A 55517-nucleotide genomic window follows, 5' to 3' on the forward strand; every position below is an offset into this window, starting at 1 on the left:
GGCGGTACCACTCACCACCTCGCCGGGGTTCAGCGCCAGACAACCCTCTTCATGAAACGTCAGCCACGGACCTGTGCCTACCTCCCACTACCGCGTCAGCGGTTTAGTACAAAATCGATGAGATGACGGAGTGCAGCGCGATCTCCAGGGTAAGGTTGCACATGTCGGGCGCGATAGCGCAAATGCCGTGTCGCCTGGTCGTAGCAGATGTCCTTTACGCTGACACCTGTCTGCTTAAGCCATCGACTAAAGCATGCGGCGATATGTACCTGCTGCTTCATGGACTGTGCGCTATATCCCTGGGCGCTGATCGCATCCGCAAACGATACCAAATGTGCTGCAAGCGGCCCTTCTGGCGTCTGAGAGAGCGTGACGTGATCATGAACGGTGTACTTCACGATGACCTCCTTCCCCGGCATGGGGAGCGGGTGGAAGGAGTAAAGATTATCTCTATCCGGCGTCGGCCGTTTGACCTGAAAAGCGCGCCGTCGCGCGAATACAAGACATAATTCGGAAGGGAACATAGTGCCTCACCACGTGCGGAGATATTCGGCACTTCAGCAGTTCGGGAAACTGTCGCGATGCCATCTCGACCGCGAGGTTCAGGCGTTCGGTAAACCCGACACGCGTGAGCGTCCCACCTGAGCGACCTGGAAAGAGCGGATCATGAGGACTCCGTGGATATTGCTTCAGCCACCGCTTCAGCTCCCTGGCTGGGTCCGGCCACAATGGTACAGAACGATCTTTCCGCTCATGCAAATATTTGCATGAACGCAAGGCACGCTGTACGCCTTTGCGTCCAGACGTCGTCGCAATTCTCAAGGAATGGTTCGAGGAACAACGCGGTACGCCTGATGATCCGCTGTTTCCCGCTCTGACCGGCAATCGCCTCAGCGCCGACGCTCTCCAAAGGCTCGTTGCGCGTCATGTCGCGACCGCAGAGCAGATCTGTCCTTCGCTGAAGCTCAAGAACGTCACGCCACACACGCTACGCCACGCCGCTGCAATGACATTGTTAAGACGAGGTGTGGACTTGAGTGTCATCGCACTTTGGCTCGGCCACGAATCTACCGAGTCAACACAGATTTACCTGCACGCTGACATGGAACTCAAGGAACGTGCTCTGTCTCATGTGTCGCAATCCGGGCAAGTCCCCGGTCGATATCAGCCGCCGGACTCACTGCTTGCATTCCTCGAGGGGCTTTGATTATGCCGCTCGTCAAGCGTTCGATCCGAGCGCCGCCGGCATCTGCAGTGAGGCAATCCAGTGCGCGCGGCATAATTCGACCGACGGCATTATCCCTGCGGAAATTCCATTCGACCGTTTGTCGTCGCACGCAAAAGCTTCCTGTTTGCCGATGCCGTTGCTGGCGCACATGCGAGTGCGAATCTTTATTCGCTGGTCGAGTCAGCAAAAGCCAACGGCATCGACCCGTACTGCTACCTCACCTGGCTGTTCCAGCACCTCCCACTGGCGAAGACCGTTGACGACTACGACGCGCTGTTGCCGTGGAAGATGCCCGCCGATCTCCGCTGACCCGTCTCCTTACCACACAATTTACGCGTCAGAGCACCTCTGAGTAGCGTCGTTCGTGGACCGCTTACGTTCATTCGTGGGACGTTGCCTAGGAGCATTGACGGCGGTTTGTTGCAAAAGAGGTGGCAACGTGCGTGGTGCGGCAGCGCGCGCTCTGTCTCGCGGCACTCCACGACGTGCTGCAGTTCCTGACATGCTGCATCTCGTTGCCGACGACATGCATTCATCACGTCAGGCAACTGTCTACAGGCCTGTCGTTTCCATTTTTTCGCAATGATGCCTGGTCCGTATGACGTCGGAGATAGCGAAATCCTGCTATCTTGGAGCAAGGATATGCCACGCGTTCGACGACAAAGCGTAGTGCGCCCCAGTACGAGTGAATGACCCGATTGAGCGCGCGTTATCGGGCAGCCGTCACGATTTGCCCCGCGAATCTGCTGTTCCGAATTTACGAACGTGGTGTTTCAGCGTGGAGGAGCTTCCCACTACAACATCTATCCACCTAAAATGACTTCGGCGTGCCTTTTTATGTCGGTCGTTCACCTGGAAGAATTGACATTCAATCCAGCGCCGCACTGCTGGCAGCTGCTTCAATCAGCAATCCGGACGCTTGCCCGCTTTTCGAGGAGGAACATCGCAATGGACGATTTTTACGTGCTTGTCGCGCTTTACGCGAAGGAGGGGCGGGAAGCGGAACTTGGCACAGCGCTGGCCGCCGTCGTCGAACCATCTCGCAGTGACGAAGGCAATCTGCGTTACGAAATGTTTGAGGATCAGGCCGACCCGAGACGCTTCGTGTTTCTGGAGCACTGGGCAAGCCCGGAAACCCAGCATAAGCACCATACCGGAAGCAAGCACATTCTGGACTTCAACGCGAAGAGCAGTGACGCGGTGGAGAAAGTTGAAATCTTCTATCGATTGACACAGGTTATCTAGCTTGGCGGGCCGTTGAAAAGCGCCCCGCCATGACCACCGAAGCAGTGTTCACGAGGTTTGCGCACGAGATTTGCCGCTGAATTTCGGGTTCACTGGGTGGACTTTTCTGGCAATGCGCATGTGCGCGGGCGCCGTGCCGTGCAGTCCCCACGCCGTGGCGGCTCATCGAGTTGCCCCTTGAGCACGAAGCACCACACTTGGCATTCGCGCCATGCGGGTCAGACAGTTTTGCTCTCAGTTGAAGCTGGGGCAGCAGCCTTGCCTAACTGCGGCAGCAAATAGGCGAGGCGCATGAGGCGTAGCCCACGATGCCTTGCGCCGGCCGGATCGGCTGGGTCCTGTGTGCCGCATGGTTGAAAGCTGTGTTGCGGCGGAGCCAGTGTCGTCCTCGGGCATGGCGGCAGGCCGGTGTTTTACCGCTCGCGCATCGTGGTATCGATACGTGTGCCTCGCTTGATAAATAGCGTAACCAGCGTCCTCTCGCAGATTTCCGCAAGACGCTTGCGCTGAACCTGCTCCAGTTGCGCATCAACGCAGACAGTGCGGCGGATGTACTGTGAGCCATCGCGATCGACATGCAGATCGGCGTTGACGCTGATCCGCCCAACTGGCCACGCTTTCTTCTGCATGTACATTCTGAGCGTTGCCGCGGTACACGCGACGAGACCGGACAATACGAATGCAAAGGGCGCTGGACCACGATCCTGTCCGCCTTCGTGTAGCCCTTCGTCACCAACGAGGGCGTGCTTGCCTGCCTCGATCCTGACGAGATAGTCAGGTGCGTCGATGTCGAGTTCGGCGGTAGCGGTGGCGAGTGGCATGGTGTCTCCTCATTGATGATTCGATGCCGCAGCGGGGGGCGGCGGCAATGGAATCCGGTCTGTTTCGCCGCGGACGGGAGGGAATTCGTCCGCCTCCCAACTTCGCTTTGCCTCCTCGATCGCTTCCTCCGAACTGGATACGAAGTTCCAGTACATGAAGCGCGGCCCGTCGAGCGGGGCACCGCCAAGCAGAAAAAACCTGGTGGGCGAAGCCGCGGTCACCTCTACCTCGTGGCCAGTCGCCAGGACTGCCATCGTGCCGGCTGCTACGGTTGTGCCATTGACGGTAATGTCCGCGTCGAGTGGATAGATAGCCCGTTCTGCATGGTCAGCCGGGATTCGGATGATTGCTGCCGTCGCGAATTCCATCGCTACATAGAGCGTTGACGTGAATACTTCGACAGGAGAACGCTCGCCAAGAAAGTCTCCTGCAATCACGGTGATGTCGACACCTTGCCGCGAAATCTTCGGCAGACTCCGGGAATCATGATGCGCAAATGACGGTTCGATGTCTTGAAATGCCTTGGGAAGCGCCACCCAGGTCTGGATGCCATGCAGCCGGGTTGCATTTTCCAGCACCGGCGATCTTTCCGAGTGAGTGATACCACGTCCAGACGTCATCCAGTTGACGTCGCCCGGCGCAATACGCTGAACATATCCGATGCTGTCGCGGTGCACCAGTTCACCTTCGAAGAGATACGTGACGGTGGCGAGACCGATATGCGGGTGGGGGCGCACGTTTAACCCCTTGCCTGGCGCCAGCGTTACCGGCCCGAGATGATCGAGGAACACGAACGGCCCGACGGAACGTGCAGCCTGTGCAGGCAGGAAACGGCGGACGATGATTCCGTCGCCCAGATCGCGTTCGTGGGGCGTAAGAAGACTTTTGATTGCGGGCATCGATGGTACTCCATGTGTCGTCGCCTTTCCCGGCCGGCGGACGGCGGGGTATTACCTGGTTCCGCGTTCCGCATGATCAAACAGTCCAGCCGGGTGCGAGTTTTCTCATTCGGCCCCCGGCGTGGCCCGGGTAAGCTCGCATGCTACCGGGCGCGGAAATTTGCTATCGCAAATACGGCCCGGCACGTAATCCGGTTTTCGTCCGCGCGTTTGGGATGGCAGGGCCCCTCCGAGGAAGCGAAGTGACACGGCGTGGCACGTTCATGCAATCTGGCCGAGTTTGAATACCTCTGCTTTCTCGACCGCATTGACTCCATGTGCGTGGAAATTCAGAATGTGCTTGCCCTGGGCGTGGTGCTTTTCCCGCAACATCGCGTCGGACCAATGTTCGACTAGGACGAACCGGCGCGGATCGCCCTCATCCTGAAGCAGTTCGTAGCGCAAGTTGCCCTCCTCGTTCTTCGAAGGATTGACCAGGGCGATCAGGTCGGCACGTAGCTGTTCCTCCTGCCCCTGCTTTGCATACAGTACGGCAACGATATGAAGGTCGCTCATAATTTGACTCCTATCGGTTGATGGGTCCGGTCAGAAAAACAGCGTGGCTGCAGCAGGCGTCAGGGACGTACGGCGAAGCTGCCCGGCCCGGACGCGATCAGGATGACGAATCCGCCAATGATACTGATGTGCTCGAGAAAGCCAGTCAGGAAAAGGGTCCGCTGCGTGCCTTGCTGGTTCCAGAAATCGTAGAAAACCACCGCGGTTGCCAGGGTGAATATCGCCAGCAGCACAGACGCGATCACGGTCTGATAGCCAGCGATGATGGCGAGGCCGCATACGAGCTGGACGGCGATCGTGCAACTGAGTGCGAGGCGTGGAAAGGGAAGCTTTTTCGCCTCGACTTCTTCAAGGCCGTGGCTGAAGAACACGAGCTTGTTGATGCCGCTAAGTACATACATCAGTGCGATGAAGACGCGTCCGGCAAGAAGATAATAGTCGGTCATACGCTTTTACCAACGGGTGATTGAATGCGTGCGGACTTTGCCCCGTTCGGTGTATCACTACCTCACGGCACCCGCGGATCGTTTGTCTGGTTCTCGTTCGTCGCGGCCTGGTCAGCAAGGCCGCAACCGGCGATCGAGGGTCGAGCTGGCACACAGGATGCGGTCGACGCACCCCGCCGCCGCTCGCTACGTCGCGCGGGCGCCATGAGCGTCCGCGCCGGGTTCCGTTCAGGTACGGTCGTACGAGAACTGGATCCCCGCAGTACCGCCTGTTTCGACGAACAGGTCAATGAAGGCAGGAACAGTTTCACTGCGTGACCAGTCGCGCTGCAATTCGCAGAACAGCTGGGCGACGCTGATCATCTGGCCGCCAGCCTGCTCGATGCGGCGCAGCGCGGCATCGTGCGCGGCGACGGACGTCCCGCCGACGGCGTCAGTCACCACATATACCTCGTAGCCTTCCTTGAGCGCGTCCAACGCGGGAAACGTGAGGCACGCCTCGGTCCACAACGCAGTCATGATCAGCTTCTTGCGGCCGGTTGCTTTCACCGCCGCGCGGAATTCGACGTCTTCCCAGGAGTTGATCGAGGTCCGGTCGTATGTCGGGTAGTCGCCCAGCACCGCGCGCAATTGTGGGATCGGCGGCTTGTTCAGGCCGGTCTTCACGTTCACCGTCGAGTGGACGATCGGCAGCTTGTAGGCAATCGCAGCTTTAGACGCACCGACGATGTTGTTGACCAGCAGCTGACGGTCCATCGACGCGATCGAATTGACCTGGACAGGCTGGTAGTCGATGACGATGAAGGCGGCGTTTTGCGGGGTCAACAGATGATCGTTCGCGGGATCGCGAATGGGTTCGCTAGCCATGGCTATTTCTCCGGTTCAGAGGTAAGTGTGGTCCTGCAGCAGGCGCCGGGCGGGCTATGCCGGAACGCCGCTGACGCTACTGCGAATGCTGACGAGCGAGACAGGATGACAGGCGGCAGCTTTCGCAGGACGGCGGGTTCCGTCGCTGCCTGTTTCGTGACAGAAGTGCTCGATCAGCTTTCGTAGCATAGGCGAAGCATCGCACGGAGCGCGAGTGTTTTTTGCCGAACATTGTGTTCGGCGTTCCGGAACGGGATGACATCGAAGCGTTGCTCTTCGAGCGCGACGTGATCGTGACGTACGAGACAATCTGATGCTGGTGCGATACATTCGGCGCGCGCTTTGCTCATCAGGCGAAGGCGGCGCGACACAAGTCTGGCAGTACGCGACTTCTTGATGAGATGTTCGTTGCGCTGCGCGGCGAACCCTACCTGTTATGGCGCGCAGTTGACGAACATGGTACTGAACTCGACATCGGGCTGCAAAAGTAGCGTGACAAGGCTGCCGCCAAACGGTTCTTCAGGCGCGCGCTGCGCTCGAGCCCGTACCGTACAAGATCGTCACCCATCAACTGCGAAGTTAACCGGCCGCAAAGGCCGCAATTCCAGAGTTGGTGAACGTGAGGCATGTGTTCGTCAGAGCGGCCGCCCGACTGAACAACCGGGCGGAGAAGCCACCAAACCACACGTGAACGCGAGCGACGTATGCGCGGCTTTCGTGATCCGCGACGCACGCACACATTCCTGTCGAGCTTCGAACCGACAACACTTCGCATTGAAGCGCAATCTGCTGCGCGCTTCGCTCCACTGCAAGCAGCTCGCGATCCGCTTCGCCGCCTGGTACGAATTCACCGAAGTTACCCAAAAACCGTCGACAGGTTTTTGAACATTCGTTTGACCCGCAGCCGTTCCGTGATTTTCTCAATATTTCGACAGTGCCCATCACAGTCATTCTGATAAGACCTGGTAAAGAAGGGGGGCGCCGAAGGGAACAACCTCAACGGCACCTGTGCCATGTATGACGATTTACGAATGCAACGCCCGGCTTGCTCCCTGGCGATGTCGCAGACCTGCGATATCCGGTACCACGTGCCATACGAAACACACCGGTAACACTGTCGCCTTGCCAGATCCGTTGACTCGGGTGCGATTCGCAATGAGCCGATCCGATCCGCACAATAGCCAGCACTCCGCACAGTTTGCCCACTTCCGTCTGATCCGGATTGCCAGTGTCATGGTGGAGCCTCGATGAACGATCTCGATCCTACGCCCGGAGCCGCGCAATATGGAGCTGGCAGGCATCGGCGGGTGGATCAGAATGCAGTTGTCACGCCAATCCGTGTGAGGAACTGGCTCGGCCCGCTCGAAGCGCTGTTCGGGCTGAGCAGGCCATTGATCCAGGCGTGCGCGCCCGCTCCGTGCGCGTACTGATAAACCGTTTCCACATAGGCGGACGTGTGCTTCGAGAAAAAGTACTGCAGCGTTGACGTTAGCTGATGTGCAGCATTGTCGTTGAGTGTGGCGTTACCCTTCATGTACTCATAATCGGCACCCCACGCCCACGCAGTAGATACACGGTAATACGCCCCCACCTCCACGACATTCACCTGGGCGCCATTGAAGGTGTTCCTCGTATTCGTGTACAGCAGATTCAGCGTCACCGTGCCGAATGCATATTTCGCGCCGCCACCCCAGTTCCGAAGCCCGTCATGCCCGTTGTTGAACTCGGGATACTTCACCTCGACGTAAGCGAGGCCGACCCCCAGGGCGCCATGCACATAGTTGGCACCGAAGCTGACGGTGCTGTTTGCCGAAAAGTCTCCCCCCTGATTGCCAAAGCCGTACATCGCCCCCGCGCTGAACCCTGCGATGACCGGACTCGTGTATTTGACGGAATCAGGCACACGGCTCCCACCGCCCACCCGGTCGAAATCAAAGGCCCCTGTCGGATTTCCGGGAATCGCCAGTCCGGTGAACGGCCCCTGACGAAAGTTGTAGAGGCCGCCGAACACAACTCCCGCCTCAACACCCGCATCCGCCAGCGAATCGGTCATGAAGTCATACTGATTACCTAGCGTCAGTCTCCCCCACCGGTCGTTTGATACGCCAATCAGCGCCGTCCGGTTGAATATCAATCCAGGTCCAGGAAGGGACGCGCCGCTGCCAAGATCGAACTGGGACAGAAGGTCGAAAACGACTTTCGTGCCGCCGCCAATATCCCCCGCCCCCCTGAACTCCAGCAGATTAGGCGCCGCAATTCCGCTGTCGGACACGGCGGCCCGCTGTCCTCCTTCATTGCTGATCGCTGTCATGCCAGCGTCGATGGTTCCTTGTATCTGCACGCTGCTTTGCGCATGAACCTGACTCGCCAGCAAGATGACTCCGGCAGTCGCCAGTGCTTTCTTCAACTCCATCTCCTTTCATACTTTCAAAAGCACCGCAGAACAGTGCGTCTATCGCCTTGATTCCATTCGTTATCCGGTCCACATTGAGAAAGACGATGCACACTTCATCGCCTTCCGGCGGTGCGGGCGTCTTCAGCCTGGCTGGAGTAGCGGCGACATGTCCGCGACCGCAGGTGGATCGAGCGCCTGCTTTCGCTGCCGCCTGTGCACGGGGCCGGCGCGTGTCGCAGGGAGTGATCGCTCCAGTCGTGCAAAATCTGGCGGCAGTCGCAGGCAGAGCCTTATGCAACACGGCCCTTCGGTACCATGGCTTGCGCGCAATCAGAAAGTGCGCGAATCGTCGATCGGCAAAGTCTTTCAAGACATGCCGCCAGCACATGGACAAAAGGGACGAGTACGCCGGCTGGAAATTACCGAATTGCGGAGCACCCTCATCATGAGGATATGATTTTCATGGCCTGCTCCATCATTCAGCCCGATACGGCAGTTATTAGAAGTCGTACTGCAGATATAACTCGCTGAAGTTGATGCCGGGATTCGGCTGCTCGAGACCCGCGTTCGACAGATGCTGGAAGCGGAACCCCGCCAGGTAGTTCTGATGTGCGCCGAACTGCGCGCCGAACCCCACCATGTCGGCAAACTGGAATGACGACGAAAACGAGCGGTCCTGCGTTTCCTGCACATGGGAGAGCATTCGCACGCCGACGCCTGCCTCGACATAGGGGCGTAACCACCCTGAGCTTTTGATGAAGCGGAACACTGGCGTCACGCCGAATTCCCAGATATCCGGATGCACGGTGTGGCCTTCCCGGATATCCCACCAGGAGGCATGCGCTTCCGCGACCAGGGTGAAGTGATATCCGCCGATGTCCCACCATCGCAGGCCGGGATCCCATACGCCGCCCATATCTGCCTTCCTCACGTCGTGGTCGGCCACACCTGCTGCGAACTGTACCCCTAACTGGGTGGCATCCGCGGCTGAACACGCAATGGCCAGCGCACTGAGCACGGTTACATTGACGATCGTTTTTTGCCGTGACTGTTTCCCGATATGCATGAAGACTTCCGAAGGAGGAGCGCGCCTGGGCATGCCCTGACGCTGGATTCGGATACGCCTGAATCTTCGCGACCCGCTTCAAGGCCGCCGTCAAGCGAACGCTTTGACGGTTGACCTAACCCTTCGTAATCTTTACGTCGTATCCCGCCTCGGTGAACGCGATGAGGAACTCCTCGGCCATCAGCCACGATTCGACCCGCACGGTCATCGCGTTGACGTCGACATCGATCTTTGCGTCAGGGTCGACGGTCCGGATGGCATGAGCGATGACCTCTACGTCATTGCTGCCTGTCAGTTCAATCAGCTTGAATTCCATTTTTCAATCCATTTAATCGAGGGTGCTAATCATGTTGTAAATCGATGATGCAATTGGCAAAACAGAATGTGGGGGCTGCGTCGCGTGTCGGGATGATGTGCCATGGACACTGTATGAAGCGGTCCCGGCGTCAGGCCAGTCGCGATTCATGCAGTCGCCCGTAGCGCGGACGGATGACCCCACAGGCTCGCCTTTGTCTCTTTTGCCGCGCTAGTGACCGTGGCGCAACTGCGCCGGCTCATGACGCTCGCGCAACGGCGTCCGTGGCGATCATTGCGGCGCGGTTTCCTGGCGGCGGCCTGCCGGTGGGCCGATAGACAGCCTCGCCCCGATGGATCTTCCTGCCAGAAACGGCGCAATAGCCGTTCCGGGTGGCCACGCCCAGACGCCACCGCTGCTCGCCATAATGGCATCGCCCACTCTCGACCCAGCGGACCAGCAGATGGTTGGCGGACGACTCGAGAACCGTTATCAACAGGCCATTGGCTGCTGCCTGAAACGTTTCCATGGTGGCAACGTACATGACTGAAAACCCTTAATCGACCAGGAGCAGGGCCGCTCCAGCGGTTCCAATCCCTTCTGCTTTGGGCTGTCGCTCCAGCCGTACCCGCCGGGACGTGTGGGGCAGGCATCCTGTCGATCCGGACGACATTCGCCCGCGTCATCCATCCCTGCATTGCGTTTCAAACTGCAACAGCCCATCGTGTCCCATTCGCGCCGTGACGCCTTGGCGGTGAACGGGCCGGGGCGTACCGCCTGTGAAGAAAACGCGGAAACGAGCCGGCATCGGCCGGTGGCTTGCCCGGCCGATGCGGCCATCACACACTACGTCAGCTGCGGTCTGAATCCAGCTGCTCCTTGTTGTTCACCACGTCCTGCGCCTTCTGATAGCTTTCGATCAGAAGCTGGTAGGCCGGGAAGACCGCGCTGTACGCTTCGGCGAATTGCAACGCGTCCGGACGATGCCAGGTCTGCTGGATTTCGGAGCAGACCGCTGCGGTATCGATCGGCACGACGCCGGCCTGGACGATGCGCGCGAGCGTGATCTCCTGGGCCATCTTCGAATACGTGCCGGATGCGTCGACCACGGCGAACACCTTGTAGCCGGCCTGGACCGCGCTGATGCTGGGGAACGCGAGACAGACACTTGTAATCGTGCCGGCGATGATCAGCGTCTTGCGGCCCGTCGCCTCGACCGCAGCCACGAAGTCCGGATTGTCCCAGGCATTGATCTGGCCTTTGCGGGCGACGTATTTTGCATGGGGCGCATACTCGTGTATTTCCGGAATCAGCGGGCCGTTGGGACCCTGCGGCACGGAGGCCGTGCTGATGACAGGGATCTTCGCGAGCGTGGCGATCTTGGCGAGTGTCGTCACGTTGGCCCTCAACTCCGGAACGTTCAGATCCTTCACAGTCTGGAACAGGCCGCTCTGGTGATCGATCAGCAGCATCGCGGCGTCGTTGGGGTCGATGACGGGACGCTGGCCGTTGAAGTTGGCAGGTGAGCTCATGGTGTTTCTCCTGTTGAAATGAGAGGGTTGGCCGAACCAGTGCGCCAAGGTTTTGGACGACCTTCGAGGTCACGCTTTCGCGTTGGTACACTGGAATACCGGATCGGCATTACAGTGTTGAAAACAGCATGATCGTCAGATGCAGCACGCCGCAGACGGCGGCGAACAGCGCGACCGACGCAACGTAAAGCACGATTGCCCAGCGAAGCTGCCGGCGCAGCGGCTTGTCGGTCACGTATGCGACGAGCGCTGCCGCGGCGAGCGTCACGCGCTGCCGCGATATCTTTTCCAGAGCAGCCCGCAACCCCACGGCTTAACCCTCCTTCGAGGCGTTCACCTTGCCGCGAAATACCCAGTAGGCGAACGCGTTGTATCCGAGGACGACCGGCAGCATGACGGCGGAGCCCGTAGCGACCATGAGCTGGCTGCCGTGCGCGGCGGCCGCGCTGTCGAACGGGAGACTGAACGGCACGACATAGGGCCATAGCGTGATCACGAACCCGAGCAGCAGTACGGCGACGGTGGCGAGACTGAACACGAGCGGCCGGCTGTCCGAGCGGTTTCGCAACGACACGAATGCCATGAGCCACAACCCGAAACTCACCACGCCGGGGAGCACGAGCATGAGCGGGCGGCTTTGCCACAACGCGGCAACGGTCGGCGTGGTCGCGGCCAGCGCGCAAACCAGCACGGACAGTAGCAGGAACGCGATCAGCACGAACCACAGCACCCCCGTCTCGTAGCGCTGGAGCCTTCCGCCCGTTTTCCAGCGTATCCAGCCCGCGCCCAGCGTCGCGTAGCCCGCCACCGCGGTGAGGCCCATCAGACAGTTGAAACCGGTGAACACGTCCAGCGTCTGCCCGGCGAACTGGCCATGCGCGACGGACACGCTGCCGGAGAGCATGGCGCCTGCCACCAGTCCCTGGCAGAACGCAGCGACGGTCGAGCCGAGGCAAAACGCGTGATCCCAGAACCGCTTGAAGGGCGTGTGGACCCGGAACTCCATCCCGACGCCTCGAAAACCCAGTGACACCAACATCAGCATGAAGGGCAGATAGAACGCGGGCACGAGGATCGCATAGGCGAGCGGAAATGCGCCGAACAGCACGATGGCCGCGAGGATCAGCCACGTCTCGTTGCCGTCCCAGACGGGCGCGATGCTTTCAACCAGCTCGTCGCGTTCTTCCGGGCGACGCGCGCTGAGCAGCAGGATGCCGACGCCGAGATCGAATCCGTCCAGCAGGACGTACATCGTGACGGCGAACGCCACGATCAGGATGCAGGCAAGGCTAAGCGGATCGTTCATCGTGCATCTCCATGACGTCCGGCGACACCGGCGATATGGTCCGGAGGCATCAGCACGCGCTTGAGCGATCCGCCATACGGGGAAGCCTCGGGCGCGGCATCTGGACCCTTGCGGATCCTTCTGCCGGTGATGCCGATGAACGCAGCCAGAAAGAGCGCATAGGCAACAGCGAACAGTGCGGTCGAAAAGGCGATATTCGAGCCTGCAATCGGCGAAACGGCATCGGCGGTGCGCAGATACCCGTAGATCACCCAGGGCTGACGCCCGATCTCCGATGTGTACCAGCCCGCGATTGTCGCAACGAAGCCGACAGGCATCATGTACTGGATCATCCGGTGAAACCAGGTGGCCGAGAACAGGCGCCCGCGCAGCCGCAGCCATACACTCATGCAGGCCGCCGTGAACATCAGAAGTCCGACCAGGAACATGGTGCGAAACGCGTAGAAGACGGGTGCCATTGGCGGACGGTTCGCCTCGGGCGTATTCTTCAGGCCCGGAACCGCGCCGTCCAAGGTCCGGGTGACAATCAGGCTGCCGAGAAACGGGATGCCGAACTGCATGCCATTGCGCGCTTCGCGCTGATGCGGCGTAATGAAAAGCAGATACGGCGCACGAAGTGTGGAGTCCCAGTATCCTTCCATCGCCTGGAATTTCGCCGGCTGATAGTCAAACATCCGGAAGCCGACTGTATCGCCGAGCGGCAGCTGGAAGGCGATCGCGATGGCAGCGAAGCCGAGCCCCATCGAAAACGTCCGCTGTGCGAAATCCAGATGTCGACGCCGGAGGAGGTAGTAGGCGCCCACGCCAGCGACGAAGAACGACACGGACAGATAGGCCGCCAGCAGCATGTGCGGCAGACGCACGGTATACGACGGATTGAAGATCACCCGCAGTCGGTCGATCACGTGAAACTGGTGAGTTGTCGCATCGAACACGACACCGTCCGGCGTATGCATCCACGAGTTCGCCGCAAGAATCCACGACGCCGAGATCGTTGTTCCTAGCGCGACCATGAGCGTGGCGAAGAAATGAATCCGGGGTCCCACGCGCCCCATGCCGAACAGCATGATGCCGAGGAATCCCGCCTCGAGGAAAAAAGCGGTCAGAACCTCTAATGCGATGAGCGGGCCAATCACTGGCCCAGCCAGTTTCGCAAACCCGGCGAAGTTAGTGCCGAACTCGAACGACAGTACGATGCCGCTCACTACCCCCACGCCGAAGCCGAGCGCAAAGATGACGAGCCAGAAGCGGTAGATGCGCAGATACAGTTCATCCCGTGTTTTCAGCCACAGTCCCTCGACCACCGCCAGAAAAGTCGCGAGACCGATCGACATGGTCGGGAAGATGATGTGGAACGTCACCGTCAGCCCGAACTGGACGCGGGAGAGTATCACTGGATCGAATGTCATTTGCTGCTGTCCTTCATCTTCACCCCGGAATTGACGTCTGGCATACGTGTCGGTCCGATATGGAGGGGGGCGGCATCGTCTGACGGCCGGCTATCCGTGTGGTGCCATGCATAGAGGGCGAGCGCGACGAACGACACCAGTACGGCGAAGCCGATGAAATCGCCGAATATCTTGATTAGGGCCATCGCGCCGAAGATGCCGGCAACGCTCAGTAGTACAACGACGGCAATGCCAGCAAGCCGCGATTCACGTTCAGTTTTCATGGACTGTCACCTTCGGGTCCTGTGCGCGATACGCAGTGAACGGCTTCTGGGCATCGGACGGCGGGGCCAGGCGGGGCGGCTGCCGCAGGCGCTGCCCCGTTCGGGCGAGAATCAAGTGTAGGGCCCGGTGCAAGCCGCCGGTAGCCGCGCATAGCGGAACATCATGTTTCCATCTGTCGAACGGCACGGGCTCACCTCGCTTGCAGCTGCGCGCGTGCTGCGCCTTGTTGCGAATCGGAGCGGTCGGGCGTTCGATGTCGGCTGTCCGAGCCGGACGGAATGACGGTCACCGTGCAGGTGGTGCCCGCTGCGAGCAGTTGCCCGTCAGGGACATCGTCGAGATGAATGCGCACGGGAACGCGCTGCGCGAGCCGCACCCACGTGAAGACAGGGTTGACGTCGGCAAGCAGCGTCGAGCCCGCGGGATTGTCGCGATCGCTGATGCCGCGCGCGATGCTCTCGACGTGACCGGTTATTACGTCGCCCCCTGCAAGCAGACGGACTTCCGCGCGATCGCCGACATGCACGTGGGGCAGCTTGGTCTCTTCGAAGTAGCCATACACCCAGTAAGAGTGACTGTCGATCAGCGCGAGGCGTGCAACGCCTGCTGCCGCATAGTCGCCCGGATAGAGATTCAGATTGGTCACATAGCCGTCCACCGGCGCGCGGACTTCGCTGCGCGTAAGGTTCAGGCGTGCGACGTCCCGTGCGGCTAGCGCGCCCTGATAGTTGGCGAGAGCCTGCCGCGCCTGGGCGCCGGCGTCTTCGCGGCTTTCCGCCGAAATGACCGAGCCTTCGAGTTGCGCGCGCCTTGCCGCCTGCTGGTTGCGCATGTCCAGTTCCGACTTGCGCAGGGCGACCTGGGCTTCGGCCTGGTCGAGTGCGTAACGAAAACGAGCCTGATCGATGTGGAACAGTACGTCGCCGCGGTGGACGATCTCGTTGTCGCCGACAAGCACGTCGGTGACGATGCCCGACACGTCTGGCGCGATGTTGATCACCTTGGCGCGCACGCGCCCGTCGCGGGTCCATGGTGCGTACATGTAGTGGTTCCACAACGTGTAGCCGAGAAAAACCGCAATGGCGAAAACCAGCAGCGTGATCATGAAACGAACCAGCGACTGAAGACTCATGATGGCGTCTTGAGATGAAAGGAAGTGAAACGGTTATGTGCCAAGCAGCAGACTGACGCCGCTGAACAGACAGACGAACAGCGCGGCCCGGAACAGCGCGGGATGCCATACATGACGGAAAAGCCCCATGCGGGCCAGTGCCCGGTCGACGATCCAGTACACCATCGCGCAACCCAGGAAGAGGGGAAGCAGGGTGGGGACCAGCAGCGAGAGGAGAACGATTTCACGGGGCATGGACAGACGCTCCCTGGGGCGCGGCAGAGGCGCTGGTTTCGATGCCGCCGCCCAGTGCTGTCATCAGTTGCGCCCACGCATCGAGGCGCGCGGCGCGCGCGAGCGCGAGACTTTGTTGCGCCCGCAACAGTTCGGTCTGCGTGGCGAGCACGTTCAGATAGTCGGTCATGCCGATGCGATAGCCTTTTTCTGCGTAGCCGAACGCTTCCTGGGCCGATTGCAGCGACGTTTCCACGGCAGCCTGCTGCTCAGCCAGCGACCGCAGCGAAATCACCTGATCCGCCACCCTCTGGAAAGCTGCGAGCACTGTCTGGTTGTAGGTATCGACGGCCAGGTCGTAGCCGGCGACCGCGACGCCGTAGTGTCCCTTGCGCAGCCCGCCGTCGAACAGCGGCAGCGAAATCGCCGCGCCGAATGAGTGGTCGATCGCGTTGTGGTTCACGAACGTGAAGAAGCCGCCGAAAGCGGCGGACGCGAGGCCCGCGCTCGCGATCAGATCAATGTTCGGATAGAAGTCGGCCTTGGCCGCCTTGATCCCCTTGGCCGCAGCCTCAACGCGCCAGCGCTGCGCGACGATATCCGGGCGATGTCCGACCAGTTCAGCGGGCAACGTGGCGGGCAGTGCGACAGGAACGTCGAGGTGCAGCCCCGGCCGCGCGAGCTGCTCGCCTGCGCCCGGTCCTGCGCCTGTCAATACCGCAAGCTGGTTGCGCGCGAGCGCGATCTGCCGTTCGAACTGTTTGATCTGCGCGCGCGTTGCGGCGACTGGCGTGCGTGCCTCGCTCAGTTCCAGCCGGCTCGCGAGACCGGCGCGCGCGCGGCGCTCCATGATGTCGACGATGCGTTGCTCACGAGCGAGCGTCGCGGATGCGATGTCGTGCAGTTCGTATTGCAGCGACAGTTCGACGTACCCACGCACGACCGAAGCTTCGAGCAGCAGTTGCGCTTCGCGCGCATCGGCGGCTGCGGCCTGAACGGCATCGAGCGCGCTTTCCAGGGTCGCGCGGTTTTTGCCCCACAGATCGAGTTGATAGATGAGATCGAGGCCGACCGCGTTGTGCCATACGGTGTCACCGCCCGGCGGGTGCGGGTTCGCATACGCCGAGAAGCGCCTGCGGGAAAACTCGCCGCTGGCCGAGACGATCGGTTCCCGCGCCGCGCCGGCGATTTGCGCGATCGCGTCGGCCTGATCGAGTCGCGCCTGTGCAATCCCCATCGCCGGATTGCCGGCGACTGCACGCGAGACCAACTGGTCGAGCTGGGGATCGCCCCAGCGGGACCACCAGCCATCCTGCGGCCATTGCGCATCGGCGAGCGCGGCGCGGGCCTCGAGGCCGGTCGCGACTGAGTGCGCATCGAGCATTGACGAACGCGACACAATGCCGTCTGTGTTCGCGCACGCCGAGAGCAGGAGCGCGCCGGTCAACACGAGGAAGGAAGGTAGGCGAATCGGCATTGGAACGTATCGTCGAGTCAGGATGGCGAAACAGCAGGACGGGTGCGCGATGTCATGTCGTAGTCTGACTGTCGCCGGACTGGAGCGGCACGAGGTTGTCCAGCAGCGACAGGCGAATGAAGTTCAGTGGCGCGCGCAAGCGTGCATAAAGCGCCGGTGCCTCTCCGGTCGACCTATCCTTTGGCGCAGTGAGCACCGAAAGCGCATCGTTCACCGCCTGCACGGCGTCGTCGCACGCAGGGGCGGACGGCGTCGCGAACATGCGGGCGACGGCTGCGCGGACCCTCGACTCTGACGCCGCCCAACCGGGGGGCAATGAGGTGTCCTGTCCGGCTCCGCGCAACTCGATGATGCTGCGACCTATCTCGATCGACGCGAATGACCATGCAAACAGCGCCGCCTTGCTGTAGCGGCCGGTCACGGGTCTCGCGCTGATCTGCTGGACGAAGTCCCGCACGCCGCTATCGAACCGCAATTGCAGGCCGGCCAGCTTTCCGTAGCAGGCGTCCGTGGTGACCAGCCTGCGCAACTGGTGCAGATAGAGGCCGGTGACCCAGTCGCCGGCATACGGCGCCACGACCGAATACGCGAGCGACGCGGCACCGATGCCGAGCATCGCGGAAAATCCCGCGTCGAGCGTGAGCGTGGGCGCGTAGACGCTCGGATTCGTGAGATTGCTGAGAAAGCAGAAGTAAATGCTGAAACCAAGGCCGATCGTTGCCGTCTTCGGAAAACTGTTCAGATAGCTGCCGATCATGATGAACGGGATAAGCACGGCAGCAAGTTGTGCGAAGCCGTCCAGATGCGGCAATAGATAGAAATTGAAGAAAAGGCTCGCGAGCCAGGCCGAACAGCAGCCAGCCACCATCTGGCGCGTCGCCTGTGCTGGCGCGGGCATGATCGAATAGAGCGCGCTCGCAATCGCTGCCGAGATTACTGCGCCCGATGCACCCGTCCATCCCGATGCGATCCAGAAGAGCGACACCGCGCCGATGGCGCAGGTCGCCCGCAGACCCGCCGCGAAGGACACCATTCGATTGGCCCGGGTGACGATGCGAGCGGGCTGCTCCGCGTGCGATGGGCCTGGAGCCGCACCGGGCTGACGAAGGGCGATAAAGTCGCGCAGATACAACCGCAGGGAGTCAAGTGCCGCTTCCATCTGGGCCGCGCCGCTCTCTGCGAGTTGCTGCGATTGCACATTGGCATGGGTAAGCAAGCCGCGTTGTGCCCGGCAAAGTTCCGGCAACTGATCCGCCAGTTGGCCAAGCTCACGCTGGAAGCGCTCCAGCCTGGGCAAGTCGGGTTGCAGCGGGTCGACCGAAGCGGGGAGCAGATCCGCGAGCTTCGCATACACCGTGTCGATGGCGTTCGCCGCTTCGTCGCCGGCTGTCGCACGAAGCCGGTGGCGGAACTGATGAAGTGAATGGAATCGCGCACTCGCATCCAGAAACTCGCTGGCGAGGCGGGTCATGACGTCGTTGTGAATCTGCAGATCGGGATCTTCGAAGACCGCCGCGCTGCGCAGGTTCTCCAGTTGCGCACGTTCGGCGATCAGGCGCAGGTGGGTGCTACCAAGCTCATCAGCAGACAGTCGTCCTGTGAGCGCGGTCCGGATGAACGCGAGAAAGCCGGAAAAGTGGCTTGCGCCGACGCGCAGGAGCATGCCTCGAACGTGCTGCGGGAATATCAGCGCGCTGACGAGGCTGGCGCACACGATTCCGATGGTCACCTCACTCAGTGAAGTAACGACGTTATCCAGAATGTCATACGGATGATCGATGGACGGGAGCGCGGCGATGCAGGTCGCGTAACCGGCAAGAACAAATCCGTATGATTGATAGTTACGGTACCAGGCCGCGCCCCAGACGCAAAGTCCGATCCACAATGCGAGCGCGAGAAGAAAAAGCACACGTTCCTGAGGGAAGAGGGCAATCAGCAACAACGCGGCCATATTGCCAACGAGCATGCCAAGGCCGCGATAGAAGCCGCGCGCCATGACCATTCCGCTATGCTGATGCATCATCAGGATGACAACGCTGACCATCGCGGTTCGTGGCGCGGATAGCTCGAGTCGCATCGAGACGCCTGTTGCGAGCACGACAGCCAGCACAGTCTTGAATACGTGAAGGAATCGCGTGCCGTCAGCCCGAAAGTAAAGGCTTAAAGCTTCTTTCAGGGTTTGGGATCGATCTGGCCTCGCGGCTGGGGACGCGGTCATGGTTTACTCTCCACTGTGGCGACCAAAAAGATTGCATGTCTGGCGCGGCCATCGCAGTAGGCTCGCGACCGAATTATTCGGCGTGACGTCGTTCCGTTCCGGAAAATGTGTGCAAGCGCAACGCATCGAATCACGTCATTCGGAAAGCGGGTGGCGATACCCGCGTCATGCGCGGTCCGCAGAAGAAGGATTTGGGGGGGCGGCGGAGACGGGCGGTGTGTCTGCGCGCATATCGTTGGAGAACTGTACGGAAAGCGTGTGTGAAACGGTAGTGCGGAAAACAGAAACTCTTCGTTCTCCTTTATCGAACGATCCGTGCTCGTAGCCATTTTTTCTCCGTCAAGCCATCCAGATGTATTGCAGGGCACGCGCACCCCGTCCGCTGGCACGCACGGTGTTCTCCTGAAACTCAGCACGGACTGGTCCCCGATGCGCTCGTAACGGGTGACCACTGGCGGGCGCCTTTGTTCATACACTTTCAGTCAGGGGCGCGGCGGTCGTCAATTGATCCCACGGGCAGACGAGGAGGGCGAGTCTTACGTGTTCGACAAAGGCGCGCAGTTTGTGCGATGTAAAGGGGCCGCGCGGATAAACTGCATAGATGATGTCGTCTTCGGGGGGCTCATCGGGAAGAATCCGTACCAGCCGCCCGTCGACGAGATCGCGTGCGGCGATGAACGTGGGCAGTATGGCCAGCCCAAGTCCCCGCACGGCCGCATCGCGCAGGGCCTCACCATTGTTCGACCCGAAGACACTCTGCGGCGCAAGCGTGCGTGGCTTGCTGCGAGGCGCGAGGGCGGGAAAGCTCCATGTCTGCGATGCCGGAACGTTGCTATAGCACAGGCACCTGTGCGCGCTGACGTCGTCGAGCGAATCGGGCATCCCGTGTTTTTCAACGTAGCCCGGGCTGGCCACAATGACACGTTCGCTCACTCCAATGCGCCGCGCGATCAGTGAGCTGTCCGGCAGGCGCGCGACCCGTATCGCGAGATCCAGCCGCTCTGCTTCAATGTTGATGAGCCGGTCGTCCAGTTCCAGCAACACATGCAACCGCGGATGCGCCGCCGCGAAGCGGGCGATGACGTCGCCCAGCCACAAATGCGTCAGGCTCACGGGGGCCGTAATACGCAGCTCGCCGCAGAGCCCGTTCGACTGTTCGGAGATCAGATCCACGGCGTCGGCGAGACGCCGCATCGACGCCGATCCCGCTTCGTAGAGCGTCAGTCCTGCATCCGTCGGCAGTATGTTGCGCGTCGAGCGCATCAGCAGTTGCACTCCGATGTCGCGCTCGAGGTCGCTAACGCGCTTGCTGATAACGGACTTCGACAGATTCAGCCGTCTCGCTGCTTCGGTGATGCTGCGCCATTCGACCGTCAGGAGGAATGCCTGGATGTCGTCACTATTTAAAGGCTTCATGGCATGATCCTGAAATTGGGAGGACGTGAAAAGGGCAATCCGCGAGACCGCGCCGGCGGATGTGACTCCGTGATCGGTGTCAGGCGCGGCGCGCCGAATGGCGAACCGACGCCTGCACAAACTCGCAGAAGCCGGCGATGAACGCCCGCAACTGCTCACGCACGTCGGCGTCCGCGACGCTCATTGATTCGTCGAACACCTGCCCGGCCCTGGGTACGAGCAGGCGCCTGCCAAACCACTGATATGTGCCGAGCGCACGCAGAACCGGCAGCCAGGCCGCTTGAGCCATCACCGTGCCGAAACCACCGGGTGACGTACCGATGACTGCAACCGGAAGTCCTCCGAATACTTGCGGAATGTCCGCCGCGGGGCGGGTCAGCCAATCGATCGCATTCTTCATGACACCCGGGATCGAATTGTTATATTCGGGCGTGGCGAGCAGCAGCCCATCGGCATTTGCGATGATGGCCTTCAGTTCCGATACGGCAGCGGGCAACCCGGACGAGAGCTCAAGATCACCGTCATAGAGAGGAATATCCCGTATCGAGGCAATCTCGATCGAGACACCGTTCGGGCCAAGCGTTGCGGCGGCGCGCAGCAGGGCACTGTTGTATGAAGCTTGTCTCAGGCTGCCGGACAGCGCGGCTATCGTGATCATGTCTCCTCCGTTCGATTCCCGTTCGGGTTGCACATCGCCTCGTTGGCGGGCCTTTCCAGGAGCACGATGACGCTCGCGCGGCCTGCACACCTGACGTGGAACCGGTTCGGACAGTGTGCTGAAGCCGGCGGCCCCGATACCGCATCGCGAGCCGAAGAAAACCCTCGGCCGCGCGGCTGCACGGACCGCCGTCTGGTAGTGCCACTAGCGGGCCGTGCGCGGCTCGTTTGCAGCCCCCATCTGCCCGAAGCGCCCGCTATTGAAGTCCGTGACCGCCTGACGGATTTCTTCAGCCGTATTCATGACGAACGGTCCGTGCGCGACAACTGGTTCATCGATGGGCTCGCCGCTCAGCAGGAGCACTGTTGCATCGCTGATGGCTTCGAGCTGCAGGTTGGTGTCTTCGCGCCCGAGCAGGGCCAGCTGCGCCTCGCCGACTGACTCCTCACCATTGACCATTACCTGTCCGCGAAGGACGACCAGTGCCAGCGACCTTCCGGCGGGCAACGTGAACCGGGTTGTGCGCCCCTTGTTCAGCCGCACGTCCCACACGTCCATCGGCGTGAAAGTCAATGCTGGACCCTTTTGCCCTTCGTAGTCGCCCGCAATTACCCTGACGCGGCCCGCGTCGTCCGTCAATGCGACCGAGGGGATGTCTGTCGAAAGCACGGTCTGGTAGCGCGGGGGCGCCATCTTGTCCTTTGCCGGCAGGTTGACCCAAAGCTGCACCATTTCCAGCGTGCCACCGTTCTTTGCGAACGCGCGGGAGTGGAACTCTTCATGCAGGATGCCGGCGCCCGCGGTCATCCACTGCACATCGCCCGGACCGATGCTGCCGCCGCCGCCAGACGAATCACGATGCTCCAGTTCGCCCTCGTACACGATCGTCACGGTCTCGAAGCCCCGGTGGGGATGCTGACCGACGCCGCGTTTGCGTGATGTGGGGGTAAATTGCGCCGGACCCGCATAGTCCAGCATCAGGAAGGGGCTCAGGTGGCCGCCCACCGTATTGTCTGAAAACAGCGTGCGCACCGGAAAACCGTCGCCCACCCAGTGCGAACTGTTGTTGCTGTATATGCCGAGAATCTTCTTCATGGTGTCAATTCCTGGTTCAGGTCGCATTGACCTTGTTTGCATGTCAGTAAGATAGGGGAGCGGCGCCCCTTCCGGTAGACGTCGTGGGTTATCCTCTGTGTCTCATTAATGGAACGATGGATGCAGCGGATGCAGGACCTCAACGATCTCTATTTTTTCGCGCAGGTCGTGGAATATCAGGGGTTCGCGCCGGCCGGGCGGGCGCTTGGCATGCCGAAGTCCACCCTCAGCAGGCGGATCGCGGTGCTCGAGGAACACCTGGGCGTGCGGCTGATCCAGCGCTCGACACGGCGTTTCACTGTCACGGAAATTGGTCAGAGCTACTACAGTCATTGCAAGGCCATGCTCGTCGAGGCGGAGGCGGCGCAACAGGCGATCGAGCTGAACCGTTCCGAACCACAGGGCGTTGTCCGCCTGACCTGCCCGGTGGCGCTCCTGCATGCGCGCGTGGGCGTGATGCTGGCGGCCTTCATGGCCGAAACGCCGCGCGTCACGGTGCATCTCGAAGCGACCAATCGCACCGTCGACGTGATCGGGGAGGGCATCGACGTGGCAATCCGGGTGCGCCCGCCACCTCTGAAAGACAGCGACCTCGTCATGAAGGTGCTGGGCGAGCGCAGCTGGTGTCTCGTGGCGCGTCCGTCGCTATTGCAGCAGCATGGCGTGCCCGCCGTGCCTGCGGATCTTGCCTTGCTGCCCAGCCTCGACTTCGGCCCACAGTCCGTTGAGCATGTATGGCACCTCGAAGGGCCGGACGGCGCTGCGGCGACGGTTCGCCATACGCCCCGCTTCGTCACCGATGACATGATTGCCTTGAGGCAGGCAGCCGTAGCGGGCGCGGGCATCGTCATGTTGCCGGTGATGATGGTGTGCGACGAGCTGGCGAGCGGTGCGCTCGTCAAACTCATTCCAGCGTGGCGACCCAAAAGCGGCATCATTCACGCCGTATTCCCTTCGCGGCGCGGCCTGCTGCCTTCCGTACGAAAGCTGATCGATTTTCTTGCGGTGCAATTCGGCCAGATGGAGGAGGTGTAGCGTTGCGTGGCCGATTGATTCCGCACAATGGCGCGCCTATACTCAGGCTCGCCAAAAAAATCTCTGCCACATGTTGAGAGCGGTATATGTCGTGGCCAGCATCCAGGATCGCGCATCGAGCCCGCACGACTGAACGTCGGGTCCGGAAAACCACACCGGCCGGAGACACTTGCAATGCAGTCAAACCTTCCCACGGCAAACCAGGTCAACGCCGCGCGAGAGCATGTTCTGGAAGGGCGCTCGCTCGCAGCGGGGATCGTTCCCGAGTTCGTTGTGCGCTCATGGGCGCGGTCGCGCAACTACGGGCTGTCGGTCTCTGACCAACTGGTTTTCGACTCGGTTGGCCACACGGCCTCCCGGGAGTTGGTCGATGCCAATGCCCAATTGATCCGTTGCGCATTGCCGGAAATGGAACGCCTGCATCATGCTTTTGGCGCTGCGGATTGGTCAACTGTCTGCGTCAACGCGGACGGTGTCGTGGTGCAGGCGGTGGGCGGACTGAATGGCATGGCCCGTGAACTTGCGCGGGGCCTGTGGCCCGGTGCGAATTTGAGCGAGAAGCAGGTCGGAACCAACGCGCCTGGCTGCGCGTTGGCTGAAGAACGACCGGTCGTGATCCGCGGAAGTGAACACTTCCTCGATCAGGCGAGCCCGTTTATCTGCGCTGCGGTACCCTTACTGGGTCCAGGTGGGCAGCTCGCGGGCGCACTCAATGTTAGCCAGTTGCATGGTTTCGGACAGCGGGACATTCTCGATCTGCTCATGACAGCGGCACGTGCGACCGAAAACCGGATGTTCGCTGATCTGCGCGACGTCGTGGTTGTGCGATTCCACCATCGCCTCGACATGGTCGCAACGCCTTATGCCGCACTGCTCGCCGTGGCACCGGATGGCAGTATCGTCGGCGCCAATCGAGCGGCAAGCGGGATTCTCTGTCTACCCGGCACCTCGATTGTCGGGCTATATTTTCCGGCCATGTTCGATCTGTCGCTGGCCAATCTCCGTACTCAAAGCGATCGGCACGTGCCGTCGATACTGTTCAGCAATACCGGGTTGTGCGTCTACGCGATGCTCCATGACAGCGCCAACGAAATGGACGAGCCGTCCGCCTCGAAAAGGCCGTTTGCATCGTCCAGCGTGACTGCCGATGTCTCGCGGGAAACGCCCGAAGGCGCAACAGTGCGTAACCTTCCGGGTACCGGCCAGTCGGTCACAGACCGCGCTTTCCTCGGCGACCCGCAGTTGCGCAAAACGCTTGAGAAGGCGCAGCGGACATTCGATCGCGATGTGCCGGTCGTCATCCACGGTGAAACTGGAACGGGGAAGGAAGTGTTTGCGCAATTGCTGCATGAACGCGGGCCCCGCCGAGCCGGCGCATTCGTCGCGATCAACTGTTCGGCGCTGCCAGCCGGTCTGATCGAATCGGAGTTATTCGGCTACGAACACGGTGCCTTCACCGGTGGCCGTCGTGGAGGTGCGTCAGGTAAGTTCGAGGAAGCGAATAACGGCACCCTGTTTCTCGATGAGATCGGCGATATGCCACTCGATCTGCAAGGGCGGCTCCTGCGAGTACTTCAGGAACGTTGTGTGACCCGTCTGGGCAGTAGCCGCGCTATACCCATAAACGTTTCGCTTGTATGTGCGACGCACCGATCACTGCCCGAATTGCTTGCCGCAGGTGGCTTTCGCGAAGATCTGTTCTATCGAATCAACGGTTTCAGCGTGACGCTTCCACCGTTGCGCGAGCGCGAAGACCGAAGAGAGCTGGTCGAGTGGTGTCTTGTCACGGAGAGTGCCGGTGCGGCGTGCAGGTTCTCGCCCTTCGCCTTGCGCATCCTGCTCGCGTACCCGTGGCCTGGCAACGTCCGGCAGTTGCGCAGCGTGCTACGCGCAGCCGTTGCGCTTGCCAGTGAAGGCGGCGAAATTACTACCGAGCACCTTCCTGCCGAATTGGCCGACTACTACGAGCGGCATCGAGCAGATGCTTTACCTGAATTGCTGCCCGGCAGGACGCTTGCATCGACTCAGGCTGAACGAATCCGGCAAGCGATGCTGGAGCATAACGGCAACATTTCGGCGGCGGCGCGCAGTCTTGGTATTGCACGGGCGACGCTCTATCGGAAGCTACGCAATTTGTGATGGAGAAGAGACCGCTGGCGGGTACTTTGCAACAGGACCGCCAGCGCGTCGCAAACGTGCTCCCCCGGATGCCGTCAACCAGACGGAGCGCTACGCCTTCGATGCATGCGGCTCGACGAAATGCTTGCCAAAACGCTGTCGGAGGGCCAATTTCTGCAACTTTCCCGTTGCGGTGAGCCGTAGTTCTGCAACGAACACCACGTCATCCGGAATGCACCACCTGGCGACTTTGCCGTCGTAAAACGCTAAAAGTTGCGATGCCGTCAAGGCGCTGCCTGGGCGTCGGACCGCAATCAGTAACGGGCGTTCGTCCCATTTCGGATGTTCAGCAGCAATGCAAGCCGCCATCTCGACCTCCGGATGCGACATCGCAATGTTCTCCAGTTCGATTGACGAGATCCATTCGCCGCCAGACTTGATCACGTCCTTGCTGCGATCCGTGATCTGCATGTAGCCTTCAGCGTCGATGGTCGCGACGTCGCCGGTTGCGAACCAGCCGTTCTCCAGCGCCGTTTGATCCGTGCCGTAGTAGTGGCTCAGCACCCAATGGCCGCGAGCCATCAGATTGCCTGCGGAGTTGCCGTCCCACGGTAACTCCGCACCGTCCGTCCCGACGACCTTCAGGTCGACGCCGGCGATTGCACGGCCCTGCTTCGCGTCGATGCAGGCGCGCTCTTCCACAGACTTGTCTCGATAGCTATTCGACGGTGCACACACTGTGCCAAGCGGCGACAATTCCGTCATACCCCACGCGTGGACCGCCTTGATGCCTAGCTCGCGCATTGACCTGGCCAGATGCGGGGGACACGCCGCGCCGCCGACAATCGCGCGCCCAAAGCGGTCGCTGTGCTTGCCGACGCGGCGCATGTAATCGACGAGGCCGAGCCAGATTGTCGGCACTCCTGCTGAGACCGTAACGCCTTCCTGCTCGAACAGCGTCCACAAGGATTCCCCGTCGAGCCGCGGGCCAGGCAGTACCAGCCTGGCTCCAACCAGCGGTGCGGAAAACGGTAAGCCCCAGGCGTTCACATGGAACATCGGCACCACTGGTGCGACGGTGTCGGTCGCGGACAGGCAAAACGCATCGGGAGCCACCGATGCATAGGCCATCATGGTCAGCGCGCGATGTGAATAAAGCACGCCCTTGGGGTTGCCGGTCGTACCCGAGGTGTAGCACAGCACGGCAGCTTGCTGTTCGTCGAACTGCGGCCAGGAAATCTGCTGCGCGTGGCCGCTGATGAAGGTCTCGTAACTTTCGATCGGCAGCGGGAATGCATCCGGCAGATCTTTCTCGTCGCACAACATGATCCATGCCTCGACATGCGGACACTGGGGTGCAATCTGTTCGACGAGCGGAGCGAACGACGCGTCGAAGCAGATGAGCCGGTCACGGGCGTGATTGATGATGTAGGTGATCTGCTCAGGAAAAAGCCGTGGATTGATCGTGTGGCAAACCGCGCCAATGCCGGCGACACCGTAATACAACTCCATATGGCGATAACCATTCCATGCGAGCGTGCCAATGCGGTCTCCAGCTGCTATGCCGCGGCTTGTCAATGCATTGGCAAGCTGCATGGCGCGGGCATGGCAGTCCCGATAGGTATAGCGGTGGATGTCGCCTTCGACTCGGCGGGACACGATTTCAACCGAGTCGAAGTGGCGTGCTGCCTGCTGAAGCACCGACGATAACAACAACGGCGTGTACATCATCTGGCCGGGCAGATTCATGAGTGCGGCTCCTGACTGATCCATCAGTCGTAGTTGAGTTGAGGCAAGATTCGATTTCGTCACTACAGCGTAGTCGGAGCGGGCAAGCAGCGGCAATGCAAGCGGCACTGCAATGCGCCGCTTGCAACGCGTTCTGGACAGACGCAACCGGCTCGACGCTTAGATGGCCTATGAACGTCACGTCACCGATGAGGTCGCGTTTAGAAGAGGTGTCGTATACCGAGGTCCACTCCGGTTGTCGTACCCTGCACCCCGTACAGTGCGCCGTTGATGGACAAACCCGTGTTCATCGCGCCATGGTTGTTCGCGACGGCGAGTTGCGCGTAGAGGAGGGTGGCTTTCGACAGGGAGTACTGCGTGCCCAGCGCCGCCAGCAGCGAATGGTTGGCCGTATCATTCCGGTCGCTCGTCACCCAGACGCCGCCGTTGATATCCAGCGCGGGCAGCGCAAGGTAATCGAGACCACCGCCATAGACGTTGTTGTTGAACGACCCTGCGACCTTGTAGTTGGTGAAGGACGCCTTGGCCGTGAGCTTGCCGAACCGGTATGACGCGCCCAGCGTGCGGCCCTCGAATTGCAGCGTAGTAGGAACCGGAGTCTGCACCGTGCCGCCGCTATTGCCGTCGAAAATCGCCGCGGTGACCATCAGGCCGCCGTTATCGTATTTCAGGCCCGCCGAGTACTGCCGACCGGCCTGAAAGTTCCCCGCTTCACCGCCGAGCGCAACCATCAGGCTACCCTGGAAGCCAGCGATAACCGGACTGGCGTAGGACACCGCATTGGCGTTGAACAGACCCGTGCCGAGAACGTTGTCGAGATAGTTCACCGCGCCGCTGCCGAACAGCGAAGCCTCGCGCGGGTCCGAATTATACACGGCCAGGAAGAATGGCGAGAATTGCAGACCTGCCTTGACCTCCCCGAATTTGCTGTCCAGCGCGACCCATGCCTGGCGCCCAAACTGGTTGCCGTTCGAATCGTTGAAGCGGCCGTTGGCCACGCTGAAACCGCTTTCAAGCTTGAATTTCACCTTCAGTCCGTCGCCAAGGTCCTCGGTCCCTGTTAGACCAAACTGCGAGGGCGACAAACCGCTGTCGATCGTTGAAAACTGCTTGCCTGCATTCTGCCCGGTTGACGGATCGAGCGTCTTGCTGGTGTACAACAAGCCGCCATCAACGAGCCCATATAGCGTGACACTGCTCTGCGCCAGTGCCATGCCGGCAAATAGCAGCCCTGCGACTCCGACGAAAAATTTCGAAACGAAAACCCCTTGCTTGAACATCTGTTGTCTCCTTAACGACGTTTTTTATCATTTTGATTAGATCAGCCAATCTGGCTCACGCCTCGCATCACGGATCACTGAGAAAGTCGTGTAGCGATGCGAGCCATTTACCCACTCAGTGACTCACGTAAATCGACTTCAGCTGCTGATAGCTGGCGAGACTTTCCGGGCTGAACTCTCGACCCAGGCCGCTGGCTTTTACCCCGCCGAACGGTGATCCGATTGCGATCGCATAGCCGTTGACACCGATGGTTCCTGTTTGCACGCGGCGCGCGATGTTCATTGCTCGCTCGGGGTCAGCGCTCCAGACTGTCCCGCCCAGTCCATAAGCAGAGTCGTTGGCGATCCGTACGGCGTCTGCGTCATCCTTGTACGGAATCACCGCGAGGACCGGTCCAAAGATTTCTTCCTGCGCGATAGCAGCGGAATTATTGACGTCAGCGAACACGGTCGGCTCAACGAACCAACCGCGATCGAGGTCCCTGGGCCGACCGCCCCCGGCGACCAGTCGTGCTTCGAGTTTCCCTCGCGCGATATAGGTCTCAATCTTTCCGCGATGTTCGGATGTCGCCATGGGCCCTATCTCGGTGGCTCTGTCCAGTGGATCGCCCAGCTTGAGCGACGATGCCTGCGCCACCAACGCATCAACGACCTCGTTGTAGCGTCGGGCAGGGGCGAGCACACGGCTGCAGCTCACGCAGGTCTGACCGTTGTTCATGTACGTTATGAATTGCAGGCCCGGCGTGATCGTGTTGAGATCGGCATCGTCAAGAATGATCGCCGCTGATTTCCCACCTAGCTCCAGCGTCACTGGCCGCAGCAGTGAGGCACAGGCGCTGGCAATCGAGCGTCCCGCCGCCGTGGACCCTGTGAACGCGACCTTGTCGATACCCGGGTGGCTTACCAGATATGCGCTAACCGCACGATCAGCTGCCACCCAGTTGATCACGCCGGCAGGTAGCTCCGCCTCGATCGCGGCTTCGGCCAGAACGTAGCTGTCGAGAATCGTGTTCGGCGATGCCTTGACGACAAGCGTGCAGCCTGCGGCTAGCGCTGGCGCAATCTTGCTCATCGCCAGCACGACTGGATAGTTCCACGGGACAATGGCGGCGACGACGCCGATCGGACTGTGATTGACCAGGGTTTTGAGACCTAGCTGTGACGGTCGTGTGTCCTCGGTCTCGAGTGCGGCTGCGAGACTTGCGTAATACCGCAGCATACCGATCGCGAAACCGCCTTCGAAGGCTTCGCTCAGGTTAATCGGCATGCCGTTCTGCACACTCACGAGCCTCGCCAGTTCAGCACTGCGCCTTTCCAGCGCGTCGGCGAAACGCACCATTGCGGCCGCACGTTCTGCCGGCGGACAGGAAGCCCAGCCGGTTTCATCAAACGCGTAGCGCGCCGCTGCCACAGCGCGGTCCACATCCGCTTCCACTGCTTCTGGCGCACTGCCGATCGATTCTTCGGTGAATGCGCTAACGAGCGTGAACCGCTTCGACGAGGCCGGAGGCACAAGTTTGCCGCCGATGAAAAATGAACCGTGTTCAATAGCCATGGTTTTGCTCCTGGGATTTAGTTTCGTTTTGATTGATCGCAGATCATTCGATTGCCAGACATCGCTATGCCATCCTGATCATGTCCGCACATTTCTCGCCGATCATGATCGATGGTGCATTGGTGTTTGCATTGATAATGGCCGGCATGATCGACGCATCTGCAACACGCAATCCCTTTATTCCGTGTACTTTCAGTTCATGATCGACCACCGCCATCGCGTCGAAGCCCATCTTGCAGGTGCCGACAGGGTGGTAGATGGTCTGCGTGTAGTTCCTGACGAATTCACGCAGGGCCTCATCTGACTGGACTGCTGGGCCGGGCAAAACCTCCTCGCCGCGAAACGGCGCCATCGCTTCCGAATTCAGGATGCGGCGGGCAATCTTCAGGCCCGCCACGATGATGTCGATATCGTGTTCATCGTTCAGACATCCCGGGTCGACGTTGGGCTTCCGGGTTGGATCGTTCGAGCTCAGCGTGACCTGTCCTTTGCTCTTCGTGCCGACTACGCCCGGCATCAGCGTAAAGCCATGACCAGTGGGGTTTCCGGAGCCGTCGAGCACGAAGAAGGCTGGCGCGAAATGAAACTGCAGATCGGGTGCTGCTGACCCTTCCGTGACTGTGACAAATCCGCCGGCCTCTCCAATGTTCGAGGTCAGCAGTCCCATGCCGTGACTGAGCTTTTCCAGTTGTGAGGGATCGCTTGCGCCGGCCAGGGAAACGGGTTCGGTGCACGCATAGGCAACAGGAGCCATGTAATGGTCCTGCAGATTCTGCCCGACCCCTGACAGATCCTTGACGACCTTGATGCCGTGCGACTCCAGATGCGCTTTGGGCCCAATGCCTGACAGCATCAGAAGGTGCGGAGAGCCAAAAGCGCCCGCGCATACGACGACTTCTTTGCGGGCCTCGGCGATTTGCTCCTTTCCGTCCAACTCATAGACGATACCGGTGCACCGTCCTTCCTCGATCAGTAAGCGCCGGGTGAGCGCATTGCCCTGGATCGTCAGATTGGTGCGGGTCATGGCGGGCTGCAGGTAACTGACCGACGCCGACGCGCGCATGCCGTTTTTCTGAGTGACCTGGTAGAGTCCGAACCCCTCCTGTTCTCCATCATTGAAATCGGGGTTGTATGGGAATCCCTGCTCGATTGCCGCTTCGACAAATGCGACCGTAAGAGGATTGGGATCGCGCAGGTCCGCGACGTTCAGCGGACCGCCGACGCCGTGGAATTCCGATGCACCGCGCTCGTAGTTCTCCAGACGCTTGAAATACGGCAGCACGTCCTTCCAGCCCCACCCCGTAACACCACCGGCGTTCCAGCCGTCGTAGCAAGCTGGATTACCGCGCTGATAGATCATCGCGTTAATGGAGGACGAACCGCCGTAGACCTTGCCGCGCGGCATATAGAGTTGTCGACCATTCAAACCGGTTTGCTCAGTGGACGAATAGTCCCAGTCGAGCGGCGTCTTGAAGAGTGTTGGAAAGGCCGCGGGTACGTGGATACTCGGATCGGTGTCCGAAGGGCCGGCCTCAACAAGAAGAACCGTGGTTGTCCCGTCTTCCGAAAGGCGGCTCGCGACTGCGCAACCGGACGATCCCGCGCCTATCACTATGTAGTCATACTTCATATCTCCTCCAGTTTTTATGAACTGCTTATCGTTCCCCGTGACCGCAGAGCGGCTACGACGCGGCGCTGCGCAACCTGCCAGTCCGGGGCCTGTCAGACCTCGTATCAGAGATCGGTACGGTCTAAAGCAAGCGACATGCCATGCGTGGATCCATAGCCAGCGTAGCCCGCCGGCGCGTAGCTACTCGACATATCGCCGGTTCGCCGATCCCGCATTCACTGTGTTGGCCCCTTCAGTTGTCGCGAATCGAGCCAGGCCGACATGTCGCCCTGGCTCAAAACAAGACAGTGACAAGGCGCTGTGATGAAGCGGCGTCACCCGGCTTACGGGCTTACGCCCCGATCTCGCCAGGCGGTCGTACATCTCAGGGAAGCCCTTAAACCGTGCGCATTCCGCGAAAGCAGTGTTTCGTTTTATGGAACAGCGACGCTGCTTCATGGGGCATATTCGCCATGACCGCGAATAGCACGGCACTCTCACAGGCATTCAAGCGGCACGACGTGAGTTGCCGATGCAGACGGAGACGACACGATTTCGAGGATTCGCATTGACTCGTTCAGCGTGATGCGCGTTGCGCGAAAACGTTCCACCCGCGCTTTGCGTTGACTAGCGTAGGGCTCGCGGAGCGTGCAGTGTCGTGTCGTCGAATCGAACGTGTAGCCGTCGCGGTTCGGCTTCGCTCATAAATCAAGCGTCCAGAACATTGGAAGAAGAGGGTAGTACACGGAACTTAGCCTTACAGGTTGGACGGCGCTCGTCTCGAGTGCCAGCAAAGGTGTAGGAAAAAGGCGCGGCGAAGGCCCTTGCTGACGAGGGCGTCAATCTGGTGCTGCTCGCGCGGGGCGTGGAGGAACTGGAGCCGACGGCTCACGAAATCGCCAGCACGTATGGTGTGCGGGTGCTTCCGATCGGTGCTGACGTAACCAACGTGAACGACGTGCGTGGTGCCACGACGCTGGCCAGCGATCATTTCGACCAGGTCAACATTCTGGTCAACGACGCGGGCGCAGCGATTCAGCGCCGGGACAGAGAGATCACCGGGGACGATAGCGACTGGCTCAACCAGATCGAGATCAAATGCCTGGGTGCGCTGCGAATCATCCGGGAATTTCTTCCGCTCATCCCCGCTGATGGAACCGGGCGGATTAGGGGTTGGGCCAACCTGTTATACGCGCTGGCAGCGTGCGCGCGTTTCTGGCATGGTCGCGTAGGCACCCCGCATTCACGGGTTTTGAGCGAGTCATGAAAGCAGCGGCTGCAGGATTGAAGGCGTCTGCCGGCTTTCGACGTCCATATCCGACCATACTTCAATTCCGGGAGTTCGATAAGTGATCAGCGCCAGAACGAGCTGTTCTGCCAACCAGAACGAAGCGCTGCGTGCGGTTCGTCCGGTCAGATCCGCCATAAGCCCGCGCCTATCCGGCTGCCTGGGCCAGCTGGAACGTCATCGAATAACTGAAGCGGCTGGCTGGATGCACGCCGGTCGTGATGACGATTGCCTTGTCGCGTACAAAGTAAGTGCGGACGATACGCAACCCCGCCGAGCCGGACTTCACTTGCAGCGCCCGCGCCTGCTCGCCTTCGATCAGCAGACCCTGAACCTCCTGCTCGACCCGTGTCATCTTGATGCCGTACTGTTCTTCGACCATCGTGTAGACCGGCGTGTCGAGGGTCTTCGCCAGTTGCGGCAGCTGGCTGAAGGCCTTGTCGACGTAGATGTCGACCAGCGCGATGGGCTCTGTCGCCGAGCTCCCGCCGTGTCGCACGCCGGCGATATGCAGCCACTTCGCTCCGGGTGCGCAGCGCAGCAGCGCGGCCCGCGCGGCATCGGCCTGGATCGTCCTGCGCGCGGATACTTGCAGCGTCGTGCCCTGCGCGTAGCGTATGAGGTCGCTCAGCGTATCCATCGACTGCACATAGCGTGTCTGCGGGCGGTCCGCGATGACCCGCGTGCCGACGCCCGCCTGGCGGCTGATCATCCCGAGATCGCACAGCTTGCGCACCGCCTCGCGGACCGCGTACCGGCTCAGGTTCCATGTCGCGCACAACTCCGCTTCGGTCGGCAGCAGTTCGCCGACCGGCGGCGTGCCGTTGCGGATGTCCTGCATCAAGGTACGCGCGAGATCGACATGGCGCGGCTGGGTGGTCGCGAATACGGCTTCGATGGAGTCGTCCTGGATCACGGTCATGGCTAGAGAGCGGCGAGTGTTCGTCAAGGGGGAACATGGAAGGATCGTTGTTTCGTGAATCATAGCGTATCCCACGGGTTTTCACGAATGTTCGAACATTTGAACTAGACCTAAAGTTCGTCTCACGGGGTGCCGGGCAGAAATTGCCGTTCGGCGGCCGCACTGCCCCTTGCTTTCACGAGAGACGCGAACATGTACCCGATTGACTTCCTGTGGCGTGCCGCCAGCCGGCATCCGAACCGCACGGCCATTTTCAGCCCGGCTGGCGACCTTTCTTTCCGCGAACTGGCGAGCCAGGTGCTGGCGCGCGCCGCCGCGCTCACGGCCATCGACCCGCTGCCGGGTAGCCGCGTCTGCGTGGGCGCAGCCAATACGGTGGATCATCTGCTGGCGATCCTTGCGATCCTCGCGGCAGGCAAGGTTTGGGTGCCGCTCAATCCCCGCAACGGTGACCCCGAGCTGCGTCGCATCGTCGACTTCGTCGACCCGGTGCTGGTCCTTGCTGACGAAGACATGGCCCTGCGCCTCGCCGGCATTGCCGCCAGCCTGCGCCCGCTAGACGAACTGACGCACAACGCGGGCTCGATCGACGCCGTGATGATGGGTCCGCACTCCCGTGGCGGCATCGGCCTCGACGCGCCGCAGGCGATCAAATTCACCGGCGGCACGACGGGATTCCCGAAGGGCGTCATCCAGCCGCTGCGCGCATGGAACGCGAACATCGCGACGCAGATCCACGAGTTGGGGCTCACGCCGGACGACCGCTATCTGGTCGCCGCGCCGATCACGCACGGGACATCCACGTACATGCTGCCGCTGCTGGGCGCGGGCGGCGCGCTGATCTTCCCCGAGCACACGAAACCCGCAGGTCTGCTGGATGCCGCCGCCGCGCACGGCGCGACGATCTTTTTCGCCCCGCCCACGCTGATTCTCGTGCTGGTGGACGAGCAGCGCCGGGCGCCGCGCCGGCTCGCCGCGCTGCGCTACCTCGTCTACGGCGGAGCGCCGATGCGACCGGAGCAGATCCGCGCGGCCCAGTCGGTGTTTGGGCCGGTGCTGTGCACCTCGTTCGGCCAGACCGAGGCGCCGCAGATCATTACATTCCTGCCGCCGGCCGCGATGACCGGAGAGCATCTCGCGTCAGTGGGGCGGCCGTCCCTGCTGACGCGCGTGGCCGTTGTCGGCAAGGACGGCAGGCCGCTTCCGGTCGGCGAAGAAGGTGAGATCGCCGTGCGCGGCGACCTCGTGATGAGCGGCTACCTGAACGCCGAAGAAGAGACGCGGAAGACACTCGTCGACGGCTGGTTGCGTACTGGCGACGCGGGGGTATTCGACGAGCGAGGCTATCTGTTCCTGCGCGACCGGATCCGCGACGTAATCATCACCGGCGGATTCAATGTTTATCCGAGCGATGTGGAGGTAGTGCTGTCGGCCCATCCGGCCATCGCGGACTGCTCGGTGGTCGGCGTGCCCGACGAGAAGTGGGGCGAGGCCGTGCACGCAGCGGTGCAACTGCGCCCAGGGATGAACGTGAACGTCGACGAGCTGATCGACCTCGTCAAGCGGGAGCTGGGTTCGGTGAAGACGCCCAAGCACGTTCACCTGTTCGAGTCGCTGCCGCGTAGCGCGGTGGGCAAGGTGCTCAAGCCCGCGATTCGCGAAACGATCGTCAACGAACGGAGCAATGGATGAACGCGCCACACGAAAAACCCACGCCGCGCACCGCGTTGTGCCATTACGACGAGCGCGCCGTGTACTACGGCGACGACGATCTGGTGGGTGATCTGCTTGGCCGCGCGAGCTTTGTCGACGTGTTCATGAAACAGACCTTCGGCAAGATGCCGACGGACGCGCAGCGCCGCATTGTCGACGCGGTGCTGGTGACGCTGATGGAGCACGGCATGACGCCGAGCGCGATCGCCACGCGGATGATCTACGCAAGTTCTCCGGAGAATCTGCAGGCCGGCGTCGCGGCCGGGTTGCTGGCGGTGGCGAGCCGTTTTGTCGGGACGATGGAGCCGGCGGCGGACTTGCTTGACCGGATCGTCGCAGCGGGCGAAAACGGGGCCGCCGAAGCGCAGCGGATCGCAACGGATTACCGCGCACGACGGGAGGCGGTGCCCGGTTTTGGCCATCATCTGCACAAGCCCGACGACCCGAGGGCCATCGCGTTGCTGCAACTCGCGCGCGAGGCCGGCACCTTCGGCGCGCGCTGCGCGGCACTCGAACGGCTCGCTGCCGGAGTGGACGCGGCGGCGGGACGTCACATCACGATCAATGCGACCGGCGCGGTTGCGGCGCTGCTCGGCGACATTGGCATTCCTGCGCAGTTGATGCGCGGCTTCGCGGTGTTGAGCCGTGCGGCCGGCCTGATCGCGCATATTGCCGAAGAACAGCGTGAACCTTCGGGCCGGTTTATCTGGGACCTGGTCGACAGCGCAATGACCTTTGAAAAACGGGCGGACTGATTCCGCCAGCCGCGCCGCAGGCCATCCGGCCTTGCGCGCGCGACATCACCCGCATTCCATTTGGAGGAGACGAACATGACTGAAGCCAACCAGACGATCCAGCGTCATCACCACATCACGCTGTGTGTCGGCACCGCGCAGGAAGACTACGACTTTCACACGAAGGTGTTGTCGCTCAAAAGCGTGAAGAAGACGCTCATTTACGACGGCGTCGCGCCGTTCTATCACCTTTACTACGGCAACGACATCGGCGAGGAAAGCACGCTGATCACCTGTTTTCCCGTCGCCCATTTCGGCCGCAAGGGACAGCGCGGCGCGGGGCAGATCGACAGTCTCGCGCTTTCGGTCCCGGTGTCGGCGATTCCTTTCTGGGCGAAGCGCCTCGCCGATCACGGTTTCGACGTGAAGCGCTCGGAGCGCTTCGGCGAACAGGTGCTGAGCTTCGCCCATCCGTGCGGCGTGGGCTACGAACTGTTCGGCATCGCCGACGACGCACGCACGCCGTACTCGAACGGTGAGGTGCCGGCCGAGCTGGCGATTCGCGGACTGCACACGATTGGCGTGAACGTGCGCGAGACAGAAACGTCGCAGGAGTTCATGGAAAACGGCTGGTCGGCGCGCGAGTCGGCGCGCGACGGCAAGTACTCGCGCTACGCATTCGGCGACGGCGGCTCGGGCAAGTTCGTCGATTACGCGATCGAACCGGACATGCCGCAGGCCAGCTGGACCTACGGAGCGGGTATCGTGCACCACTGCGCGTTTCAGGTGGCGGACCACGCCGTGCAGAACAAGGTCAAGGTGACCCTGGAAGGGATGGGCTTCACCGATACCTCCGAGCGCAAGGATCGCGGCTACTTCGAATCGATCTATGTGCGCACGCCGAGCGGCGCGATGTTCGAGGCGACGGTGTCGAAGCCAGAGGGTTTCCTGATCGACGAGCCTTACGAGGAACTCGGCACGACCGTGCAGATTGCGCCGCAGTTCGAAAGCCAGCGCGCGACGATCATGGAGTCGCTGGAAACGTTGAAGTATTGAACGCATCATGTTGAACCCTGATCCGCACAATCAAATGCCGTTGAGCGTGTTCGGCCCGCCTGCGCACGATGCGGCGCTGGCCGTCATTCTCGTTCATGGCCGTGGGCAGTCGCCTGAATGGATGCATGAGCAGGTGGTGCGCCGTTTTGAGCGGCCAGATATCGCGTGGCATGCGCCGGCTGCGGCAGAGCATTCGTGGTATCCGCAGCGCTTCATCGAACCGCTCGAGGCGAACGAGCCGCGCCTCTCGCAGGCGTTGGCGCGACTCGAGTCGCTGTCCGCCGCGCTGCGCGAGCAGGGCATCCCCTACGAAGCGCAGGTGCTGATGGGCTTTTCGCAGGGCGCATGCCTGTGCAGCGAGTTTGTCTGGCGCATGCCACGGCCCTACCGGGCGCTGGTCGCGTTCACGGGAGGCCTGATCGGGCCACCGGGTATGGCTCGGCACATCAGGCATGGCGCGCTCCGGAACATGCCGGTATTGCTGTCGACATGGGGCGATGACCCTTACGTGCCGGCGGAGAGCGTGCGGGAGTCCGCTGCGTGCTTCGAGCAGTCCGGCGCGCTCGTGACGCTGAAGATCGAGGGCGCGACTGAGCACGGCATCCGGAACGCGGAGATCGGCTATGCACGGGAGATCCTCGCGGGCACCGCGTCCTCCTACCCGTGATATTTATCAAGGAACGCAGAACATGCAGTCATTCGTGCACGAAACCCGTGCGACTCGAGTTGTCTTTGGCGCAGGCAGCCGCCAGCTTTTGCCGCGTGAGCTTGATCAGATAGGTATACGTCGCGCGCTCGTGCTCACCACGCCGGACCAGGTCGAACTCGGCCAGCAGGTCGCCGCGATACTCGGCGACCGATGTGCCGGCGTGCTGGGCAGCGCGGTGATGCATGTGCCGCTCGAGGTCGCGCGCGACGCAATCGACGCCGCCCGCCGATTGGGTGCCGACGGCTGCATCGCCGCCGGCGGCGGTTCGACGATCGGTCTTGCCAAGGCGATCGCGCTCGAATCGGATCTGCCGATCGTCGCGTTGCCGACGACTTACGCGGGCTCGGAAATGACGCCCCTATACGGTATCACCGACGACGGGATCAAGAAGACCGGACGCGACTGGCGCGTGCTGCCTCGCGCCGTCATCTACGACCCCGAACTGACGCTTACGCTGCCTGTGGCCCTGAGCATGACGAGCGGCATGAATGCGATCGCGCACGCTGCCGAGGCGCTGTACGCCCAGGATGGAAACCCGGTCTACAGCCTGATGGCCGAAGAAGGTATTCGGGCGCTCGCGCATGCCCTGCCGCGACTGCGCGAAGCGCCGGCCGACATGGATGCGCGCGGCGACGCGCAATACGGCACCTGGCTGTGCGGCACGGTGCTGGGAAACGTTCAGATGGGGCTGCACCACAAGCTGTGCCACACGCTCGGCGGTAGCTTCAATCTGCCTCACGCGGAAGTGCACACGGTGATTCTGCCGTATGCGCTCGCTTACAACGCGAATGCAATCCCGCAGGCGCTGGCGCGTATCGCACGCGCGCTCGACCGTCCGCAGGCAGTCGCGGGGCTCCACGCACTTGGCCAGTCGCTCGGCGTGCCGCGTTCTCTGCGGGAACTTGGCATGTCGGCGGATGCACTCGATCATGCAGCCGATCTTGCGGTGCAAACGCCGTATCCGAATCCGCGGCCGCTCGAGCGAGGGCCGATCCGGGCGTTGCTACAGCGTGCTTACGAGGGTGCTGCCCCGGACTGACGCCGAACGCTCTCCACAAGCCAACCATGAGTTATGCAAATCATGTTGATTGAACACCGTGTCTACACCCTGCAATTGGCTGCCACCGACCTGTTCTGGGATGCGCAGCGCGAGCGCGGCGACGACGGTTTGCAGCCGATACTCGACCGCCTGATTGGCTCGTTCTCAACGTCCAGCGGCTCGCTGGACCAGATCGTCAGCCTGTATCGGTACGACAGCTTCGACGACTGGCAAACGCGCCTGCTAGGTCTTTACGGGCGCGCGGGGTTAAAGGCGTATTTCGACTGCGTCCGTCCGCTGATCCTTCATCAGGAGAGCAAGTTTCTCGTGCCTGCGCCATTGCCTGAATTGACGCCTCACTGGGGAAGCGGTCATGACTGGCTTGCCTCGCAGGGACCGCTGTTCAATGCGCCGCGACACACAGGCATTGTCGAGGAAACTACACTGAGCTTTGCCGCTGGCGGCGTGCCGGCCTGCTGGAATGCCTTTCGGCAGCATGCGCTTGCCGAAGATCCGGCGGCGATGGAAGGGTTGTTTGGCGGCTTCAGCAGCGTCGTTGGTGCACTCAATCAGGTGCTGCTCTATCGGTACTTTCCTGACGTTGAAGGCTGGTCATCGCATCGCGCGGCATTGCAGGAGTCTGCGCGCTGGATCGGCTTCCTTCGCTCCCTGGCTCCGTTGACGGTCGGCAGCAACAGCCGATTGCTGAATCCATCGCCGGTGGCGGATATGTCGCCGCTGTTCCCGCGAGCCTGAACGCACCAGTCCAGGTTGTCAGAATAGCTTTTGCGGTGTTGACGACCGTAGTGGCTGGCCACTCCGTTACTCCAGCGTAACGATAACGCCCGCTTTTTGATCTCACCCGTTACTGGGAGGAAGCCAATGCGTAAGGTTCTTGCCAGCAACTCGAACTACGAAATCGCGGTTGATGCAGCCCGGAACAGAATCTATGTCGCTGTTCATGGATCATCTTCGTCTGTTGCGGTAGCACCGCGTTATCTCGACGATATTGAAGTAGCCCTGGAGGGTCTCAAGCGCGAACTTAAGATGCGCGCGGATCAATTTTCCGGGCAAGCAGGCATGAACGAGACCGTCTCCGAAGGCGTAATAGAAGTGGCAAGCTGCCGGAACAAACGGCGACGTGCGTTCGACGTCGTCTAGGTGCGCTTGTCTCACGCTGCCTTTCAGCGAATCGGACATCACGGTTCGCGTCCCTGTGGTTCGGCACTCAACCGTGCTGAGTACCGCATCCCTCCGTGCGCTCCGCGCCCTATCCGGGTGGAGAGGTGCATGAATAAAACTCTGTCGAAAGGAATACACGATGGAAATCAGAACGATGACCGATGAACAGCGTAAGGCAATTGCGCTCGAGTACTTTAAACGCATGGACAGAGGCGACAACATCTTCGACTTGTTCGACGACAATGCCGAGGTCTATTTTCCGAAGTGGGGTATCGCGCGCGGCAAGCGTGAAATCGAGCGGCTTTTCAGCGACCTGATGGAAATTCTCGCTGAAATATCCCACGACATCTCCTATGCCAATTTCATTCAACAAGGGGATCTCGTGGTCGTTGAGGCGACCTCCAGCGGAAAATTGAAAAATGGCGCTGCGTGGCGTGCCGGCACGACCCATGCGGGTCGATGGTGCGACGTATTTGAAATTCGCGACTTCAAAATTCAGCGATGCCACGTCTATCTTGATCCCGACTACGCGGGCGCTGACACGGCTCGCTATCCATGGATAAACACGGATGCTCCTAACCGTTACTAGATAGCAACCCGGAACACGCTACAGCAAGTGAAGAACTCACTTGCTGTACCCGTTATTCGGCAAGCCTGAATGCCGAAACCGCTTCCTGCATTTTCATGGCTTGCGCCTCCAGTGATTGTGCAGCAGCCGCCGCCTCCTCAACCAGTGCAGCATTTTGCTGCGTGACACCGTCCATCTGCAGGACCGCCTGATTGATCTGCTCGAGCCCTCTGCGTTGCTCTTCGGACGCGGCGGAAATCTCGCCAACGATACCGGAGACCTGTCCGATGGCGTGCCTGACCTGTTCCACCGCGGTGCCGACGTCGTTTGCCTGACGCGAGCCGTCCCGAACCAGCACAACCGACGCGTTGATCAGCTCCTTGATTTCTTTTGCTGCTGAAGCCGAACGCTGGGCCAGACCGCGCACCTCACCGGCTACGACCGCGAAGCCGCGCCCCTCACCGCCTGCGCGAGCGGCTTCCACTGCGGCGTTGAGCGCCAGAATGTTGGTTTGAAACGCGATGCCCTCAATCATGCCGGTGATTTCAGAAATCCTGATCGAACTGCGGCTGATCTCCTCGATCGTTTCCAGCATCTGCTGAACCGCCTTGTGGCCCGTATCCGCCAGGCCGCTTGCATTGGCCGCGAGAGAATTCGCGTGGTGGGCGTTATCCGCATTCTGTTTAACCGTCCCGGTCAGTTGCGTCATGCTCGCTGCCGTTTCTTCGAGCGAGGCGGCTTGTTCCTCCGTGCGGGACGAAAGATCCACGTTGCCGACCGCGATCTGCCGGGAAGCCGTGCTGACCGAATCCATTGAAACGCTGATCAGGCCGAGTACCGTGCCGATGCGACTCATCAATTCATTGAAGGCCGTCGCGGTATGCCCGATTTCGTCCATACGCATGGCCGGTACGCGGCGCGTCAGATCCAGCGAACGGCTGACTTCCAGAAGCGTAGTCTGGATGCCGTCGATGCTGCGACCGATCGAGCGGATTTGTCCCCAGCCGTACATGCCGACAGCAACGCCGCCGACCGCCAAAACCGCAAGCATGATGGCCAGCGTGTTCCGATAGGCGGAAAGGTCATCGTTGTGCGCCGCTTTGATTGCCTCCTCCAGCACGTCGGTAAGCTTTCCGACGTCCTGCGAGAAGATGAGGCCGGCGGGGCGAACCTCGTTAGTCTCGGCTGCGATGGCTCCCGCAGCGTCCCCACTGCGGAACAGGCTCACGCTTTTGGCTAACGCTTTGCGGAGCGCTTCGCGATCGCGCGCACTTTGCAATGCCAGCGGCTGGATCGTCTCTGTCTTTGCGCTTTGCTGAAACCGATCGAATTGCGCATCGTCCATCTCACTGAGTTTGTCGATGAAATCGAGACGCTCTTTTCTCGAGGCCGCATCGGTCAGAGAGATCGCTTCCATCAACTGGATCACTTGAACGAGCGTGAAGTTATAGGAATTCTGGATGGCTATTCCGGGAAGAGTTAATTGGTCGTACGACCTTGCTGCACGATCGTTGGCGTTTTTTATCCCCTTTATGCCAAGTCCTGCGACGGCAACGCACAGCGTGCCGAGTGCGAAGAAGATCAGGATGAGTCGACTTTTGAGGCTGCGATTGAGATGTGACATGACAGGAGAATTCCGCAATTGAAGTCGTACGGTGCACCGGGACGAGTCCGGTTTATCGACACGCTGGGAAATACAGGAATAAGTTGGATGAACAAACGGAATGGTGGCGACATGGGACGAGGGGGCACGCACGTAAATGCCCCGAACCCGGTCTTTGGCATGGGTTCACAGCGGACAGGTTCCGCTTCAGGCGTATCAGGCAGGTTGCAGGCTGTCGACCGGCACACCTGCCTCGACAGGCTACCGCCCGTTGGCCTGCACCGTCAGGCTGTTATTCACTTCACTGACCCCATTCACGAGCTCGGCCACGGAGGTTGCAAGGTCGATCTGGCCAGCAGCCGGGACAGAACCTGCCAGCGTTACGACTCCGCCTTTGGCTATCACCACGATGCCGTCGGCATTGAGTCCTCTCGTTCTTGAAAGACTGAGAAGGACGGCCTTCCTGAGCTTGCGATTTTCTGCCCGGATCGCTTTCGCGCTGGGCGCGGTACTCATCGATGCGGAGGGTGCTGCCTCGCTCTGGCTGGCTTGGGCGTGCGCGCTCGCCGCGCACAGCATGACGACCATGCTGAGTGCACATGTGATTACATTGACTGGTTTCACTAAACTCTCCTTTCAGGACGACAATCTGATGTTGGGAAGACTTAAAAGCAGGGGAGTACAACCTGCAGGTGGTGTTCGCGCTATAGCGGTAAATCGGCCCCCGAAATTCCCAATCGACGCCCGGTGCTGCCGTGCGGCAGGACAACGGGTTTCCCTGGTACAGCCAGTCCGGATGTTGTGGTGCGAGGCCTTCGCAGTGCTGCCGGCACAGCGCTAGAACGAATGCTGGATGCCGACGACGCCGCCGACGGTGGTCCCTTGAACGCCATACAGTGCACCGGCGACGGACAGACCGGTGTTCATCGCGCCATGGTTGTTCACGACGGCGACTTGTGCATAGAGCTTGGTCCTTTTCGACAGGAAATAATTTGCGCCCAGTGCCGTGAGCAGTGAATGGTTTGCGGTATTGTCGCGGTCGCTTGTCACCCAGACACCGCCATTCACATCAAGCGTGGGCAGCACGAAGTAATCAAGGCCTCCGCCGTAGACGTTGTTGTTAAACGATCCGGCTACCTTGTAGTTGACGAACGACGCCTTGGCGGTCAGCGCGCCGAACTTGTACGCCGCACCTATCGTGCGTCCTTCGGCGCCAAGATTGGAAGGGACGGGCGTGGGTGTGCCACCGCTATTGCCGTCGTAAATCGCCGCGTCGATCAACAATCCGGCGCGCTCGTATTTCAGGCTCGCGGAGTACTGGCGCCCCGCCTGGAAATTGCCAGCCTGACCGCCGAAGCCGAACATCACCATGGCCTGCAGGCCAGCAAGGTTCGGGCTGGTATAGGTCACTGAATTGGCATCGAAGATACTTGTGCCGAGGAAGTTGCCGACGTAATTCACCCCCTGGCTACCGAAGAAGGATAAGCCGCGCGGGTCCAACGCGTACATTGTGTAAAAAAACGGGGAGAATTGCAGACCAGTTTTGACCTCCCCGAAATTGCCGTCCAGCGCGACCCAGGCCTCGCAGCCGAACAGATTACCGTTGCAATGGGCGAAGCCGCCATTGGCCGCACTGATCCCGCTTTCGAGCTTGAACTTCGCCTGGAGATTGTTGCCGAGATCCTCAGTCCCTGTGAGACCGAATTGCGAATACGATGAACCGCCATCGATCATCGAAATCTGCTTGCCGGCATTCTGGCCGGCCGAATTGACCGTTTTGTTCGTATAGAGCATGCCAAGATCAATGACGCCAAACATCGTGACACTGCTCTGCGCGTGCACGGCGCCAGCAAGCGTCAAACCAATCGCACACGCGGTTAACTTCTGCACGGCGTTCCTCTTTTTCGGCATTACCTTTCTCCTTGTCCAGAATATTGGTTGTGGTTAAGCGTTTCAGTACTTTCAGAATCACCTGGTCGCAGCTCCCCGATTGATCGAGACGCGATGTGGGCAGTTGAACCGGGCACGAACTGGCGCGCCTCGGAATTGGCAATCGGTTTATATCTCGATGTATAGTAAGGAATACGTAATATATAATTGACGATCGCGGACAAGATCCGCTCTCTCGACGCTCATCACCCACCGAGAGTTTGAAGTGGCAGGATCTTTCAGCTATGCATCAAGACCGAGTCGTTCAATGTGTTCCTGTCGAAGTGCTGCTTCACATTCCAATTCGCGACGACTAACCTGGTCAGTGCGGTGTTGTCGGCGAAGGTCAGCAGGGGGACTTGCGTGCGCCAGCCTGGTCGCGCACGGCTTGTAGCCGAACGGTTTCGCGCGCCCGCGCTAGCTATCCATCGCGGAAGAGGCGGCGTTCATGGGGTGAGTCCCGTTGCATCGGTCGTGATCGAGAGATCACGCCATTGGTCGAACTCTGTGCGCAGTGCCTCCAGCTTGGCTGCAATCGCCTGCACAGCGTCGGTTCCGGCGGCAAATCGCAGCGGCGGACTGTCATGTGCGGCCAGGTGAACAATGACGTCAGCGAGCTTCGCGGGATCGCCCGGCTGCTGGTGGTTTTTCGCGAGAAGTGCCGCTCTCAGCGCGGCCGAAAAGTTCGAGTAGTCCGCTATGGTCTTTCTTCCGTGTTCAACCGAGCTTCCATCGAGAAAGTCGGTGCGAAAGTACCCGGGCTCGATGAGGGTGACGGCAATGCCGAACTGCGCAACTTCGAGAGCCAGCGATTCGGAAAACCCTTCGACGGCGAACTTGCTCGCAGAATAGAGTGTGCCGCCCTGTCCGCCACGAACACCGGCAATCGACGAGATATTAAGGATCCGTCCGGCGCGCTGCTGCCGCATGACTGGCAGTACGGCCCGCGTGACATTGAGGACGCCGAAAACGTTGGTGGCGAACTGTTTTTCTGCCTGTTCGGGTTCCTGTTCCTCGAACGCCCCCAACTGACCATATCCCGCGTTGTTGACTAGCACGTCGACCACGCCGAATCGATCAGTCGCGGCTCGCACTGCGGCTTCGGCCTGACGTGGGTCCGTCACATCCAGTTGCGCCGTGAGCAATTGATCGGAACCGGCATTGAATACGGCCTGAAGTTTTCCCGAGTCGCGTGCCGTTGCGACAACGCGATCCCCAGCGGCAAGCGCGGCTTTCACGACTTCTGCACCGATCCCGCGCCCGGCGCCGGTAACAAACCACGTCTTGCTCATTCATTCTCCTGCTGTTGAAGATGTACGCCCCCGTGGCACCGCGATACCCTGAATCTTGCTGCGATTCGTGAACCGGGTCCGCTGACGTGCCTGACGACCAGGGGCCAACGTGCCGTGTCGCTTCGACGCCACGACGACCTACGCAGCTTAAACGGAAGGGCACACGTGTTCAATCCAGGGTAAATCCGGCTCAAGCGCAGGGCATGGCCGCCAGCATGTTCTGGCATATCCACGGCTATTTGACGGTCGGATGTGGTAAACACCTTATTGCACGCGTGTGCCTAATCGCTTATCTTTTGGCCTATCCGATGCATCGGCTGCTGGTATGGACGGGGCGCGGCGTTGATCACACCCATGGCGTCGAGAATCCAGCAGGTCCGATTCATTGATACGGAAAGTGAGCTTCTTCGCAGTCCGGTGCAGCTGGTAGTGGATCGCACGAGCTTTCAAGCGATGTTCCAAGGAAATCTGATGAACGAAACCGAGCTTTTCACGTGGGGGCCGTCTGGCAAGCGAGCCTCAGTCAGTGTGACTTTCGACAATCTGGGCGAGGCCTGCGACATAATCCTCGGCCGTTGGCCGGCGAGCAATCCCGTCGGCAGTCATTACACGGCGACCCGTGTTCTGCCGCGGTTACTTGAGGAGCTTGATGGCTTGTCCATCACGTACTTCATCGAGGCGGTGAATGCCGCGCTGTATCCGGGGCAACTGAAGGCGCTTCGTGAGGCCGGTCACGAAATCGGATTGCACGCATGGGGGCATGAGAACTGGGGGCGGCTCTCCCGGGACGAAAAGCGCTCGAACCTTGCGAGGAGCCTTGCGGCGCTCAGATCCATCGACATGGGTCCCGTTGGCTTCCGTCCTCCTGGTGGGGCCATGGATGCTGACTCGCTGGCCTTGCTGCGTGAGAACGGCTTCACTTATTGCTCGCCTGCGTCTGGCGACAGACGGGTCCGCCTGGAGGAGGGAATGGTGATTCTGCCGTTTGCGTGGCGTCATGTCGACGCCTACCTCATCGATCCGGATCTGGGCGAGTTCCGTGCGTCCAACGGCGACCGCCACGCGCCAGCATCGGCTGACGAATGGGAGCAAATACTGAACGGAGCATTCGACGAAGCGGTAACGGGCCGCCAGCATCTGACGGTCATTTTCCATCCTTATCTGTTCGGCGCCGACGAGGGTCTGTGGCAGGTTCTGCGCCGCTTCCTGCACCGGGCCAGGGCGAACGACGACGTATGGTTCGCGCCGTGTTGTGAGATTGCCGAATGGTCTAAGCCGCGCCTGTTGGCCAGCATGGACGCAGGCGTTGCTCCGCGTGCCTAGGTAGGGCGGCACGATTCCCTGGCCCTGACGCTACCTGGGGCCGTTTCTTTTTAAGTCATTGAAGGAGGATGAGCATGTCGCATCAGGAAGAGAATGTCCTTACGGCGGTTGGGGATGCTGAGATCGACCCGAAAGAGAGAGAGCAGGTGATCGCTCGCCGAGCTAAGAGCAGGGTTCGAGGGCTCAACCATCACGCGTACTACTGCACGGATGGCGAAAAGACGCGGCATTTCTACGAGGATATTCTCGAAATGCCCATGACAATCGCGTTGCGCATTCCGGATGAGGTATTCACCGGCAAGCAGGCGCCGTACTGTCATTTCTTCTTCGAGATGGGGGACGGAAGTTCAATTGCGTTTTTCGACTATCCGGACTTTTTCGACGGTGAGCCGCCGTTCACGGTGCCGACGGTCTATCACCATCACATCGCGATCAACGTCGACAGTGATGAAGCGATCGACTATTTCCGTCAGAAGCTGGAGTCAGAGGGCTATCCAAGTACGTTTGTCGACCACGGCGCTTTCCATTCGTTGTATCTGAGAGACCCGAACGGTATGAACCTCGAGCTCTGCTATTCACCGCCGGCATCGGACGATTTCTTTCTTCGGGCGGGGAAAGTCGCGCACGCAGAACTGAAGCAATGGGCCGCTACGCGCGCATAGCCATTGCCGGAGGGTCGGAATTGCTGGATTGAGGCCACGAGAAGGGCCTCAATCCATGAGCGCGTTGAGGGAGAACACGCGGCTTGTCAACTTGGGCTTGAGCTTGTGCTGCGCAGCGACACCGGGTCGCCGTTAGCCAACCCACGGAGCCGTGGAGCCGCGCAGAACGAGCGTAGGCGCAAATTCCACGTTGACGGGTGCATCGGGGTGGCCGTCGTCCGAATGATCTTCGGCCGCACGGGAAAGCAACACGCTCGTGGCGGTGGCGGCGATATATTGCACCGGCAGACGCACAGTCGTAATGCCGCCCGCTGCCAGTTCAAACCATGCTGGATCGTGATACCCCACGACGGAGACATCGCGCGGCCAGTCGAGACCTAACGTCCGCAGGGCCTGCAATGCGCCCAGGGTGAGTTCCGCGCTGCCGAAAACCAGACCGGTTGGCCGGTTCTTCACGGCCATCATCGATGTGACCGCATGCCGCGCGAACTCAGGCCTGGGCGAACCCAGCGCGATTGCCGCAGGAGCGAGACCATGCTGCTTCAGGGCATCTTTGAAGCCCGCGAGCCGGTTGCGCCCGGTGCTAAGCGAGGTGTCGCCGCCGATGTACGCGAGACGTGTATGTCCATAGCTGAGCAGGTGCTGCGTGGCAGCACGAACGCCTTCGTGATCGTTGATGACCACCGCCTGGCCGGTGAAGCGGGAATGAACGCGGACGAGCTGGACCGTTGCCACGTTATTCAGGAGTGCAACAGTCTCGGCGCGAGGCGTGGCTGTCGGGACGATGATGACGCCAGCCGGACGGGTTTCCAGAATCGTACGCAACTCACGCAACTCGCGATCGCTGTCGTCATCTGTGACAGAAAGCATCAACTGCATCGAATGGGCGGCGAGGGAATCGGCAATGGTCTTGGCGACCGTTGCGTAGAAGTCGTTCTGAATGTCGGGAACCACCAGCCCGACAATCGAACTACGCGCGCCGCGCATCATTCTCGCCGAAGCCGACGGTACATAGCCGAGCTGTTCGACCGCATTGCGTACCCGCAATTTGGTCTCCGCGCTGATCTTCGGACTGTCAGCCAGCGCACGCGACACCGTGGTGTGAGAGATATTCAATACTCGCGCAATATCCTGGAGGGTCACGTTCGTCCCGCCTCGGGATGGCGACCTTGGATCCGACGCTGCTTCGCCCCGCATATGTGTTACCTGCACTCCATATTGTGTAGGTGCCGTTATAGCACGCAACGTCAGCCGCGCACCATAGCCGCCGGTTCAACGCGGCGGCCCTGGAGGCTATTTTTCCGCGACGACAGGATTGGAAAGCGTGCCGATCCCTTCGATCTCCACTTCGAACACGTCGCCGGGCTTGATCGGCCCAACGCCCGACGGTGTGCCTGTCATGATCACGTCGCCGGGCAGCAGTGTCATGAACGAGCTCAGGTACGCAATCAGGCGAGGAACGGAAAACAGCAGGTCCGAGGTATTCCCGCGCTGTTTCACTTCCCCGTTCAGGCGTCCGATGATGTTCAGATTGCCGGGGTTCAGATCCGTGCTGATAACGGGGCCGAGCGGGGCGAAGGTATCGAATGCCTTACCGGCGAACAGGCAGCCGAAGCGCATCTCTTCCTTCTGGATGACGCGGTCGCTGACGTCGTTGCCGCAGGTGTAGCCGAGTACATAGTCGAGTGCGTCTGCTTCGGAGACGCGCCGCGCCGTGCGCCCGATTACTGCAACCAGCTCGGCTTCGTAATGGATTACCTCGCCCAGCTTCGGATAAACGATCGGGTCATTGGGGCCGGCCAGCGCGGACTCGGGCTTGACGAACAGCATGGGGACGCTCGGGGTATCCCAACCCGTTTCCTTGATGTGCGATATGTAGTTGAACCCTGCGCCAAAAATGCGGGGGTTCTCAACAGGCGAGAGAAGCGTGACCTCGCTGGCAGCCACATGCTTGCCGGTCAGATGGACGTCGCCTGCAAACGGCGAGCCGGAAAGGGTTTCAATCGTGCCGTCGTCGCGAAGATTGCCGTAAACGATTTCGGTGCCCAGCTTGAAGCGCGTGATCTTCATGGTTTATTCCAGTTCAGGGGAAAGGTCTGAACCCATTTTGTTCCGGCAGTCGGGTAAAGTAGGGCTCACGTGTGCCTATTATCGCAACGGGCTTTGGCATTGTAAAGAGACACCTCGTGGATCGCCCGTGTAAATGATTCTTCGAGACTGTAGTGGATCTTCCCTGCCGCTGCCGTGACGGTCAAAGTGAAGATTTCCCGATAGTTGTTGCACACGTGTGCCCTTGGAATTATAGTGTTAGGCATCATTAGCCGAGGGGTGGGGCATCAGGATGGATGTTGAACTGGACGCTGACAGCGCATCGGCGCTGATCGAGTCGCTGCGCCGCATGGGGCTTGCCGGGCCGCAGGAGGTGCCGCCGTTGACGCCGCTGACCGGCGGAGTTTCGTCGCAGATCGTGCGTGCCGAGACCGCGCGCGGTCCGGTGTGCATTAAACGGGCGCTGGCGAAGCTCAAGGTTGCCGCGGACTGGTCCGCGCCTCCGGAGCGCAATGCGGCCGAAGTCGCATGGATGAAGCTGGCATCAACGCTTGTCCCAGGCTGTGTGCCGGAAATCCTGGGGGAGGATCAGACCGCGCGTGCTTTTGCGATGGCGTTTCTCGACCCCCAGGAATATCGCATATGGAAGGACGAACTGCTGGAAGGCATTGCCCATACCGCAACCGCGCGCTCGGTTGGCGCGACGCTCGCGGCGATCCATCGGGCGACAGCCGGGAATGACGAACTGGCCCGGAGGTTCGCGACCGACGCGAGTTTCTTCGCGCTCCGGGTGGAGCCGTACTTCATGGCCACCGCGGCGGCCAATCCGGACTGCGCAGCGGCGCTGATCCGGTTGAGCGACGAGACGGCCAACACAAGACGGGCGCTGGTTCATGGAGACGTCAGCCCGAAAAATATCCTCGTCGGTTCAGCGGGGCCCGTTTTCCTTGATGCCGAATGTGCCTGGTACGGCGACCCTGCCTTCGATGTCGCGTTTTGCCTCACCCATCTGCTGCTGAAGTGCGTCTGGCGAACCGAGGCGACACCGCATTATCTCGCGTGTTTCGACGCACTCAATGAGGCGTATTTCGCGGGCGCCACCTGGGAAAGCGCTGCGGATCTCGAGGCTCGGGCAGCGCGCCTGGTGCCGGCCCTGATGCTCGCGCGGATCGACGGGAAATCCCCCGTTGAATATCTGAAAACGCCCGAAGATCGCGAGAGCGTGCGCCGCTTCGCCAAACCTTTCGTGGTCGACCCGCCAAAGACGCTAGACACGATCCGAAACCGCTGGAACAAGGAACGAGTATGAAGACAGCCATCAGTAAAATCACGAGCCGCCGTATCTGGGATTCGCGCGGTAGGCCGACGGTTGAAGTCGACGTCGAGTTGGCGAATGGCATAGGCGGGCGCGGCATCGCGCCGGCGGGCGCGTCGCGTGGTAGCAATGAAGCGATTGACCTGCGCGACGGCGGGAGTCTTCTTGCCGGTTTTGGTGTGCAGCGCGCGCTGTCGAATGTCGACGAAATCATCGCTCCCGCACTGTTGGGCATGGACGCGATGGATCAGGCAGCCGTCGACGCGATCCTGATTGCGCTCGACGGCACCCCGAACAAGGCGCGCCTTGGCGGCAATGCGACGATCGCCACGTCCATGGCGGTGCTGAACGCCGCAGCAGCGGCCGCCGGTATGCCGCTATGGCGGTATCTGGCTGGAAATCAGGCAGTTCGCCTGCCGCTTCCGGAGATCCAGATTTTTGGCGGCGGTGCTCACGCCGGCCGTCGGACGGATATCCAGGATTTTCTGGTGATGCCGCTCGGCGCCCAGAGCTTCGACGAAGCGCTGTTCATGGTCGCCGAAGTCTATCGGGCTGCCGGTGACCTGATGGCATCGCTGGGCCGGCGCGCTGGCGTGGCAGACGAGGGCGGATGGTGGCCGGACTTTACGTCGAACGAAGAGGCGCTTGAGATGCTAACGCGTTCAATCGAGAGGGCGGGGTATCGCCACGACCAGGTTGCCATCTCTCTGGATATTGCCGCATCGGAGTTCGGCCGGAATGGGCGTTACAAACCGGCTCTCGAAAGTCGCGAGTTCGACACGTCCGAATGGCTCGAACTCATGTTCGGATGGCTGAAGCGTTATCCGATCGTGTCAGTGGAAGATCCTGTCGCAGAAGACGATCCAGAAGGGATGCGCGCTTTCACCGAGGCGGTCGGCGACAGCGTCCAGGTGATTGGAGACGATTTCCTCGTCACAAGCGCGGACCGGGTCAACGCCGCCGCGGCGCGCGGGCAGTGCAACGCCGTGTTGCTCAAGCCGAACCAGGCGGGCACGATCACCGAAACATACCGGACCATGGAGGCGGCGAAAAAGCTCGGTTGGGGCATGATCGTATCGGCCCGGTCGGGCGAAAGCGAGGACACGACGATCGTGCATCTCGCGACAGGCTGGAACACGGGACAGCTAAAAGTGGGTTCATTCTCCCGTTCCGAGCGTATGGCGAAATGGAACGAAGGCCTGCGTATCGAGGAACAGATCGGCCGCAGCGCGCGTTTCGCGGGGTGGTCGGCGTTGCCGGCACGGAGTCTCGCATGAAGGCCGTTCTTCAATATTGCGCAAGCTCGGGATTCCGACGGCTTCTGCGCGAGCATTTGCCCGAATGGCTCGAGATCGTGGTCGTCGATGAGGCCGACGCCGACGCAGCCTGCCGTGAGCTCGAGGATGCGGACGTCCTGCTTCACGTGCTGACCCCAGTCACCGGCGCCGTGCTCAAGGCCGCACCGAAGCTCCGGCTGGTGCAGAAGATCGGTGTCGGCACCAATACGATCGATGTCGAGGTTGCAAGATCGCTTGGCATTGCGGTCGCGAACATGCCCGGTACCAATAGTCAGGCGGTTGCCGAGCATACTCTGGCGCTGATGCTGGCCGCGCTGCGACGGGTTGGATACCTCGACAGTACCTGTCGTCGTGGCATCGGCTGGAGCCTGCCGCCCGATACATTCGACAGCGTCAGCGAACTGTCCGGCCGGACAGTGGGTTTTGTCGGCTATGGCTCGATACCGCGAAGACTGACGGCTGCGCTCGTCGCCTTGGGCTCTCGGGTTGTCTACTACGCGCGCAGCGCCGCACCGGACGACGCCGCCCAGCGATTGCCTTCGCTTCAGACATTACTGGAACAGGCGGACATTGTGTCGCTGCATATTCCGCTCACTGAGGATACCCGCGGCCTGCTCAACTCAAGGGCATTCGGTGAAATGAAACGGGGAGCCGTCTTGATTAATACCGCTCGGGGTGAACTGGTCGACGAGCGTGCACTTCTTGATGCGCTGAAGTCAGGCACGATTGCCGCGGCAGGACTCGATGTGTTTGCAACGGAGCCCGCCACTGCAGACAACCCGTTACTGTCGCGACCGAACGTGGTCGCCACGCCACACGTCGCGTGGCTTACGCCCCAGACGCTCGAGCGCAGCATCGGCGTGATTGTGGAGAACTGTCGAAGACTGCGTGACGGTGAGCCGCTGATGAACCGGGTCTAGTGGACTGGGCCGGGAACGATACGTCCGCATCTTCATCTTTCGGCCTGTTAAGTTAGCTGTGTGGTAAATGTGGGCCTAAATTTATACTCGAGGCCAATATTAAATAAGTAGCAGTACATATCGAAAACTAAATGATGAAGGAGGCAATCTTGGAACAAAAGATTCGCGACATGCTCGCTGCGATTGACCGGCAGGATCTCAAGGCGTTCGAAGCCTTTCTGTCGGAGGACGCACGCTTTGTATTCGGTAACGGAGAAGCAATTCACGGACGTGAGCTGATCGTTTCGGCGGTTCAAGGTGTGCTGCGGTCGCTGCGGTCCATTTCACATACAGCCCAGCGCTTCTGGCAGGTCGACGATATCGCGATCTGTGAGGGACGTGTCCGGTACGTGGACGCACTGGGGCAAACGCTCGATGCGCCGTTCATCGATGTTCTGTCGATCGACGCGAATGAATGTATCTCTGACTACCGGGTGTATGTGGATGCATCCCAGTTGAACCAGTCACGTTAGTGCATTGTGGCTAAAGGGGGCATGTCGCGAGCCACGACGGCTCCCTCCTTGCTCCCTGAAACCTCACTAGGGTCAGCGGGTGCTGGGTGCTGTGGTGATTCACGTATGAGAACGCGCAGTTTGGCATGGTGAAGAAATCGAAATCGCCCCATCGCGGTCATCGTTTTCCAGCCAGGGTCGCCTTGTCGTCGCGTTTTGCGGCGAAACGAGTGCATTGTTCCCCCCGCGCGCTCCGGCCACGACAGACCAGCGCGGAGCAATGGTTGCTCATCGAGTGGCCTAAGGCAGAAGTCGAGTGGACCAAGTACTTTCTCAGTTCGTTGCTGGCCGGTATACCAATCAGGGAACCCGTGCGACTCGCAAAACTGCGCTGGCGTATTGAGCGTGATTACCAGAAGAAGCCCAAGCAGGAACTCGGCGTGGCGCATTTCGAGGGACACAGCTGGCGCGGCTTTCACCAGCACGCGACGCTGTGCATAGCGGCCTACGGCCTTCTCGTCACCGAACGTTTGGTAGCGCAAAAAAAACTCCAGCTCATCGGTTGCTCGGCGAGGTGTCTTCTTTACCCGAATGCTTCCGGCCTCGGGGCGCCCTTGCGAAAGCAGCGACGCGTGGCGGATTCCATCACAACGTTGCGATTGGAGCTTGCCGCTGCCCTAATTTCTTGCCTTGAACGGCGCCCGTGCTGCGGTCGGAAAACCGAGTAGTTGTTAAACGGCAATACTAATTATGTGCAGGGAATTCTGGTTGAGATATCTCATGACGTTTCATACGGCAATTTCATTCAACAAGGGGATAGTAGTAGCCGACGCGACGCTCTGCGGCAAGTTCAAGATAAAGCAGCGTGGCGTGCCGGCACGTCACATGCCGGCCCATGGTGTCACGTATTTGAAATTCGAGACTTCAAGAAGCACCATAACGCTTGAATGTATGCATCGAGCACGAAAAAGGCCCGCGCGGGCCTTGCGCAGGAGGGCGACGCTCGATCGCTCTCCTGCGTGACGTGCGCGGCGGGGCCGGTTGCGCTAACCGAAGATCTTCAACGCGAGTCCTGCGACGTGTTTGCCTTGGAAGCGCGCGATATCCAGTTCGTTTTGTGACGGTTGCCGGCTGCCGTCCGTGCCTGCCAGCGTGGTCGCGCCGTAGGGCGTGCCGCCGGTGATCTCATTCATGTTGGTCAGGCCTGCGCATGCATACGGCACACCGACGATCACCATGCCCTGGTGCAACAGCGTGCTGTGGAACGACGTGATGGTGGTCTCCTGGCCGCCGTGCTGGGTACCGGTCGAAGCAAAAACGCTGCCGATCTTGCCGACCAGCGCACCTTTCATCCACAGTCCGCCGGTCTGGTCGAGGAAGGTGCGCATCTGTCCAGCCATATTGCCAAAGCGCGTCGGCGTGCCAAAGATTGAGATTGACCCGGTTCAACGGACAGATTTGCAGTTGGGTTTAGTGTGATGTTGAACCTCCCGGGAGTGTTGAGTCGCGGGTTGTCCATGGCCGGGCGGCGGGTCGCCTG

General features: G+C 60.7%; 54 protein-coding genes and 3 pseudogenes. 22 read left to right on the top strand and 35 right to left on the bottom strand.

Going from position 1 to position 55517, the window contains the following annotated elements; translation table 11 throughout:
- Positions 1–95: 95 nt before the first annotated feature.
- The gene (locus tag KHO31_RS35280) at positions 96–398 is read right to left on the bottom strand and encodes a hypothetical protein (RefSeq protein WP_211625489.1); all 303 of its coding nucleotides are present in this window, start codon (positions 396–398) and stop codon (positions 96–98) included.
- A gap of 365 nt (positions 399–763) precedes the next feature.
- Here KHO31_RS35280 and KHO31_RS35285 point away from each other — a divergent pair, with 365 nt between their 5' ends.
- The 3 genes and pseudogenes from KHO31_RS35285 (at position 764) to KHO31_RS35295 (ending at position 2473) form a co-directional block, all read left to right on the top strand.
- Complete coding sequence (locus tag KHO31_RS35285) at positions 764–1207, top strand: tyrosine-type recombinase/integrase (RefSeq protein ID WP_236071668.1); 444 nt, start codon at positions 764–766, stop codon at positions 1205–1207.
- Positions 1208–1303: 96 nt separating this feature from the next.
- A pseudogene (locus tag KHO31_RS35290) lies at positions 1304–1537 on the top strand (transposase domain-containing protein); the annotation flags it as partial.
- A gap of 639 nt (positions 1538–2176) precedes the next feature.
- On the top strand, positions 2177–2473 hold the full coding sequence (locus tag KHO31_RS35295; RefSeq protein ID WP_211625491.1) for a putative quinol monooxygenase: 297 nt from the start codon (positions 2177–2179) through the stop codon (positions 2471–2473).
- A 413-nt stretch (positions 2474–2886) separates the two neighbouring features.
- On the opposite strand, the gene KHO31_RS35300 is transcribed toward KHO31_RS35295, so the two are convergent.
- The 5 genes from KHO31_RS35300 to KHO31_RS35320 all read right to left on the bottom strand — a co-directional run bounded on the left by KHO31_RS35300 (position 2887) and on the right by KHO31_RS35320 (position 6062).
- Complete coding sequence (locus KHO31_RS35300; protein ID WP_211625493.1) at positions 2887–3294, bottom strand: OsmC family protein; 408 nt, start codon at positions 3292–3294, stop codon at positions 2887–2889.
- A gap of 9 nt (positions 3295–3303) precedes the next feature.
- Positions 3304–4194: a pirin family protein gene (locus KHO31_RS35305; protein WP_211625495.1), complete on the bottom strand. Its 891-nt coding sequence runs from the start codon at positions 4192–4194 to the stop codon at positions 3304–3306.
- A gap of 261 nt (positions 4195–4455) precedes the next feature.
- A complete protein-coding gene (locus KHO31_RS35310) occupies positions 4456–4749 on the bottom strand; it encodes a putative quinol monooxygenase (RefSeq protein ID WP_211625498.1) in 294 nt (97 codons plus the stop codon).
- Between the two features lie 59 nt (positions 4750–4808).
- Entirely contained in the window at positions 4809–5195 is a 387-nt protein-coding gene (locus KHO31_RS35315) for a DoxX family protein (protein ID WP_211625499.1), read from the bottom strand.
- Between the two features lie 228 nt (positions 5196–5423).
- A complete protein-coding gene (locus KHO31_RS35320) occupies positions 5424–6062 on the bottom strand; it encodes a hydrolase (RefSeq protein ID WP_211625501.1) in 639 nt (212 codons plus the stop codon).
- A gap of 257 nt (positions 6063–6319) precedes the next feature.
- Here KHO31_RS35320 and KHO31_RS39615 point away from each other — a divergent pair.
- Positions 6320–6947 (top strand): annotated as a pseudogene (locus KHO31_RS39615) (IS6 family transposase); the annotation flags it as partial.
- 427 nt (positions 6948–7374) lie between these two features.
- Here KHO31_RS39615 and KHO31_RS35330 read toward each other — a convergent pair.
- The 16 genes from KHO31_RS35330 to KHO31_RS35405 form a co-directional block, all read right to left on the bottom strand.
- Positions 7375–8469 carry a porin gene (locus KHO31_RS35330; protein WP_407945983.1) on the bottom strand — a complete coding sequence of 365 codons (1095 nt, stop codon included), beginning with the start codon at positions 8467–8469 and terminating at the stop codon, positions 7375–7377.
- A gap of 487 nt (positions 8470–8956) precedes the next feature.
- Positions 8957–9523 (bottom strand): acyloxyacyl hydrolase, encoded by a 567-nt coding sequence (locus KHO31_RS35335; protein ID WP_211625505.1) that lies wholly within the window; start codon positions 9521–9523, stop codon positions 8957–8959.
- Positions 9524–9638: 115 nt separating this feature from the next.
- The gene (locus KHO31_RS35340) at positions 9639–9839 is read right to left on the bottom strand and encodes a copper chaperone (RefSeq protein WP_211625508.1); all 201 of its coding nucleotides are present in this window, start codon (positions 9837–9839) and stop codon (positions 9639–9641) included.
- Between the two features lie 238 nt (positions 9840–10077).
- The gene (locus KHO31_RS35345; RefSeq protein WP_211625510.1) at positions 10078–10362 is read right to left on the bottom strand and encodes a DUF3331 domain-containing protein; all 285 of its coding nucleotides are present in this window, start codon (positions 10360–10362) and stop codon (positions 10078–10080) included.
- 307 nt (positions 10363–10669) lie between these two features.
- A complete protein-coding gene (locus KHO31_RS35350) occupies positions 10670–11350 on the bottom strand; it encodes a hydrolase (protein WP_211625513.1) in 681 nt (226 codons plus the stop codon).
- Between the two features lie 109 nt (positions 11351–11459).
- Positions 11460–11660 carry a hypothetical protein gene (locus tag KHO31_RS35355; RefSeq protein ID WP_211625515.1) on the bottom strand — a complete coding sequence of 67 codons (201 nt, stop codon included), beginning with the start codon at positions 11658–11660 and terminating at the stop codon, positions 11460–11462.
- A gap of 3 nt (positions 11661–11663) precedes the next feature.
- Positions 11664–12656, bottom strand: coding sequence for a cytochrome d ubiquinol oxidase subunit II (locus KHO31_RS35360; RefSeq protein WP_211625517.1), 993 nt, complete (start codon positions 12654–12656; stop codon positions 11664–11666).
- Positions 12653–14065 (bottom strand): cytochrome ubiquinol oxidase subunit I, encoded by a 1413-nt coding sequence (locus KHO31_RS35365; protein ID WP_211625519.1) that lies wholly within the window; start codon positions 14063–14065, stop codon positions 12653–12655. The genes KHO31_RS35360 and KHO31_RS35365 overlap by 4 nt, the downstream gene beginning before the upstream one ends.
- Entirely contained in the window at positions 14062–14328 is a 267-nt protein-coding gene (locus KHO31_RS35370; RefSeq protein ID WP_211625521.1) for a hypothetical protein, read from the bottom strand. The genes KHO31_RS35365 and KHO31_RS35370 overlap by 4 nt, the downstream gene beginning before the upstream one ends.
- A 191-nt stretch (positions 14329–14519) precedes the next feature.
- A complete protein-coding gene (locus KHO31_RS35375; RefSeq protein WP_211625523.1) occupies positions 14520–15461 on the bottom strand; it encodes an efflux RND transporter periplasmic adaptor subunit in 942 nt (313 codons plus the stop codon).
- 33 nt (positions 15462–15494) lie between these two features.
- Positions 15495–15695: a DUF1656 domain-containing protein gene (locus tag KHO31_RS35380; protein WP_211625525.1), complete on the bottom strand. Its 201-nt coding sequence runs from the start codon at positions 15693–15695 to the stop codon at positions 15495–15497.
- The gene (locus KHO31_RS35385) at positions 15685–17151 is read right to left on the bottom strand and encodes an efflux transporter outer membrane subunit (protein ID WP_211625527.1); all 1467 of its coding nucleotides are present in this window, start codon (positions 17149–17151) and stop codon (positions 15685–15687) included. The genes KHO31_RS35380 and KHO31_RS35385 overlap by 11 nt, the downstream gene beginning before the upstream one ends.
- 52 nt (positions 17152–17203) lie before the next feature.
- Positions 17204–19369 carry an FUSC family protein gene (locus KHO31_RS35390; RefSeq protein ID WP_211625529.1) on the bottom strand — a complete coding sequence of 722 codons (2166 nt, stop codon included), beginning with the start codon at positions 19367–19369 and terminating at the stop codon, positions 17204–17206.
- 468 nt (positions 19370–19837) lie between these two features.
- Positions 19838–20785: a LysR family transcriptional regulator gene (locus KHO31_RS35395; protein WP_211625531.1), complete on the bottom strand. Its 948-nt coding sequence runs from the start codon at positions 20783–20785 to the stop codon at positions 19838–19840.
- A gap of 79 nt (positions 20786–20864) precedes the next feature.
- Positions 20865–21443 carry an NADPH-dependent FMN reductase gene (locus tag KHO31_RS35400; RefSeq protein WP_211625533.1) on the bottom strand — a complete coding sequence of 193 codons (579 nt, stop codon included), beginning with the start codon at positions 21441–21443 and terminating at the stop codon, positions 20865–20867.
- A gap of 204 nt (positions 21444–21647) precedes the next feature.
- The gene (locus tag KHO31_RS35405; RefSeq protein WP_211625535.1) at positions 21648–22538 is read right to left on the bottom strand and encodes a pirin family protein; all 891 of its coding nucleotides are present in this window, start codon (positions 22536–22538) and stop codon (positions 21648–21650) included.
- Positions 22539–22667: 129 nt separating this feature from the next.
- On the opposite strand from KHO31_RS35405, the gene KHO31_RS35410 reads away from it, so the two are divergent.
- A complete protein-coding gene (locus KHO31_RS35410) occupies positions 22668–23573 on the top strand; it encodes a LysR family transcriptional regulator (protein ID WP_211625612.1) in 906 nt (301 codons plus the stop codon).
- A 174-nt stretch (positions 23574–23747) separates the two neighbouring features.
- Complete coding sequence (locus tag KHO31_RS35415) at positions 23748–25712, top strand: sigma-54-dependent Fis family transcriptional regulator (RefSeq protein ID WP_211625537.1); 1965 nt, start codon at positions 23748–23750, stop codon at positions 25710–25712.
- Between the two features lie 90 nt (positions 25713–25802).
- Here KHO31_RS35415 and KHO31_RS35420 read toward each other — a convergent pair whose 3' ends face one another.
- The 4 genes from KHO31_RS35420 to KHO31_RS35435 all read right to left on the bottom strand — a co-directional run bounded on the left by KHO31_RS35420 (position 25803) and on the right by KHO31_RS35435 (position 31905).
- Complete coding sequence (locus tag KHO31_RS35420) at positions 25803–27440, bottom strand: 3-(methylthio)propionyl-CoA ligase (RefSeq protein WP_328822751.1); 1638 nt, start codon at positions 27438–27440, stop codon at positions 25803–25805.
- A gap of 200 nt (positions 27441–27640) precedes the next feature.
- A complete protein-coding gene (locus tag KHO31_RS35425; RefSeq protein WP_211625539.1) occupies positions 27641–28720 on the bottom strand; it encodes a porin in 1080 nt (359 codons plus the stop codon).
- Positions 28721–28835: 115 nt separating this feature from the next.
- Entirely contained in the window at positions 28836–30275 is a 1440-nt protein-coding gene (locus tag KHO31_RS35430) for an aldehyde dehydrogenase (protein ID WP_211625541.1), read from the bottom strand.
- A 64-nt stretch (positions 30276–30339) separates the two neighbouring features.
- Positions 30340–31905 carry a GMC family oxidoreductase gene (locus KHO31_RS35435; RefSeq protein WP_211625544.1) on the bottom strand — a complete coding sequence of 522 codons (1566 nt, stop codon included), beginning with the start codon at positions 31903–31905 and terminating at the stop codon, positions 30340–30342.
- Between the two features lie 844 nt (positions 31906–32749).
- Between KHO31_RS35435 and KHO31_RS35440 the strand changes: the two genes are divergently transcribed.
- A complete protein-coding gene (locus tag KHO31_RS35440; protein ID WP_236071670.1) occupies positions 32750–33151 on the top strand; it encodes an SDR family oxidoreductase in 402 nt (133 codons plus the stop codon).
- Here KHO31_RS35440 and KHO31_RS35445 read toward each other — a convergent pair.
- Both KHO31_RS35445 and KHO31_RS35450 read right to left on the bottom strand, forming a co-directional pair.
- A complete protein-coding gene (locus KHO31_RS35445) occupies positions 33146–33310 on the bottom strand; it encodes a hypothetical protein (protein WP_211625548.1) in 165 nt (54 codons plus the stop codon). The genes KHO31_RS35440 and KHO31_RS35445 overlap by 6 nt on opposite strands.
- Before the next feature lie 10 nt (positions 33311–33320).
- Positions 33321–34094 carry a GntR family transcriptional regulator gene (locus KHO31_RS35450; RefSeq protein ID WP_211625549.1) on the bottom strand — a complete coding sequence of 258 codons (774 nt, stop codon included), beginning with the start codon at positions 34092–34094 and terminating at the stop codon, positions 33321–33323.
- A gap of 192 nt (positions 34095–34286) precedes the next feature.
- Between KHO31_RS35450 and KHO31_RS35455 the strand changes: the two genes are divergently transcribed.
- From KHO31_RS35455 to KHO31_RS35490, 8 genes are all read left to right on the top strand, one after another.
- Entirely contained in the window at positions 34287–35786 is a 1500-nt protein-coding gene (locus tag KHO31_RS35455) for a class I adenylate-forming enzyme family protein (RefSeq protein WP_211625557.1), read from the top strand.
- Positions 35783–36562 carry a citryl-CoA lyase gene (locus KHO31_RS35460; protein ID WP_211625559.1) on the top strand — a complete coding sequence of 260 codons (780 nt, stop codon included), beginning with the start codon at positions 35783–35785 and terminating at the stop codon, positions 36560–36562. Before KHO31_RS35455 ends, KHO31_RS35460 begins: the two co-directional genes overlap by 4 nt.
- A 75-nt stretch (positions 36563–36637) precedes the next feature.
- Positions 36638–37597 carry a VOC family protein gene (locus tag KHO31_RS35465; RefSeq protein WP_211625562.1) on the top strand — a complete coding sequence of 320 codons (960 nt, stop codon included), beginning with the start codon at positions 36638–36640 and terminating at the stop codon, positions 37595–37597.
- A 7-nt stretch (positions 37598–37604) separates the two neighbouring features.
- Entirely contained in the window at positions 37605–38264 is a 660-nt protein-coding gene (locus KHO31_RS35470) for an alpha/beta hydrolase (RefSeq protein ID WP_211625570.1), read from the top strand.
- Between the two features lie 22 nt (positions 38265–38286).
- Positions 38287–39345, top strand: a complete 1059-nt coding sequence (locus tag KHO31_RS35475) for a maleylacetate reductase (RefSeq protein ID WP_211625572.1) — start codon at positions 38287–38289, stop codon at positions 39343–39345.
- Positions 39346–39387: 42 nt separating this feature from the next.
- Positions 39388–40101 carry an NIPSNAP family protein gene (locus KHO31_RS35480; protein WP_211625574.1) on the top strand — a complete coding sequence of 238 codons (714 nt, stop codon included), beginning with the start codon at positions 39388–39390 and terminating at the stop codon, positions 40099–40101.
- 126 nt (positions 40102–40227) lie between these two features.
- Positions 40228–40506 (top strand): hypothetical protein, encoded by a 279-nt coding sequence (locus KHO31_RS35485; protein ID WP_211625576.1) that lies wholly within the window; start codon positions 40228–40230, stop codon positions 40504–40506.
- Between the two features lie 160 nt (positions 40507–40666).
- Positions 40667–41116, top strand: a complete 450-nt coding sequence (locus tag KHO31_RS35490; RefSeq protein ID WP_211625578.1) for a nuclear transport factor 2 family protein — start codon at positions 40667–40669, stop codon at positions 41114–41116.
- Positions 41117–41168: 52 nt separating this feature from the next.
- Here KHO31_RS35490 and KHO31_RS39935 read toward each other — a convergent pair whose 3' ends face one another.
- The 4 genes from KHO31_RS39935 to KHO31_RS35510 form a co-directional block, all read right to left on the bottom strand.
- On the bottom strand, positions 41169–42719 hold the full coding sequence (locus KHO31_RS39935; RefSeq protein WP_211625580.1) for a methyl-accepting chemotaxis protein: 1551 nt from the start codon (positions 42717–42719) through the stop codon (positions 41169–41171).
- Between the two features lie 240 nt (positions 42720–42959).
- The gene (locus tag KHO31_RS35500) at positions 42960–43322 is read right to left on the bottom strand and encodes a BON domain-containing protein (RefSeq protein ID WP_236071672.1); all 363 of its coding nucleotides are present in this window, start codon (positions 43320–43322) and stop codon (positions 42960–42962) included.
- 213 nt (positions 43323–43535) lie between these two features.
- A complete protein-coding gene (locus KHO31_RS35505; protein ID WP_211625583.1) occupies positions 43536–44609 on the bottom strand; it encodes a porin in 1074 nt (357 codons plus the stop codon).
- Between the two features lie 464 nt (positions 44610–45073).
- Positions 45074–45919 (bottom strand): oxidoreductase, encoded by an 846-nt coding sequence (locus tag KHO31_RS35510; protein WP_211625585.1) that lies wholly within the window; start codon positions 45917–45919, stop codon positions 45074–45076.
- Positions 45920–46273: 354 nt separating this feature from the next.
- Here KHO31_RS35510 and KHO31_RS35515 point away from each other — a divergent pair, with 354 nt between their 5' ends.
- Positions 46274–47242, top strand: coding sequence for a polysaccharide deacetylase family protein (locus KHO31_RS35515; RefSeq protein ID WP_211625593.1), 969 nt, complete (start codon positions 46274–46276; stop codon positions 47240–47242).
- Positions 47243–47316: 74 nt separating this feature from the next.
- Entirely contained in the window at positions 47317–47904 is a 588-nt protein-coding gene (locus tag KHO31_RS35520; RefSeq protein WP_211625595.1) for a VOC family protein, read from the top strand.
- Positions 47905–48036: 132 nt separating this feature from the next.
- Here KHO31_RS35520 and KHO31_RS35525 read toward each other — a convergent pair whose 3' ends face one another.
- Entirely contained in the window at positions 48037–49047 is a 1011-nt protein-coding gene (locus KHO31_RS35525) for a LacI family DNA-binding transcriptional regulator (protein ID WP_211625597.1), read from the bottom strand.
- A gap of 150 nt (positions 49048–49197) precedes the next feature.
- Positions 49198–49974, bottom strand: a complete 777-nt coding sequence (locus KHO31_RS35530) for a fumarylacetoacetate hydrolase family protein (RefSeq protein WP_211625599.1) — start codon at positions 49972–49974, stop codon at positions 49198–49200.
- Between the two features lie 271 nt (positions 49975–50245).
- On the opposite strand from KHO31_RS35530, the gene KHO31_RS35535 reads away from it, so the two are divergent.
- From KHO31_RS35535 to KHO31_RS35555, 5 genes are all read left to right on the top strand, one after another.
- Positions 50246–51262 (top strand): phosphotransferase family protein, encoded by a 1017-nt coding sequence (locus tag KHO31_RS35535; RefSeq protein ID WP_211625600.1) that lies wholly within the window; start codon positions 50246–50248, stop codon positions 51260–51262.
- Complete coding sequence (gene eno / locus KHO31_RS35540; RefSeq protein ID WP_211625602.1) at positions 51259–52545, top strand: phosphopyruvate hydratase; 1287 nt, start codon at positions 51259–51261, stop codon at positions 52543–52545. Before KHO31_RS35535 ends, eno begins: the two co-directional genes overlap by 4 nt.
- Before the next feature lie 56 nt (positions 52546–52601).
- Positions 52602–53486, top strand: coding sequence for a 2-hydroxyacid dehydrogenase (locus KHO31_RS35545; protein ID WP_211625604.1), 885 nt, complete (start codon positions 52602–52604; stop codon positions 53484–53486).
- 131 nt (positions 53487–53617) lie between these two features.
- Positions 53618–53998: a nuclear transport factor 2 family protein gene (locus KHO31_RS35550; RefSeq protein ID WP_211625606.1), complete on the top strand. Its 381-nt coding sequence runs from the start codon at positions 53618–53620 to the stop codon at positions 53996–53998.
- A gap of 125 nt (positions 53999–54123) precedes the next feature.
- Positions 54124–54705 (top strand): hypothetical protein, encoded by a 582-nt coding sequence (locus tag KHO31_RS35555; RefSeq protein ID WP_211625608.1) that lies wholly within the window; start codon positions 54124–54126, stop codon positions 54703–54705.
- A gap of 318 nt (positions 54706–55023) precedes the next feature.
- Here the strand turns inward: KHO31_RS35555 and wrbA are convergent.
- Positions 55024–55407: pseudogene (gene wrbA / locus KHO31_RS35560) on the bottom strand (NAD(P)H:quinone oxidoreductase); the annotation flags it as partial.
- Positions 55408–55517 lie beyond the last annotated feature (110 nt).

It is taken from the genome of Paraburkholderia domus (assembly GCF_905220705.1).
Classification (GTDB): Bacteria; Pseudomonadota; Gammaproteobacteria; order Burkholderiales; family Burkholderiaceae; genus Paraburkholderia; species Paraburkholderia domus.

Bases quoted from the DNA above. Each gene is read 5' to 3' on its own strand.
- KHO31_RS35295 (WP_211625491.1), top strand. From the start codon at position 2,177: ATGGACGATTTTTACGTGCTTGTCGCGCTTTACGCGAAGGAGGGGCGG.
- KHO31_RS35300 (WP_211625493.1), bottom strand. From the start codon at position 3,294: ATGCCACTCGCCACCGCTACCGCCGAACTCGACATCGACGCACCTGAC.
- KHO31_RS35305 (WP_211625495.1), bottom strand. From the start codon at position 4,194: ATGCCCGCAATCAAAAGTCTTCTTACGCCCCACGAACGCGATCTGGGC.
- KHO31_RS35310 (WP_211625498.1), bottom strand. From the start codon at position 4,749: ATGAGCGACCTTCATATCGTTGCCGTACTGTATGCAAAGCAGGGGCAG.
- KHO31_RS35315 (WP_211625499.1), bottom strand. From the start codon at position 5,195: ATGACCGACTATTATCTTCTTGCCGGACGCGTCTTCATCGCACTGATG.
- KHO31_RS35320 (WP_211625501.1), bottom strand. From the start codon at position 6,062: ATGGCTAGCGAACCCATTCGCGATCCCGCGAACGATCATCTGTTGACC.
- KHO31_RS35335 (WP_211625505.1), bottom strand. From the start codon at position 9,523: ATGCATATCGGGAAACAGTCACGGCAAAAAACGATCGTCAATGTAACC.
- KHO31_RS35340 (WP_211625508.1), bottom strand. From the start codon at position 9,839: ATGGAATTCAAGCTGATTGAACTGACAGGCAGCAATGACGTAGAGGTC.
- KHO31_RS35345 (WP_211625510.1), bottom strand. From the start codon at position 10,362: ATGTACGTTGCCACCATGGAAACGTTTCAGGCAGCAGCCAATGGCCTG.
- KHO31_RS35350 (WP_211625513.1), bottom strand. From the start codon at position 11,350: ATGAGCTCACCTGCCAACTTCAACGGCCAGCGTCCCGTCATCGACCCC.
- KHO31_RS35360 (WP_211625517.1), bottom strand. From the start codon at position 12,656: ATGAACGATCCGCTTAGCCTTGCCTGCATCCTGATCGTGGCGTTCGCC.
- KHO31_RS35365 (WP_211625519.1), bottom strand. From the start codon at position 14,065: ATGACATTCGATCCAGTGATACTCTCCCGCGTCCAGTTCGGGCTGACG.
- KHO31_RS35370 (WP_211625521.1), bottom strand. From the start codon at position 14,328: ATGAAAACTGAACGTGAATCGCGGCTTGCTGGCATTGCCGTCGTTGTA.
- KHO31_RS35375 (WP_211625523.1), bottom strand. From the start codon at position 15,461: ATGAGTCTTCAGTCGCTGGTTCGTTTCATGATCACGCTGCTGGTTTTC.
- KHO31_RS35380 (WP_211625525.1), bottom strand. From the start codon at position 15,695: ATGCCCCGTGAAATCGTTCTCCTCTCGCTGCTGGTCCCCACCCTGCTT.
- KHO31_RS35385 (WP_211625527.1), bottom strand. From the start codon at position 17,151: ATGCCGATTCGCCTACCTTCCTTCCTCGTGTTGACCGGCGCGCTCCTG.
- KHO31_RS35390 (WP_211625529.1), bottom strand. From the start codon at position 19,369: ATGACCGCGTCCCCAGCCGCGAGGCCAGATCGATCCCAAACCCTGAAA.
- KHO31_RS35395 (WP_211625531.1), bottom strand. From the start codon at position 20,785: ATGAAGCCTTTAAATAGTGACGACATCCAGGCATTCCTCCTGACGGTC.
- KHO31_RS35400 (WP_211625533.1), bottom strand. From the start codon at position 21,443: ATGATCACGATAGCCGCGCTGTCCGGCAGCCTGAGACAAGCTTCATAC.
- KHO31_RS35405 (WP_211625535.1), bottom strand. From the start codon at position 22,538: ATGAAGAAGATTCTCGGCATATACAGCAACAACAGTTCGCACTGGGTG.
- KHO31_RS35410 (WP_211625612.1), top strand. From the start codon at position 22,668: ATGCAGGACCTCAACGATCTCTATTTTTTCGCGCAGGTCGTGGAATAT.
- KHO31_RS35415 (WP_211625537.1), top strand. From the start codon at position 23,748: ATGCAGTCAAACCTTCCCACGGCAAACCAGGTCAACGCCGCGCGAGAG.
- KHO31_RS35420 (WP_328822751.1), bottom strand. From the start codon at position 27,440: ATGAATCTGCCCGGCCAGATGATGTACACGCCGTTGTTGTTATCGTCG.
- KHO31_RS35425 (WP_211625539.1), bottom strand. From the start codon at position 28,720: ATGTTCAAGCAAGGGGTTTTCGTTTCGAAATTTTTCGTCGGAGTCGCA.
- KHO31_RS35430 (WP_211625541.1), bottom strand. From the start codon at position 30,275: ATGGCTATTGAACACGGTTCATTTTTCATCGGCGGCAAACTTGTGCCT.
- KHO31_RS35435 (WP_211625544.1), bottom strand. From the start codon at position 31,905: ATGAAGTATGACTACATAGTGATAGGCGCGGGATCGTCCGGTTGCGCA.
- KHO31_RS35445 (WP_211625548.1), bottom strand. From the start codon at position 33,310: ATGGCGGATCTGACCGGACGAACCGCACGCAGCGCTTCGTTCTGGTTG.
- KHO31_RS35450 (WP_211625549.1), bottom strand. From the start codon at position 34,094: ATGACCGTGATCCAGGACGACTCCATCGAAGCCGTATTCGCGACCACC.
- KHO31_RS35455 (WP_211625557.1), top strand. From the start codon at position 34,287: ATGTACCCGATTGACTTCCTGTGGCGTGCCGCCAGCCGGCATCCGAAC.
- KHO31_RS35460 (WP_211625559.1), top strand. From the start codon at position 35,783: ATGAACGCGCCACACGAAAAACCCACGCCGCGCACCGCGTTGTGCCAT.
- KHO31_RS35465 (WP_211625562.1), top strand. From the start codon at position 36,638: ATGACTGAAGCCAACCAGACGATCCAGCGTCATCACCACATCACGCTG.
- KHO31_RS35470 (WP_211625570.1), top strand. From the start codon at position 37,605: ATGTTGAACCCTGATCCGCACAATCAAATGCCGTTGAGCGTGTTCGGC.
- KHO31_RS35475 (WP_211625572.1), top strand. From the start codon at position 38,287: ATGCAGTCATTCGTGCACGAAACCCGTGCGACTCGAGTTGTCTTTGGC.
- KHO31_RS35480 (WP_211625574.1), top strand. From the start codon at position 39,388: ATGTTGATTGAACACCGTGTCTACACCCTGCAATTGGCTGCCACCGAC.
- KHO31_RS35485 (WP_211625576.1), top strand. From the start codon at position 40,228: ATGCGTAAGGTTCTTGCCAGCAACTCGAACTACGAAATCGCGGTTGAT.
- KHO31_RS35490 (WP_211625578.1), top strand. From the start codon at position 40,667: ATGGAAATCAGAACGATGACCGATGAACAGCGTAAGGCAATTGCGCTC.
- KHO31_RS39935 (WP_211625580.1), bottom strand. From the start codon at position 42,719: ATGTCACATCTCAATCGCAGCCTCAAAAGTCGACTCATCCTGATCTTC.
- KHO31_RS35505 (WP_211625583.1), bottom strand. From the start codon at position 44,609: ATGCCGAAAAAGAGGAACGCCGTGCAGAAGTTAACCGCGTGTGCGATT.
- KHO31_RS35510 (WP_211625585.1), bottom strand. From the start codon at position 45,919: ATGAGCAAGACGTGGTTTGTTACCGGCGCCGGGCGCGGGATCGGTGCA.
- KHO31_RS35515 (WP_211625593.1), top strand. From the start codon at position 46,274: ATGGCGTCGAGAATCCAGCAGGTCCGATTCATTGATACGGAAAGTGAG.
- KHO31_RS35520 (WP_211625595.1), top strand. From the start codon at position 47,317: ATGTCGCATCAGGAAGAGAATGTCCTTACGGCGGTTGGGGATGCTGAG.
- KHO31_RS35530 (WP_211625599.1), bottom strand. From the start codon at position 49,974: ATGAAGATCACGCGCTTCAAGCTGGGCACCGAAATCGTTTACGGCAAT.
- KHO31_RS35535 (WP_211625600.1), top strand. From the start codon at position 50,246: ATGGATGTTGAACTGGACGCTGACAGCGCATCGGCGCTGATCGAGTCG.
- eno (WP_211625602.1), top strand. From the start codon at position 51,259: ATGAAGACAGCCATCAGTAAAATCACGAGCCGCCGTATCTGGGATTCG.
- KHO31_RS35550 (WP_211625606.1), top strand. From the start codon at position 53,618: ATGATGAAGGAGGCAATCTTGGAACAAAAGATTCGCGACATGCTCGCT.
- KHO31_RS35555 (WP_211625608.1), top strand. From the start codon at position 54,124: ATGGTGAAGAAATCGAAATCGCCCCATCGCGGTCATCGTTTTCCAGCC.